This is a genomic window from Rhodococcus sp. NPDC057529, assembly GCF_042802055.1.
GTDB lineage: Bacteria > Actinomycetota > Actinomycetes > Mycobacteriales > Mycobacteriaceae > Rhodococcus_F.
On sequence record NZ_JBHVEY010000005.1, the window covers coordinates 355,159 to 412,298 of the forward strand.

The following is a 57,140-nucleotide window of genomic DNA, read 5'->3' on the forward strand; positions in this document are numbered from 1 at the left end:
GCCGGATGCGCAGCCAACGCGGCGTCGATCTCACCCAATTCGATCCGGAACCCGCGGATCTTGACCTGAAAATCACTGCGGCCCAAGAACTCCAGGACCGGAGGCCCGTGCGGGGCGGTCACCCAGCGGACGACGTCCCCCGTGCGGTACATCCGCGCGCCGGTGCCGAACGGGCTCGCCACGAAACGCTCCGCCGTCAACCCGGCCCGATGCACGTACCCGCGAGCCAAGCTGGAGCCGAGGACGTAGAGTTCACCGCGCACCCCGGCCGGGACCGGACGCAACCGATGGTCGAGGACGACGAGGTCGACACCCACGGTCGGTGACCCGATACTCACCAACTGCCCGGGCGCCATCGGTCCGGTAGCGGACGACATGATCGTGGTCTCACTCGGGCCGTACGCATTGACCATGATCCGGCCCGGCGCCCACCGCGCCACCAACTCCGGCGGGCACACATCCCCCGCCACCACCACCGTTTGCAGATGGTCCAGACCGCGGTGATCGAGCGACGCCAACGCCGCCGGCGTGCAGAACGCGTGTGTCACCCACTGCTCGGCAAGGAATTCCGCCAACTCGGTGCCACCGTAGATCGTGGTCGGCGCTACCACCAGGGTCGCCCCCGCACACACCGCCATCACCAACTCGAACACCGAGGCATCGAAACTCGGCGACGCGAAATGCAGCACCCGCGAATCCGCCGACACCACCAGACGGTCCCGCTCGTCCGCCGCCAGATTCACCACACCCCGGTGCGTGACCGCCACACCCTTCGGCCGGCCCGTCGACCCCGACGTGTAGATCACATACGCCGGATGATCGACCGACAACGCCCGCGTCCGATCGGCATCGGTCACCGCATCCGCCGGATAGGCGGCTGCGGCCGACACGAATTCGTCGTCGTCGAGAACCAGCCACAGTGTCGAATCCGGCAGTTTCTCCCGCAACGCCGCCGTCGTGATACCGATCGGCGCACCACAATCCTCCAGCATGAACGCGATGCGGTCAGCCGGATAGCTCGGATCGACCGGAACGAACGCCGCTCCCGTCTTCGCCACCGCCCACACACTCGACACCGACTCCCGCGACCGCGGCAACGCCAGCGCCACCATGACCTCCGGGCCGACCTGGAGGTCGATCAGGAGGCGGGCCAGCCGGTTCGACGCCTCGTCCAGGGCGCGGTAGCTCAGGGTGTCGTCGGATGTCCCGTGCCCGGGCGCGACGAGGGCGTCGCCGTCCGGGTTGCTGCGCACGGCGCCGACGAGCAGGTCCGGCAGCGTGACCGGTGCGAATCCGGCGCGCCCGGCGGCCGGCGCCAGGCTGCGGCGTTCGTCCTCGTCGAGGATCGGGAGGTCGCCGATCGGGCGTGGCGTGCCGGTGTCGGAGGTGAGGAAGGCGCCGAGGAATCGGGTGAAGCGGGCATGGTGGGCGTCGAGGACGTCTTCGGAGTACAGGTCGGGGTTGGCCTCGAGGTCGAGGTTGAGGCTGGTTCCGGCGACGCCGTGATAGATGTTGACCGCGAGGTCCGCGACCGGACCGGTGGACAGAAGTTCGAGTCGGCCGACGATGCTGCCGAGGGTGATCTCGTCGTGGAACAGCATGACGTTGATCAGGGGTCCGTAGAAGCCCTGGTGCTCGGCGGCCGCGTCGCGCCGGATGTCGATGTGCGGGTAGCGCTGGTGGCGGAGTGCCGCGGTGACTTCCAGCCGGACCGCTGCCACCAGATCGGTGTTCGTCATGTCGGGGCGCACATGCAGGCGAAGCGGGACGACGTTGGACACCATGCCGCCGGAGCGGCGGAGCAGCGCGGTGGTGCGCGCCGTGACCGGCAGACTGACGGCGACCTCCTCGCGTCCGGTCATCCGGGCGAGGTAGGCGGCGAAGGCGGCGATGACTTCGAACGCGGCCGACGAGTCGTGGCGGTCCGTCGCGGCGCCGAGGTGGTCGACGAGAGGGCCGGGGATCTGGCCGCCCGTCGTGCGGCTGCGTGCCCGCGCTGGGGACGTCCGGTCGACGAGGCTGTGCGGTTCGCCGATCGTCGATACCCGCTCGGACCAGTACCCCCGGTCTGCGGCGTAGCGCGACGACGTCCGGTAGTCGTCGTCGACACGGGCGACGTCGGTGAGTGCGGCAGCCTGGGACGGCGCCACGGCGCGCCCCTCGAGGGCTGCCGTGTACAGCTGTGTGGTCCGGTCGATGAGCGTCATCGATCCCATGCCGTCGAGCGCGACGTGGTGGACACGGCTGTACCAGTAATGACGATCCGGCCCGGTGCACAGGACCGCCGAGGTGACGAGCCGGTCGCGGTACACGTCGAGCGGAGTGGTGTACTCCTGCCGCATCCACTCCGTGGCCGCCGCCCTCGGATCGGGCTCGTGCCGCAGGTCGACGAACCTGACCGACGCGTCCAACGTCGGATCGACCAGCTGATAGGGAACTCCGTCGACCTCGACGAGGCGGAGGAACGCGGAGCCGAGTTCGCGGCCTGCGGCGATCAGCGACTCGGATAGCAGCGTGACGTCGAGGGCACCCACCAATTCGACGCACTGCGCGATGTTGACGGGCACGTCGGGATCGAGCTGCTGGGCGAACCACATCCCCCGCTGAGCGGTGGAGAGTGGGAATGCACCGTCCGGAATACGATCCACGGCGGACACGTCACCACCCGGCACAGCTTCGACCACCTTGTACGTCCTCTTCCCACTCCGGCGGTGGGACGAACCCACCGGCCACCCAAGAAACTCATAGTGACCTGCGAACCTGGGAATTAACCGAACCTTACCCGGGAGTACGCTTCAGGTTCCTATCGGACGTGCGGTTCAAACCGTTTCAGGGCGTCTCAGAATGTGGACGCGCGGCGCTTTACCCCTGGGTATCACGTTTTGGAGCACCTAACCCAGCACTGCCCCACTACTTCGGTCGAAGGAATGGGGCAGCGGTTGGTACTCGTAGCGCTATCTGGCTGCCACGCCCTTGATCCTGGCGATCCGGTTCCGCAACCCCCACTGGGTGACCTTGAGAAGGGCCTCGCGGACGATCCCGCCACTCATCTTGGACTCGCCGATCTCCCGCTCCGTGAACGTGATCGGAACCTCACGGACCGTGAAGCCGTCCTGGATGGCCCGCCACGCCAGATCCACCTGGAAGCAGTAGCCGTGCGACTCCACCGCGGCCAGGTCCAGCTTCTCGAGGACCTCGCGGCGGTACGCGCGGAATCCGCCTGTGATGTCCTTGATCTTCACGCCGAGGGCCAGTCGGGAATAGATGTTCCCGCCGCGTGACAGCCACTCGCGGTGCTTCGGCCAGTTGACCACCGTGCCGCCCGGCACGTACCGCGACCCGAGGACGAGGTCGGCGCCGGCATCGACCTGGTCGAGCAGGCGATGCAACTGTTCCGGGGCGTGGCTGCCGTCAGCGTCCATTTCGACGAGGACGGTGTAGTCGCGGTCCAGGCCCCACCGGAAGCCGGCGATGTAGGCGGCGCCGAGTCCGTTCTTCTCCGTCCGGTGCATCACGTGGATGCGACCGGCGTCGTCGTTCGATGCGAGGGCGTCCGCGACGTCGCCGGTGCCGTCGGGGCTGCCGTCGTCGACGACGAGAACGTGTGTCCGCGGCAGCGCCGCATGCAGGCGCCGCACGATCGGGCCGAGATTCTCCCGCTCGTCATACGTCGGAATGATCACCAGAGTCCGTGCGCTCTGTGCCCCGCTCTGCCCGGAATCGGTCTCCGATGCCATGAGGATCCTCCCTGCCGGCAACTGCCGGCGCCTTCTCGGTACTGCTGTGAATCGGTGTGCTGACGGTGCGTCGTCGTTGCACCACGGCGAACGCGACGGCAGCGACGGCGCCGAGACACAGAAGAATCTCCGGAATCGGGCCGAGCCGACTTGCCAGCGTAGTACCGGTGCTCAGTGGCACCTGCGACACCAGGGCCGCGGGGACGAAGAGTGGGGTCTGCTGCACTGTGGACCCGTCGGGTCCGATGATCGCGCTGACACCGCTGGTGGCGGCCACGACGACGGCGCGCCCGTGCTCCACGGCCCGCACCCTCGACATGGCCAGTTGCTGGTAGGTCATCTCGGTGTCGCCGAACGTGGCGTTGTTGGTGGGGACGGCGAGGAGTTCGGCGCCGCTGCGCACCGATTGCTCGAACGCCCGGTCGAAGGCGACCTCGTAGCAGGTCGCGACGCCGACGGCGATCCCGTTCGCGTGGACGACCCCGTCGCCGTCGCCGGGAACGAAGTTGCCCGCGCGGTCGGCGTACGAGGAGAAGTGCCGGAAGAATCCGCGGTACGGCAGGTATTCGCCGAACGGCTGGATGATCTTCTTGTCGTGCTGCTCCTGCGGACCGGCATCGCCGTCCCACACGATCACCGAGTTGGTGGTGGTGCGGTCGGAGTTCACGAGCACCGCTCCCACCAGAATGGGTGCGCCGATCGCCTCGGACGCGCGGGAGATGTCCGCGGCGGCGTCGGCGTTGCGCAGCGGGTCGATGTCGGATGCGTTTTCGGGCCAGATGACGAGGTCGGGTTGCGGCGCCGCGCCCGAGGCGACGTCGTCGGCGAGTTCGAGGGTGCGGTTCACGTGATTGTCGAGGACGCGTTTGCGTTGGTCGTTGAAGTCGAGACCGAGTTTGGGGACGCTGCCCTGGATCGCGGCGACGGTGATCGTCCGGTCCCCCGAGTCCATGCCCGGCAGTGTCGGCCACAGCGCGAGCGAGACGACGGTCGCGGCAAGGGCGGCGACCAGACCGCCCGCGAGCGGCCGCAGCCAGTTCGTGGCGCCGCCCGCCCGGGCCCGCACCGTCATGGCGACGGACGCCAGTCCGGCGCCGGTCAACGCGACGGCGAAACTGAGCAGCGGGGAGCCTCCGATGCTCGCGAGCGGCAGGAACCAGCCCTCCGACTGGCCGAACGCCAACCGCCCCCAGGGGAAGCCGCCGAACGGCACGCTCGCCCGCAGCCATTCCGTGAGCGACCAGCACGCCGCGATCCACAGCGGCGCCCAGCGCAGCCGGGAGACCAGCACGGCGAGTACGCCGAACAGTCCGATGTACAGCGACTCGACCGCGGCGAGCGCGAGCCACGGGAGGGCGCCGACGAACACCCCGATCCACGGGAGCAGCGGCACGAGGAAACCGAGTCCCGCGAGGTAGCCGTAGCCGAAGCCCGCGCGCAGCCGCGGTGCCGCGCCGCCGGCACCGGTGAGGACCAGCGTCAGCAGGGCGATGCCGAAGGGCGCGAGAAACCACAGGGGGCGGGGCGGAAATCCGGCGAAGACGAGGAATCCGGCGGCCGCCGACAGGACGGAGCGCACGAGCACGCCACGCTTTCCGGTGGTCCAGCGTGCCGTCGTGCTACCGCTCATGGACGACGCTCCCCCGGTGAACCGAACGCAGCAGGACCGGCGTGGGCGCGTCGTCCTCGAGACGCGGCAGGGCGGGCACCCGGGACCGGGGATCGGTCGACCACCGCTGCACGGAATCCTTGGGCGCACTGACCACCAGTTCGCCCGCATCCCACACGGCGTACGACGCCGGTGCGCCCGGAGCGAGCGTCCCGGCGAGACCGTCGCGGACCCCGCCGGCACGCCACGCGCCGCGGGTGGCCGCCGAGAACGCCGCGCGCGGGGAGATCCCGCTACCGGGTGTGCGGTGGTGGACGGCGGCGCGCAGCATCGCCCAGGGCTCCACCGGGGTGACGGGTGCGTCCGAGCTGAGCGCGAGCGATACCCCCGCGGAGGCGGCGGCGGCGAACGGGTTGAGGGTGAGGGCGCGTTCGGTTCCGAGGCGCTGCGCGTACAGGCCGTCGGTGCCGCCCCACAGGGCGTCGAATGCGGGCTGGACGCTGGCGATCACACCCCACTGCGCCAGCCGTGCCGCGTCGTCGCCGGTCATCATCTCGGCGTGCTCGAGTCGGTGCCCGGCGGCGGCGACGGCGGGACCGCCCAGTTCGTCGGCGACGGCGGCGAACGCGTCGACCGCGGCCCGGACGGCCGCGTCGCCGATGACGTGGAACCCGGCCTGGATTCCGGCGATCGTGCAGGCGCGCACGTGGGCGGCGATCTCGTCGACTCCGAGGTAGCTCTTGCCGGTGCCGCCGTCGAGGTCCGCATAGGGTTCGCTGAGCCACGCCGTGTGCGAGCCGAGGGATCCGTCGATGAACAGGTCGCCGCCCAGCGCGTGCGCGCCGGTGGCGTCGAGCAACTTCCTGGCCTCGTCGGCGTCGGTGACCGCCTCACCCCAGTAGCCGCGGACCTCGACGCCGTGCGGGGTGGCGAGGAGTTCACGGAAATCGTCGAGTCCGGCGATGTCGGGTCCGCCGCACTCGTGGACCGCGACGATGCCGCGCGAGGCGATGGCGTCGAGGGCGGCGACGCGGGCGGCGGACCGCTGCTCGGCCGTCAGCAGCGAGCGGGCGACGGTGCGGGCGGCGTGATGCGCCTCGAAGGTCAGCGGTCCCTCGGACGAGAACCCCGAGGCCTCGCTCAGACCCGGAACCGACTGGCGCAGAGCCGTCGAGCAGACGGCCGAGTGGACGTCGATCCGGGACAGGTACACGGTGCGTCCCGGGGCGGCCTCGTCGAGTTGCGCCGTGGTCGGGCCGGCGCCTTCCGGCCACACCGATTCGTCCCAGCCGTGTCCCCAGATGACCGCATCGGCATGGGTGCGGGCGAAGGACGCGAGCCGGTCGAGGCACTCGCGGAGCGATCCGACCCCCACCAGGTCGAGTCCGACGATGTTCAGGCCGAGCGCCGTGACGTGTACGTGGGTGTCGACGAACGCCGGTGTGACGAACGCGCCGCCGAGGTCGACCACCTCGGCGCCGGGGTGCAGGGCGCGGGCCGCGCGGTCGTCGCCGACCCACGACACGACGCCGTCGGTCACTGCCATCGACGTGGCGTCTGGAGCAAAGGAACTGTAGATTCGGCCGCCGACCAGCAGTTGTGTAGTCACAGGCAACCAGTCTGCCTGTTAGGGCAGAACGCGGGGATCACGGGTCGGTGTTCGGGGGTCCTCGTCGATCACTTCGCCCTCGAAGACCTCGTCGACCACCTCTCCCTCGATCACCTCGCCGCGACCGCGCCGGGGTGCCCGCGCGAACGCCTCGGCTCCGGCCGCGAGGGTCGCGGCGCGGCGTCCCGCCAGCAGGACGACGACGGGCCGGAGGGCCCACCGGGTGGGCGGAATGAGGAAGAGCAGTCCGAGCACCGATGTGACGAGGCCGGGAACGAACATCAGGGCGGAGCCCAGCGCGACGAGTGCGCCGTCCGCGACCGCGGCCCCCGGGGAGCCGTCGCCGCCCGCCGCCCGACGCAGTCCGTCCATCACACGACGCCACTGCGACCGCATCAGCAGCAGTCCGATCAGCGTTCCCCCGAGCAGGAGGAGCACCGTCCACAGCACGCCGATCGCGTGACCGACCAGAACGAGCGCGGCGATCTCCACCACTACGTACAACAGGAACAGTGCGGCGTACATGACGCCCCCTTTCGGACGGCCGGTTCATCGAGGGTCTGGGTCAACCGTCTGATCGTTCAACGTTCGAGATTGCCGTTTTTCTCCCGGCCGCAGATATCGAAGCGGCCACGATGCTAACCCTCAAGTTGACATTGAGACTCTGCACATGATGCAGTTCACTGCGATGGGGGTCTTCCGATCCCGCGCACAACGAGGAGCCGATATGACTCGTTCCACCGTCTTCCGCCGAGCCGCAATCGTTCTCGCGTCCGCAGCCGCCTTCGGCATGCTGTCCTCGGGACCGGCGTCGGCAGCACCGGTCGCCGACTTCGCAAAGGGCGCCGCCGAACTGCAGGCGCTGGCCACCGAGGTCTCCCCCGCCGCGACCGCCGCCGTCGACGCACTTCTCGGTGCCAGCGTGTTCATCCCGAAGGACGTGCTCGAAGTCGGACTCACCACGCCGCAGGACTTCATGTACCCCTCCCCCACCCTCGGGTGCGGCGTCGCCGACAAGCCCGCGACGGTCACGCTGGCCAGCGCACAGGGCGGCCCGAACCTGTTCCCCCAGATCAGCGCGAACCAACTCCGCTTCCAGGCGATCCCCGCCTACGTCGCGATCCCGCAGTCGTCCGAACTCAGCGTCGCGTGGATCAACCTGACCACGTTCCAGGGCGGCATCGTGAAACTCGACGACACACTGCCGATCTTGGGCACCCCGCTGCTGTCGAAGATCGTCGACACCGGCAAGGGCACGGTTCTCGCGACGATGTTCGGCACGGTCGGCTATGCCGACGCCGTCACGTGCACGGTGGTCCCGACCGTCGGCACCTTCACCGTCTGACCGCAGTACGCTTCCCCACCCGCCGGCCTACGAGCCGGGTCGCACCAGGCCCGTCTCGTAGGCCAGCACCACGGCCTGCACCCGGTCGCGGACGTTCAACTTGGTGAGAATCCGGCCCACGTGCGATTTGATGGTCGACTCCGACAGGAACAGCTGAGCGGCGATCTCCGTGTTCGACAGCCCGGTGGCAACCAGCTGCAGCACCTCCCGCTCACGTTCGGTCAGCACGTCGAGGACCTCCGGGTCGCGCAACGGCGCCGGACCGTCGTCGAGGAACCTCGCCAGCAGCCGCCGGGTCACCTTCGGCGACACCACGGCATCCCCCGCGGCCACACTGCGAATGGCCGATACCAGGTCTTCCGACGGGGTGTCCTTGAGCAGGAACCCGCTGGCCCCCGCCCGCAACGCACCCATGGCGTGCTCGTCGAGGTCGAACGTGGTCATCACCAGCACACGGCTCGCGACCCCGGACTCCAGGATCTGGGCGGTCGCGCTCACCCCGTCCACCACCGGCATGCGCACGTCCATCAACACCACGTCCGGTTCGAGTTTGCGCACCGCGGCGACGGCGGCCGCGCCGTCGCTCGCCTCACCGACGACGGTGATGTCGTCCTGGGCGTCGAGCACCATGTTGAGGCCCATCCGCATCAGTTCCTGGTCGTCGACGAGTAGCACGGTGATCGGCACAGCGCCAACCTAACACCGCGCTCCGGGTGCGCGCGCAGCCCGCGAGACGGGGCGGTCACGAGTGGATAACCAAACCAAGACCTCCATTAGCCCTGGCATACGCTCGAAGTCTGCCTATGATCGAGTCGGCGGACAGTGGGAGAGCCCAGGGATCGGGGTATCCAGATGCGAATCGCGGATGTGTTGCGGAACAAGGGTCCCGCCGTGGTGACGGTGGATCCGGAAATGTCGGTCAGCACCCTGATCGGCGAACTTGCCCGGCACAACGTCGGAGCCCTGGTGGTCACGGAGAACGACGCCGTCGTCGGGATCGTCACCGAACGCGACATCGTGCGCCGCATCCACGAACGCGGCCCCGACATCCTGAATGCGCGGGTCGTGGACATCATGACCACGTCGGTGTTCGCCTGCCTGCCGACCGACACCGTGGACAGTCTCGCCGAAACCATGACCGAACGCCGGATCCGGCACCTGCCGGTGATCGTGGACGGCCAATTGGTCGGGATCGTCAGCATCGGCGATGTGGTGAAGAGCCGGATCGGCGAGTTGCAGACCGAACGCGACCAGCTCGAGTCCTACATCGACCACGGCTGAGCGAGGACCACATGTCCCTGTTCGTCGTGGAATACACGTACAGCCCCGAGACGTCGGCCCTTCGCGACGATCACCGAACGCAGCACCGTGCGTGGCTGTCCGAGCTTCTCCGCCGCAAGATCATGCGCTCGAGCGGACCTCTCGCGAGCGGCCACGGTGCGCTGTTCATCGTCGACGCCGAGGACGAGGACGCGGTTGCGCGTCTGTTCGCGCACGATCCGTTCGCCGAGGAGAATCTGGTGGAGAACGTGCAGGTCCGCGAATGGTCGCCCGCAATGGGCGAATTCAGCGAGTAGCCCGCCGGGAATCGTCGGCGGCGGGCGGTCCCGCGGCCTGGGGACTCAACCCGCGGAACCTGGACCGGATGTGCCACCGGTTGCGCCTCCGACCCTGCGCCGTCGATTTCCCGTCTAACCGCGCCGCTAAACACTCGGCGCTCGCACGACCTCGTCACGTTCGGGTTCGGTGGCTGCGCGGCGTTTCCGCCTGCCCTCTACGATGTCGCGGTGTCTACAGGATTGCTGACCCCGCCGCTCGATCGGTCCACCCCGCCGCCGGTCGCGAACCCGTACCGGGCGCCGGCGATTCTCGCCGTCTCCGGCGCGGTGGTGGCGGCCGTGCTGTTCTGGGTCGTGTCCGGCAGCCTCACCGACGACGCCTACATCAGCCTGTCGGCTGCCCGGAACCTGGCGGTCCACGGCGAGTGGGCGATCGTGCACGGCCTGACCGCGAACACGTCGACGTCCCCACTGAATGTGCTGGTGCTCGGAGCGCTGACGTTCCTGACCCGGTTGTGGGGTCCGGGCGATCCGCTGCTCGCACTCGGGATGCTCAACGTCGCGGTCACCGCACTGTTGGGGTGGGTGCTGGCCCGGATCGGTCGGCGACTCGGCCTCGGAATGTCATGGGCTGTGCTCGCGGGTGTGCTGGTGGTGTTCAACCCGTTCGTGTTGTCCGCGGTCGGGCTCGAGGTGCTGTTGATCCCTGCGGCCGTCGCGGTGATGGTGTGGTTCGCGCTCGACGGCCGGGCCGCGTGGTTCGGTGCGGCCGCGGGTACGGCGGCGCTGGTGCGTCTGGACCTGCTCGTGTTCGTTCTCGTCATCGCGGCCCTCTCGCCGGCGATCCGCGGCCAGGTGCGTCGCGTCGTCGCCGGATTCGCCGCGATCGCCGCGCCGTGGTACCTGTTCAGCTGGCTCGTCCTCGGTTCGGCCCTGCCCGACACCTTCCTGATCAAGCAGGGCCAGGCCTCCGACGTGGGCGGCTTCGACTACCTCACCGGCCCGATCATGTACTTCGAGTCCAACCCGTGGCGGACCGTCGCCGCATTTGGGCCCGCAGCACTCGGACTCGTCCTGCTTCTCCTCGCACTCTTCTCGTACGCCCGCTACCGGACGCGACCGCTGCCGGTGTCAGTGCCGGGAGCGGTGCTCGCGCTCGGACTGTCGGGCGCCGTGTACTACGCCGCCTACGTCGTCCTCGACACCGTGCCGTACCACTGGTACTACGTGGCACCCGCGACGACGCTGGCGATGTTCGCCGTCCTCGCCGCCGGCATCCATTGGACGGCTGCCCGCGACACGACGAACCGCGCCGTCGTCGGCGTGCTGGCCGGTGTGCTCGCCGTGCTGGGCGCCGGCGCGGTGTACTTCGACGTCGAGGGCGGTCTTCCGTGGGAGGCACCACCCATCTTCGGTAACTGGGCGAGCGCGCAGGACTACGAGCGGGTCGGCCGTGCGGTCGGGACGCTCGTCGGGGACGCACCGGTCCGGTCTCCGGGTGAGATCGGCACACTCGCGTACTTCTGTGAATGCGTGATCGTCGACGAGTTCTCCGACCGCGGGTTGGTGGTCGAGGACAGGTTGGTGCCACGCCTCGCCGAGGCCTCCGAGCCGGCACGAACCCTGCTCCGCGCGAACTACGCCTTCTTCGATTACCGGCTGGCGCCGGTGAACCCCGCCTTCGACCTCCGGTACGGGGAGGGTCGCGGTCCCGGCGGGCCGATGTCGTGGGAGGTGTTCTCCGCGGCCCGCGGAGTCGGCCACTTCACCCTCGTGCCGCTCGCCGCCGGCTGAGACCGGGGGACCGTCGTCGAAGATCTCGTAGCCGGGGGTGAGGACGTGATCGGGGTCGAATGTGCGCTTGGCCTTACGGAGACGGTCGAACGCGGGCCCGAAGTGCAGGCGCCAGTCCTCGGATGACATCGGGAACGCGCTGACCGGGTAGAGCGTGCCGCCGTTGCTGCGGACTCGTTCGTATACGGCCCGGTTGGATTCCACGAGCCGGTCGGCGTCGCCACGGCCGGCGGTCGTCGGCACCCGGACGAGGTTGAACGCGAAGCACAGATCCGCCGACGGGGTGCGCAGCAGCGGGCTGGTGATCGCCCCGGTGAAGATCGGGGAGAGCACGATCTGGCCGAATACGCCGAGGTCGTGGGCAGCGTCGATGCTGCGCAGCTCGTCGTCGACGACGTCCGCGACCCGGGAGTCACCGATGAACATCGTGATCCAGGGGTGCGGGTGGAACCACTGGCCGTTGGCGCGCAACGCCGATTCCAGCCCGGCAAACCGGTTCAGGTAGTCGGCATACGGAATCGTGCTCGGTGTCCGCCCGGCCGGATCGTCGGACAGGCCGGAAAGTAGGAGTTGGTCGTCCGGTGGGTTTCCGGTGAAAAATTTCGCGACATCCACCTGGAACGCCACACCACCGGACGGCGCCGCCGGAGTCGCCCCCTGCACCGCATCGAAGCGGCCGTCGTATACCAGGAGACGCTGGTCGCTCAGCATCGTCGCCAGATCCGGGTAGGACAGCACGAACTTGCGGACCTGCCGGGGCGCCGCGACGAGTGCGAGCGTCGCCTCGGTGATCACGGCCACCTGGCCGAGGCCCGCGCACACCGCGTCGAACAGGTCCGTGTTGCGCTCCGCCGAACAGGTGATCGTCCGCCCCGAACCGGTCACCACGACCATCGAGACGACGTTGTCGCTCTGGACGCCGTGCCGCCAGGTCGCGCCGCCGACACCCCCGACGGCGAGTGTCCCGCCGACCGACAGTCCGAGGTAGTCGGTGAGCACCGGTGGGGTCTTTCCCTGCGGCAGCGTGGCGGCGAGTACCTCGCTCCACGTCGTGCCCGCGCCGACGACGATCCGGTCGTCCCGGACCTGGCCGACGGAATGCCGCGCGGTCATATCGGCCACGATGCCGCCCGGGGCGGACGATCGTCCCCACACCGAATGCCGCTGCCCCTGCGGGGCGAAGGTGCAACCTCGCTTCGCGGCCCAGCGGATCGTCGTGGCGATGTCGGCGGTGGAACCCGGCAGCAGAACGACCGCCGGCACCCTGCGCACCAGGCCCGAAGTCGTCGGCGGCGGCGTCGCGCGCCGCCCGGTCGAAGCGCAACTCGCCGTCCACAACCGGGGGCGGCACGTCCCGGGTCCGTGCGGCGGACACGCCCACGACAGCCGCAGCGGCGCCGGCAAGGGCGGCAGCGATCAACACGATTCGACGACTGGAGCGCATCAGATTCTCCCCGATGAATTCTACGGCCGGAGGGGCGATGTCCGCCGTCGGTCACGCGCCCGCCGGGGGCCGCGCCGCGTCGAGTCGCTGTAGCAGGGTGCGTGCGCCGTCGAGGAACAGTTCGAGTGCGTCGGGATACGCACTGCGGTCGGCGAGTCCCACCAGAAGTCCCGCGGTCGCCGCGATGTTCGGGTGGGTCTCAGCAGGCAGTTGCGTGTAGGACGACCGCCACAGTTCCCGGTCGGACTCGCGGACGTCGTCGGGTAGCGCGAGTTCGGCGCCGTCGAGTGCGGCGAACGCCAGCATCTGATCCACGAACGCGCGGTAGAGGCGGACGGCTGCACCGTCGGGAAAGCCCGCCTCACGCAGTATTCCGAGAATCGTGTCGACTGCGGCTTGCTCGGAGGCGCGGCCGCTGACTCGGCTGGCCGACAGGACTGCCGCCTGCGGGTGGTCCAGATACGCCGCATGCGAACGTATTCCGAGTGCGTACAGGTCCCGCCACCAGTCCCCCGTGGGTTCCCACCCGTGAAACGACCGGCCGATCAGCTCGTCGGCGATCGCCAACGTCAGGTCGTCGATGCCGCGAAAGTACCGGTACAGGGTGCTCGGGTCGGCCCCCAGCGCAGCCCCGAGACGGCGAGCGGACAACCCTGCGCTGCCGTGATGCCGGAGTAACCGCAGCGCCGTCTCGATGATCGCCTGCTCCGAGAGAACCACACCCTGCTTCGTCGGCCTACGCCTCCTCCTGGGCGAGTCCGAGACCATCTGCTTCGCCAATTCCGGGGCTCCTCCCCTCGCATCTGCCTTATGCCAACACCGTTGACCGTGTCGACACCGACAGTGTTGCATGTCACAGGCAGGGAGCGAAAGCCCAGGCACCGGGCATGACAAGTCCGGATCGGCGCGTGGCATCGCACCCTCCCCACCCTTCGAGCGAAAGCGACGCAGATGGCAACAGTGAACGACGGCGCAGCCGGCGCGCCCAGGGCGACGGCCTTCCGCAAATCCCTCGGTGTCATGGACGGCATCGCGATCGCCGCCTCGAGTACCGCGGCGACGACCAGCATCGGTGTCGGATTGGGAGTCGTCGCCGCCGTGGTCGGGCTCCAGATGCCGGTGGTGCTGTTGCTGGCCTTCGTCCCCATTCTGGGAATTGCCAGCGGATATGCCCGGCTCAACCGGGTCGAACCCAATTGCGGCAACAGCTACGTCTGGGTGGGCCGCAGCCTCAGTCCGTGGCTGGGCTTCCTCACCGGCTGGATGGCCATCGTCGCCGTCGTCGTGTTCATGGCCTACACCACCGCGATCGCCGGGTCCGCGATCCTGCAGCTCGGCGGCATGGCCGGCGTGCACAGTATCGCCGGACTCCCCCTCGATCCCGATTCCACACTGCAGTCGACGTTGCTGGGACTCACGATCCTGGGAGCGGTGACGTTCACCGCCGTCCGCGGCGTCGCGGTCGCGGCGCGACTGCAGAAATACCTCCTCGTCTTCGAGTACGTCGTGCTGATCGGTTTCTGCGCGTACGGGCTGTTCGCCGGGAGCCAGCCGTTCTCGCTCTCCTGGTTCAACCCCTTCGCGATTCCGTCGTTCGCCGTGCTGGCGCAGGGCATGGTGATCGCGGTCTTCTTCTACTGGGGTTTCGAAGCGGCGTTCAGCGTGAGCGAGGAGGTGCGCGATCCGCGCGACGCGTCCCGCGCCGGTGTGATCACCGTCGTCATGGTCCTCGGCTTGTTCCTGCTCGGCGCGGTGGCGTTCCAGCGCGTCCTCACCCCGGCGGAACTCGCGGACAACGGGACCGTCGGACTCGCGTATCTCGGCGAGGCGCTCGCCGATCAGCCGCTGGCCGCGCTCCCCGTGGTGGCGCTGATGTTCTCCGTCGTCGCGTCACTCCAGGCCACCGTGATACCCAGTGCCCGTGGACTGTTCGCGATGGGCAGGGACCGCACCCTCGGCCCGGTGTGGACCCGTGTGCATTCCCGTTACGGAACCCCCGCGGCCGGCACCGTGCTGCTCGGCGGCATCTCCGCCGTGGTCGCGCTACTGGCCACGGTCATCCCCAAGCTGAGCGATCTTCTCGGTGCGGGCATCAGTTCGATCGGACTGGTGGTCGCACTCTGGTACGGCCTGACGGCACTCGCGGCCGCTGTGCGGTTCCGCGGACTCCTGTGGGTACATCCGTGGGAAGGATTGCGCGCGGTCGTGTTTCCCGCGCTCAGTGCCCTCGTGTTGCTGGCGCTCGGCGGATATCTGGGCTGGATTTTCTACACCTCGGCCGATCATCTCGAGATCAGCGCGACCAACGGGTGGTTTCAGCTGCTGTTCCCGATTCTGGTCGTGATCTCGGGACTGATGGTGGCCGCGCACGCGAAATGGGTGCGCCGATCGCCCTATTTCGTCACCGGCCGCGGAACCGACGCCGACGACGCGAACCTGCTCGGTGCACCCGTCGAGGGCGCCGTCACCACCCGTTCCTGACCATCGCACCGCAGCGTGCACCGAATACCGACGAAAGCACTTCCCGACAGGAGATTCTCGATGTCAGCACGACCCGCAGATCTGGTCTTCACCGGCGGAGCGATTGCCACCCTCGATCCGGCCCGCCGCCGAGCCACGACGGTCGCCGTCACCGGGGGCCGGATATCGGCCGTCGGCCACGACGAGGTCCGAGACCTGATCGGCGCCCGTACCGAGGTCGTCGACCTCACCGGTAGGCTCCTGCTGCCCGGCTTCCAGGACGCACACATCCATCCGGTGGTGGCGGGCCTCGAGTACGCCCGCTGCAACCTCACCGGCACGAGGGATGCCGCTTCCACCCTCGCTGCCGTCCGCAGCTATGCCGACGCCCACCCGGAATTGCCGTGGATCGTGGGCGGCGGGTGGTCGATGGAGGCGTTCGACGGGGGCACACCCACGGCGCAACTCCTCGACACCGTCGTGTGGGACCGGCCGGTGTTCCTGCCCAATCGCGACCACCACGGGGCATGGGCGAACACGAGGGCCCTGACGCTCGCCGGAATCACCCGCGATACTCCCGATCCCGTCGGCGGCCGCATCGAACGCGACGCCGACGGCGAACCGACGGGCATGCTCCAGGAGTCCGCGATGGAGTTGGTCGGCTGCCACACCCCGCAGCACACCTCCGACGATCGGCTCGCGGCACTGCTTCACGCCCAGCAGTACCTGCATTCGCTCGGCATCACCGCCTGGCAGGACGCGCTGCTCGGTGACACCTCCGGCATCTCCGACGTCTCGGACGCCTACCTGACCGCCGCCGGCGACGGCTCCCTCACCGCGCGGGTGGCGGGCGCCCTGTGGTGGGATCGCGACCGCGGATCCGAGCAGATCCCCGACCTGCGCGAGCGACGTGCTCGTCTCCGCGTCGGGAGGATGCGAGCCGACACCGTGAAGATCATGCTGGACGGTGTCGCCGAATCCCGCACCGCGGCGATGATCACCCCGTACCTGGATGGATGTGGCTGCGCGACCACACATTCCGGCACCAGCTTCGTCGACCCGGACGAACTGCGAGGCTACGTCACCGAGCTCGACGCCCTCGGATTCCAGGTGCACTTCCACGCGCTCGGCGACCGGGCCGTGCGTGACGCGCTGGACGCGGTCGAGGCAGCCAGGACCGCGAACGGGTTCCGCGACACCCGCCCACACCTCGCCCACCTGCAGGTCGTGGACCCCGACGACATCCCCCGCTTCCGCGCGCTCGGTGCCACCGCGAACATGCAACCGCTGTGGGCAGCCCACGAACCGCAGATGGACGAGCTCACGATCCCGTTCCTCGGCGACGAACGGACCCAGCGGCAGTATCCCTTCGGCTCCTTGCTGCGCTCGGGTGCGACGCTGGCGGCCGGCAGCGACTGGCCGGTCAGCAGTGCCGACCCGCTCCACGGGATCCACGTCGCGGTCAATCGGGTCCTGCCGGGCCGGAACGGGCAGGAGCGCCCGGTTTTCCTCCCGAAGCAGCGGATCGACCTCACGTCCGCACTCACCGCCTACACCGCCGGGTCCGCGTACGTGAACCACCTCGACGACACGGGGAGCATCGAGGTGGGCAAGCTCGCCGACCTGGTCGTCCTCGACCGGGATCCGTTCACCGGACCCGCCGACACGATCGCGGAGACCCGGGCCGTCCTCACCTATGTGGGTGGCGACCGCGTCTACGCGGCACCGGACGCCTGAGGGCCCCTCCGCAGGCGGCGACACCCTGCGGCTCGGATGCCGATCGGTGACCCTCGTGGCGCCGATCGGCATCCGCGACCACACTGGAGGTACCCCGCCGAAGTCAGGAGACAGTGATGGGCGACAACAGGCCGTTCGGTTTCGACCCCGACGATCTCGACCGCGTGATCCGTGAGGCCGGCGAGGAATTGCAGGGCGTCAAGGACCGGATCGTCAGGTTCCTGGAACAGGCGGATTCCCAGATCCCGTGGACGGGCGTGTTCGCGGACTTCGCCCGGCCGCCACGCACCGCGTCGAAACCGGAGACGACCGGAGAGACCGGCGACGGCGTGTGGGCGATCTACACCGTCGACGGCGAGGGCGTCGCCCGCGTCGAGCAGGTGTATGCCACCGAACTCGATGCCCTCCGGGCGCACAAGCACAACACCGATCCTCACCGTTCGGTACGGTTCCTCCCCTACGGCGTCACCGTCAGCGTCCTCGACCAGCAAGAGGAGCCGACGCCGCGGGAAACGGAGTGACTGCACGGACCTCGGCTCCGTCGGATCTCGGTCCGGCCCAACGCCGCCTCGGGCAGGCAAGTCGGCACGACGCTGCTCCGGAACCATGCGCCGTTTCGAGCCTCGTACTTGGCGCGGTTGACCCTCCATCAATCCGGCGGCCCATCCGTCGCGAAGGAACCACCAGAGTCCGGATGGATTGCACTGTCCGGAATCGCTGCCGAAGGCGCGTCTCAGTTCGAAGTGAGATCGTCGCTCGATACAGACACCGGAGGTGTCAAAGCCGACGGAGTCGTCTCCGCGGTGCTCCGCGCGCGGTGGAGAGAAACTGCACCTCGCCGTCGGATCCAGCCGGGCACGTAAGCGGGCGATCACCGTCGTTGTCTCATTGGTGCATGCGCTTGAGCGCCGACGGCGGGAATCCGTAGTGACGTTTGAAGGCACGAGTGAATGTGTCGGGGTCCGCGAAACCGCTTGTGATAGCTGACTGGAGGACGCTGAACCCGGCGCTCAGTTCGTTGTGGGCACGTCTGAGCCGAGCACGCCGTATATAGGTGCCGGGTGACTCGTTCAGATGCTCGGCGAAGACCTTGTACACCTGCCGCACAGAGACATGCAGTGCGCGCGCGAGGTTTTCCACCGTCAGCGTCGGGTCGCTCAGATTGTCGTCGATGTGGGAACGCATCGCCACGGCCAGCGCATGACCCTCGAGCCTGAGTGGCGTCCGGGACTCCAGGGGCAGCAGAGCGGCTCGAAGCAACGTGATAGCCGCATCCGCGAGCATCTCGTTCTCCATGGAGCCGATTCGCGGAGGTACCTGCGGGTCGACCGACAGCAGCAGATTCTGCAGCGCGACCAAACTTGTCGACGGCGGCAGCGCCGACGCCGTGATGTCACCGAACGAATGCCCGGTCGTGGGAACAGTCCCACGCGGCACCTGCAGCACGATTTCGCTCATCCGACCGGGGACGGACAGTGTGTAGGGCGCAGACGCGTCGTAGAGAGAGGCCCGACCCTTGCTGAGAATCGCCTCGCGGCCGTGCTGCAGCACGCGTCCGCTACCGATTCGGTGAATCGAGAGCAACAGATCGTCTCGCGGATGGTGTGCGATCGTCGTCGCGGAACGGACCACTTCCGAACCGTCACTAACCACACGAGTGACCGAAACACTCGAGGTGAGTTCCACCCGGTCGAGGGTGGCTGCAAATCTGGCTTCAGCGGTGCGCACCCGCAGCGGTACGAAGGCATTGCTGCATGCCTCTGCCCACTCGGTGGCGGATTGCGCTCGCACGTGAGCCATGCCCCCGAGCATAGACACTCTTCGGCTGTTGCAGAACGTTCGATCGAGTTGCCGACGTCGCATGCGGGAAGCGTCGAATCCGCAGACAAAAGGCGTGCACGAAACGTCGGATGCGATGCAGGAAACATCGAGAACAGACCGCCGACGGCTCCCTATCGTCTAAGCAAGCGCGGTGCATCGACCGCGCAACACCCCCTCGAAGGAGGCAGACGTGCCCGACTACACGAAGACGTTCCGAGCAGCCGCCGTCCAGGCCGAACCGGTTTGGAACGACGTCGACGGAGGCATCGACAAGACCATCGCCTTGGCGTCGCAGGCAGCGTCCGAAGGTGCAGCCGTAATCGCTTTTCCGGAAGTCTGGATCCCCGGATACCCGTGGTTCCTGTGGCCCGATTCGGTCGCGTGGCAGTCCCAATTCGTCGGGCCCTACGTCGACAACTCCATCGAGGTCGGTAGTGCCCAGTTCGCACGAATCGAGAAGGCAGCACGTGATGCGGGCATCGCAATTTCGCTGGGTTTCAGCGAACGCGAGAACGGATCCCTCTACATCTCCCAAGCATTCATCGACAGACACGGCGTCACCAAGACCGTTCGTCGCAAGCTCAAGCCCACGCACGTCGAAAGAACCCTGTTCGGAGAGGGCGACGGGTCGGACATCCAGGTCATCGACACCGAACTGGGTCGAGTAGGCGCGCTCAACTGCTGGGAGCATCTGCAACCGCTGGCAAAGTACGCGATGTTTTCCCAGAATGAACAGCTTCACGTAGCAGCGTGGCCCAGCTTCTCGATTTTCGAGGGCGTGGTCAACGCCCTGGGTCCGGAGGTGAACGTCGGTGCCGCCCGTCAGTACGCCGTCGAGGGACAGACCTTCGTCCTCTCACCGACCGGCCTGATCGGCGAAGCCGGCCAGGCACTCGTGGCCGACACCGAACTCAAGAGGCAGTTCTTGGCGCTCGGGGGTGGACATGCCCGCATTTTCGGCCCCGACGGCCGTGATCTAGCCGAACCGCTGGCTCCTGCCGAAGAAGGCATCCTCTACGCGGACATCGACTACGCCGCCATCCTCGCGGCAAAGAATGCGGCCGACCAGGTGGGCCACTATTCGCGTCCCGATGTGTTCCGGCTGTACTTCGACAACACACGCAAGTCGAGGGTCGTGAACCGCCCGCTGTCTCCGGTGGCCGAACCGTCCGACTCCGAGTTCGCCCAGATTTTCGAAGGATAAGAAGGCACCATGATGACGCAGCCAGATCACCCGCCCACCAACTCATCATCGACCGACCCTCAGCCATCATTGTACGAACGGTTGGGTGGTTACGACGCCATCTACATCTTCGCTGCCGAGGCCCTCAAGAAAGGTATGGCACATCCTGATATCGGTCACATCTGGGCGCACATGTCCGAGTCGACGTTCTACAAGGAGCACATCAACTTCGTCGACTTCCTCTCCGCGCAATGGGGCGGCAACGTTCGCTATCGCGGGCGGGACATGCTCACCGCCCATCGGGGTATGGGGTTGACCGAAGTCCACTGGAGCGCCATGTTCGACTGCCTCTACGAATGCTACGACCAGTTTGGTCTCCCGCAAGGACTTCGCGACGAGATCGATGCCTCGTTCAACAAGTACAAGCCCGCGATCGTGGGCAGTCCTTCCTACCGCGACGTCGTCCTCGAACATCCCGAAATTGACGTCACCAAGGGAATGAAGAGTGTTGGAGTCATGTGGCCCAGCCGAAAAGACGCCGCCGCAGCGGCGGCCGCCAACGTGCTGCCGGATTGAGTCGACAGCAACGACCCACTGACACTCCTGCCGATCCGATCGTGTAGCCGCCGAGACCTGTCATGGTGTTCGGCGCGATCGGAATCTAGCCGTTCGGCGCGGGCGTCGAGTCCCCGGCAAGTCGCCGCTTCGCCCTTCGACTGGCATGATGTGTGCTTCGGACGGGTTGCGCACGACGCCATCAGACACGCGTCAATGCCTCCCCCATCGTGCGGTTGAGCGTGCTGAGCGAGCGGACGGCACTGCGAACCGGCCCGGGTGTGGTGGTCGACTGCAGCAGGACGTCGGGTGCCGAGGTTTCGGTGAGTTTCTCTGGAGGCTCGACGTGCTCGCCGGCGAGTGCGCGTTTGACGTCGGCGACGGTTGCCTTGGTGACGTCGGCTGCTTGGCGCAACGCCTTCACGGTCCCCTGCGACGGCTCGCTGTCCGGTTCGCTGCGAGAGGCGCTGACCCCCGCTCGGGCGAGTGCATGAGACGATCGATTGCCGGCCGTCATGATCCGCAACAACCGTTTCGCTCCCCGACGGGTCCGCGTCGTCGGTCCCATTTCCAATGGTTTACCCGCCGTGACAAGGTCTTTCAGCGCGTTGTCCAGCTTCCGGATGTCGGCGACGAGGTCAGATTCGCGGCCCGGTTGGACGACGGCTCCGATAGCGGTGTCGATGATGGCAGTCATCTGATCGAGGTAGTCGTCGATCTTCGAGATCAGCGTCGATCTCGTTCCGGTGGAGAAGATGAAGGACGCGGCAGCTATTCCGACGATTCCCCCGGCCACCGTTTCGTAGATGCGCAATTCGAGTACCTCGATGCTGAACGTGCCGAGCAACCCATACAGCATCGCAAGCATGACGGTGACGAAGAAGGAGAGCAATGCGTAGGCAACCGTGACGAGGTAGAACGCAAAGAATACACAGACAACGAGCAGGAGCAGCTGCAATGGCTGGTTGTTTCCGACCAACGCGGACAGCAATACTCCTGCAAGAACTCCCGCGATGGTGCCGACGACACGGTGGCCTGCGCGCGAGAGAATCTCACCGCGGGTAGACGCTCCGGTGAAAACGAGGAAGGCCGTCAGGACCGCCCAGTACCAGCGGTCGGGCGAGATGAGCTCACCGAGAATCGTTGCAGCGCTGGTCGCGACGGCTACCTGGATCGCTGCTTTGGTGCTCGGATTCCATCCGGTGTCCGCCTCTTCGGCCTCGTCCGGTTTCGTCCTCGGCTCGGATTCTGTTCGCAGGGCATTGTTGGTGATGTGATGGATCGCGATGTGTGCTTGCACTGCTCGCATCGCGACAATGGTCGCAATGCCCTCCGGAGTCGACGGATCGGACCTGTCTGCGGCCGCGGTGGCGAGGCGTCGGGCAGCGCCGAGTTGGTCGTCCGACGGATTGTTCTGCAGGCACGATCCCAGCGCCGTGGTTGCCTGCCCCAGCGCATTCGGCCACGACGTGTTCGGGTCGAGAGCCCACAGCGCGCTGACGAGTTGTTCGGTAGCGATTTGCGCGTCGAAGACACGAGCGGACAGATCATCGTTCGTGACGCTCAGGAGCTGAGCTGCATCGTTGCGGTCGAGCCAGTCGTCGATCATCAGCGCGGTGCTTCCGAGCCGGTCGAGTTTCTTGCGGAGGAGATCGAGGTTCCGATCACCCCTGCGCGACGCCACCTCCAGCACATCGATCGACGCGGCCCGCAGCGCCCGAACCAACCGTGTGACTTCGAGCCCGGGCCGGTCCGGCAGGATCACTGTACGGACGAGGAGCGAGATACCGACGCCGGCGACGATGGACACGGCGAGGATGGGAATCTGCCCAGGCTCGGCCCGAAGGAAGAGCGCGAAGAAGTAGCAGATGAACGCGACCATCCCGAGAGCCGTCCCTCGCGGGCCGTAGCGCCGCACCCAGACGGCCGCGAAGAGCACCGCGATGAAGCCCACATCGGCGACCTTCCCGAACTGCGACAGCACCGCGGACATCGACACCGCTGCGATTGCAGGGAACACGAGCAGCAGCGTCGTGATCACCCTGCTGTGCTGATCCCTGTCCTTGACCGCCGCCGAGGACTGCATCGCGACGACCGTCCCGAGCAGCGCGACGGTGAGTGGCTGTCCGATCACGTTGGTGCTCGGTAGCAGCACGACCATCGCGAGCACGACGGTGATCGTCGTGGCGGTTGCGGCACGGAGCCGCAGCCTCCCGGGATCGGAGACCGCGAGAAAACGGACCGTCTCCTGTGCGAACCGAAAAGCCATTCACCGATTGTGCGCCTTCGGCCCCCGCGCATCCGTCATGACACTGTGCCGTGGCGGGGGCGGACCGGCCTCGACGGACGCCGACACGCTGTACGCCCTCTCCTGCGCCGGCAGGGCCATCCACCGTCCACGAGCTCTCCACTCGGCGTGATACGGCCGCATACGAGTAGCACCAGCACCGTGCCCCGATTCGGTGTCGGACATGATTGGTCCCGGCCGCGGCGGGTACGCCCACATTGCACCCACACCCGGGACCTTGCGATGGCGATCGACCCCGTCTCTCACGGCACGGGCCAAGCCCCGGTCTGCCACAGTTCAAGGACCGCATCGGACGAACTCAGTTGTCCCGCAGAGTCATTTCGGCGCTTCGTGGTGGCGGCGCCGTTGTGAACGGACTACCGCCGAGGCGTGTTCTAGTCGGCTCCCCAGGTCACCGAGACGCCGCGGTCGCGCAGCCACTGGCTCGGGTCGAGCCGGTTGCCGCCCGCGTCCGAGACCTCGAAGTGCAGGTGTGGACCGGTCGACTGACCACGGTTGCCGACGGTGGCGATCTGCTGACCCGCCGCGACCCGCTGGCCGACGTTGACGACGAACTCGTTGATGTGTCCGTAGACGCTGACGTCGCCATCGTCGTGGCGCACTCGCACCCACAGCCCGAAACCGGAGGCCGGGCCTGCGGAGATGACCTCACCGTCGGCCGCGGACCGGATCGGGGTGCCGATCGGGGCCGCGATATCGATGCCGCCGTGGTGCGAACCCCAGCGCGGGCCGTAGCCCGAGGACAGCGTCCCGGACACCGGCTGCACGGCGCGGACCTCGAGCGGAGCGGGGCTGCCCGGGTTGACCTGCCCGGGCGTGCCGGGCACGGGCGGGGCCGCCGGGATGTCGGGCAGCTCGATCGCGGGCAGCTGAACACCGGCCGGCAGCAGGCCAGGCGGAATCTCGAGCGGGCGGGCGGCCGCGGACCCGGTGCCGAACTGCGCGCCGCCGATCAGGATGGTACCCGTCGCCGCGGCGACGGTCGCGATCTTCACGCGGCGGGTGATGGAATGTGAACGATTTGCCGTCCTGCGGTGTTTCGCCACAGTGCCTTACCTCGTCTTCGTTGGCTGGTCCGCGCCCATGAGATGCGCGGCCTCGGACCCCCGTCGAGAAGGAAAGTAACAAAACGGTATCGACGGCGCAATCGTTATCTAATCGATACTTAAACATGATCTTGATCAGAGTATGCCGACGTCAGAGGGCTGGAGCAGTAATCACGGATGGATAACGACGTCAGGATCACCGGCCCCGAATACCCCGCCGAGCAGGGCCCGCAGGACCGGGAAACCGGTGGCGTCCTGGACATTTGCGGGATCGGCACGGAAGAGGGGGACCGCGCGATAACACGCCGCAACCTGGTGCAGGCGGCTTCATTGCCGCACGCAAGCAGGCGCGCCACCGCTTTCATCGAATGTGACGAACACCACAGCAGATCCCGGGCGGGTGGGTCGCAGAAGGAAATGACGTTCGCGTAGCGCCTGGTCAGCGAGTAGACGGAAGAATCGACTCCTCGGCGCACATCACATCGATCAGACAGCCCACCCACACGATCAGCACGATCAACCCGAGATACGGCACCGCAACTCCACCCCCCGTGTTTGACCGGCGGACGACGCCACCGGCCGGACTGTTCGTCCCCGAACCGGCTGCCGGTGGTACGGACCTCGCAGGACAGCCCGTCCGCGGGATTCGCCCACGCCGCCCTCGCGCTCGGTGCACCGTCTCGCCGACAGGAAGGCCACCGCGTCCTCCACGGTGAACCGATCCGCCTCCCCCGCCCGGTCGCCCGTGCCGGCCACGACCAGTCTCCCGACCCACACGTGCCGCGAAGTGCCGCCGTCGCCGGCTGACCGGAGGACAATGAACTCCGCCGGAACACTTCACACGTTGCCCAGGAAGGGAAACGGTCATGTCCGAGGAATCTCTGGTCAAACGCGATGCGGCACAAGGGTCCGCGAGGGGTGGGGCGGTCCTGCTCGTCACCGTCGGCGTCCTCGAAGTGCTCCAGGGCCTGTCCGCAATCGCCAAGGACGAGGTGATCGTCACCGGAATCGACTACACCTACCAATTCGACCTCACCGCATGGGGATGGACCCACCTGATTATCGGTGCGATCGTCACCGCCGCCGGGATCGCCCTGTTCACCGGTACCACCCGGGCGAGACGGAGCGCCATGGTGGTGTGTGCGGTCTCGATCGTCGTCAACTTCCTCTGGTTGCCCTACTACCCCATGTGGGCGATCACGATCATCGCCCTCAACGCCGTCGTGATCTGGGCCGTCGCAACCTGGCACCCCGACATGAACCGAGCCCCACGACCCTCTCCACCGGCAAGATGAACAGCCGAGCGAACACTGGACAACGAACACTGCGACAAGCACGAACGGAGCACAGGCGGCCGACGACACTACCTCGCGGCACCACGACGTCGACCGGGTGTGAGGGGTGGCCGTCATGACGTGGGCGCTGCCCGCGATCGCAGTGGTCCTGCTCGGCTACGCCGCAGTCTCCGGACGTGTCGCCGGCACCCCGATCACCGCCCCGATCGTCTTCACCATCAGCGGGCTTCTGCTCGGCGTCGAGGCGGCCGGCGTGGTCGATGTGCACGCCACCGCCGAGATCGTCAAACTGCTCGCCGAGGTGACCTTGGCGTTGGTGCTGTTCTCCGACGCCGCACATGTCGACCTGGCCGAACTCCGCACCGAGATCTCCTTGCCCGCGCGGCTTCTCGGCATCGGTCTGCCGCTGACCATCGCGACCGGATTCGGTGCCGCCGCGATCGTGCTCGGCGATCTCGCCTGGCCCGAGGCGTTGCTGCTCGCGGTGATTCTTGCCCCCACCGACGCCGCACTCGGTCAGGCCGTGGTCACCCTCCCGGTGCTGCCGATGCGGATTCGTCAGGGCTTGAACGTCGAAAGTGGGCTCAACGACGGTATCTGCGTGCCGCTGTTCCTGATCGTGCTCGCGATCGCGCAGGCCGACGCGGGCACGATCGGCGGCGGTGCGGCCGCGCGTCTGGTCACCGAGCAGATCGGATACGGGATCGCGGCCGGGTGCGGGGCAGGGGTACTCGCCGCCGCGGTCCTGGTGACCTCCATTCGGCGCCGCCCCCTCGATCCGCTGTGGGCGCACACCGTGCCGGTGACCGCAGCCCTGCTCGCCTACACCGCCGCCGTGCCGCTGGGCGGTTCCGGATTCATCGCCGCGTTCGTCGGCGGACTGACCTTCGGCGCACTCCGGCGCCGTGCCGACGTCGACGACGGCAACGCCGGGCACATGATCGACGAGGCCGGTGACCTGTTCAGCGCCGTGACCTTCATCGTCTTCGGCGCCGTGCTGCTCGGTCCCGCCCTCGGCCGTCTCTCCCCGGCCGTGCTCGGGTACGCGGTCGTGAGCCTGACCGTCGTCCGGATGATTCCCGTCGCGCTGTCCCTGATCGGCACGCACCCACGCGCCCCGACCGTGGCCTTCCTCGGCTGGTTCGGGCCCCGCGGCCTCGCCACCATCGTCTTCGCCATCCTCATTGTCGAAGAACCGGGCGAGCTACCCCACGAAGAACTACTCCTGACCACCGCGGTGATCACGATCGCGCTCTCCGTCCTGACCCACGGACTCACCGCCGCCCCCCTCGCCGCCCACTACGCCACCTGGTCCCGCACCCACCCCCAGCCGGAGAACCGACCCGCCCCAGGCACGTGAAGGTGATCAAATGCCGACACTCCGACGAGCCCTCCCACCGGCCCCGTTCGATCACCGCGAGCAGCAGACGAGCGTCCGCCGCCCACTCCGATCCCGTTCCGTACTCGACCGGCGACGCGTCAGCGAGCGGTCGGGGTGTTCGGCCGGCGATCGTCGGCGAACATGGCCTCGACCCGCGCCTTGATCTCGGCGGTGCTCATCGCACCGGGCCGCCGCCACGGTCGGGATGTGGGCACGGGAATCGACGGGGTCGAGGGTATCGCCATGAGAATTCTGCCTTCGTCACTCGGGTATCGGGCCGCCACCGCGGCGGTCGCGTGGGCCGTCCAGCATCCACGCATATGTGTGATCTGCTTCACACGACGTGGCGTTACATGCACCATCCCCCACCACCGCAGCCGCCTCGCCGACCCCGGGCAGTCACCGTCGCTGCGGCGTGGTCCCCACCTCCGGTGCTGGCCGGGCCGGCCAGGGGAAGGTGACACACAGGCGGGAGATGCGGCGCCCGTCAAGAGCACTGACGCTGAGTTCGGCGCCGTCGACGGTGACGGTGTCGCCGAGTTGTGGCAGGCGTTCGAGCCGGTGCAATACGAACCCCGCCACCGTCTCGTAGGGACCGTCGGGCACCGCGATCCCGGTGTCCCGCTCGAAGTCCTCGGCGATCAACAGACCGTCCACGCTCCGCGGGCGCCGCGACGGGACGTCCACGGGGTGTCGGGCGTCGAATTCGTCCCCGATCTCCCCGACCACCTCCTCGACGATGTCTTCGAGCGTGACGATGCCCGCGGTCCCGCCGTATTCGTCGACGACAATCGCGATCTGGAGATTGTCGCGACGCATCTCGGACAGGGCCGCCAACGCCGGCTTGGACGTGGGAAGCTGCGGGACGGGCCTGCTCATGTCGGCCACCGTGGTCACCACGTGTTCGTCGGCGAGGAGCAGATCACGCAGATGGACGAATCCGACGACGTCGTCGAACGAGGTGCCGGTGACCGGATACCGGGAGTGACCGCGCTCCAATGCCAGCTGCCGCGCCATGGCGAGTGAGGTGTCCCCGGGTAGGAAATCGACATCGGTGCGCGGCCGCATCACCTCCACGAGTGAGCGTTGCCCGGCGTCGAAAACCTCGGCCAGGATGCGGCGTTCACCGTCGGCGAGTGCGGTGTGCCCGAGGAGGAGATCGCGCAGCTCCTCGTGGGTGATGGCCTCGCTCTTCGCTCTCGGGTCCCCACCGAACAGCCGCACCAGCGCGTCGGTGGACACCGACAGCAGCCAGATCACCGGACGCATCACGGTGGCGAACCGGTCCAGGGGCGGAGCGGTCAGCAAGGAGACTTCGGTGGCACGTTGCAGCGCAATCCTTTTGGGCACGAGCTCTCCCAGGATCAGGGACAGGTACGCGATCACCAGGGTGGTGGAAACCAGTGCAACCGTCGCGGCGACCCCGTGCGGCAGTCCCCAGGTTTCCAGGGCGGGCACCAGGGCCGGTGCGATGGTGGAGGCGCCGTAGGCGGCAGACAGAAATCCCGCCACAGTGACCCCGATCTGCACCGCCGAAAGGAATCGGTTCGGGTCCCGGGCCAGGGCGGCGGTGCGGGCGCCGCGTACCCCGCGCCGCTCCAGGTTGCGGAGCTGGCCCTCACGCAGCGAGACCAAGGCGATTTCGGTGGCGGCGAACACGCCACCGACCAGCACGAAGAGCAGTACGAGCCCGATGTTGGCCGCCGTGGTGTTCATCGCGGCCGCCCGAGTCGACGCGGCCCGGGTCTGTGACGGTGGCCCATGTCCCTTCTCCCGATACGGAGTCCTCGATCGGCGGTGGACAACAGCCTACGGGATAAACGGACAAATCGGACACCTCTCTCGCGAGGGTCGACGAGGCCGCAGCCGCAACTCGCTACAAACCACACTGGACTTCCGGGATGAGGAAGTGGTCAGGCATCGGCCGGCTTCTTCGACGGCGTTGGCGTCCCCGGGGAAGAACATCTGTATGTCCGGCCAGACAGTGATCTGCCGGGCTGATTGATCCACGCTGACGAGCGGTGCCCCGAGCACACTGGGTGCGTTCGCCGTCAGCGCTTGACCCGCCGCCGGCGCCTAAACCCCACACTCCGTGGGAGCGCGAGCCATCGCTTCTTCTGAACTCCATGGCGATCGGGTAGTAATTGTCGAACGGCACGGATCCCGCGCCCATCTGTTCGCCTCCCCGACCTCACGCCGTGATTGGTAGATGACACGGAGATCGCACCGTCGCGGAATCTTGGAGATCAAGTGCCGGTGGCGGCCGAATGCGGCGATCGTCCTCCGTCTGATCGGACTCAACCGTTCGCTGACGCCATGCCCCTCACCGAGTCGTCGTTATGCCGGCTCCGTCATCACGCCGACATGGCGCGCCGTCCCGGAAAGTGCCGGAAGCTCCTGCACGGGCGACCACGTGCGCAGCCCGTCCGTGCTGTCGGAATAGAGATACTTACCTTCCGTATAGGCGTCGAGATAGATCCGCCAGGCGCCGTTCGGCAACTGAACCACAGCCGGCCCCTCCACCAGCGAGCCCCAATCTCCAGGCGGGACGAATGAATAGGGTCCAGTCACCGAGGACGCGACCGCATGCTCGACGACCTTCTTCGTCTCGTTCTTGGTAAACGCATGATAGGTCGATCCCACCTTCACCACCGTGGTGTCGATGTGGTCCGCGCCGATCCCGGCGAGCGGAACAGGCGGGCTCCACAACCTGAGCGATGGTTCCAGCGCCGTCATCAGATACGGCACGAATCCTCCACCGGTCGACAGGGATAGGATGACGTTGACGCGGTCGCCGTCCACGAACCATTCGGGCGCCCAGGCTTTGGTGACGAATGGCGACAGCGACGGTCCGTCCTTGAACCCGGCCGACCCCGAGAAGCCCGGCGGGCTCTCGAAACCGGTGCCATCCCCGGTGCCTGGCATGAATGCGCAGCAGAACGGAACCGGGTAGTTCCCCAGGGGAGTCCAGTTGATGCGGTCACTACTGCGTGCGAAGCCGATATTCGCCCCGCCGCCGGTTGTGTAGGTGACGTAATACAACCCGTCTGTGTTCCGGAAGATGCTCGGGTCACGTACGAGCCCTGACGGGGGCCGAAACGACGACAGCCGTAGGGGTTCGAACCCCGTGCCGTCCCCCGACTCGTATATATCCATGTCGCGGTCGCTGTCGTTGCTGAACGCCACCATCGTGTATCGCCAGGCCGGCGGTGCGGCGGCGCTGCTCCCCGGAGTCGCGACCAGCATGGCCGCGACAGCGAGGATCACCAGCGACATGGCCGAAGAACAGGTCCGTTTGGTCAGCATCACCGGTGCAGTATCCACGACTGCAGGCGCACCGTGCGTAACTTTGACCCCGGATTGTGATGGCAGGCTCGGGTGGTTCGACGTCATGAAGACACTGACGAGTGTGTCGGTCATCTCGGTGCCGTGCGCTGCGTCGGTGTGGCCTTTGCGATCGTCGTGTGGTCTCGCTCCGAACCCGGTGAACAGAAGGTCGCCCGAGGGATCGGGCCGCTCAGTCCTCCAGCTGGAGTGGCAGTTCCGCGGTGACCCGCCAACTCCCGTCGGTCTGCCGTCCCGCCTCGAGCGTGCCGTGCAACACGGCGACCCGCTCCCGCATCCCGAGCAGCCCGTTGCCCGACCCGAGCGAGAACTGTCCGGACGCGTTGCCGTTGTCGGTGATCTCGACGAGGACATCCGTCTCGCGGCGCCGCACCCGAACCTTGGCACGCGGGCGTTCGCCGGCGTGCCGGAGGACGTTGGTCAGCGATTCCTGAACCAGCCGGTGGACGCCGAGGCTGACCGCCGGACTGATGTCGTCCAGCTCCCCCGTCAGCTCGAGTTCCACGGGCAGGCCGGCGCTGCGCATCATGTCGACCACCCGGGCGAGACCGGCCGTGCCGTGCTGGGGCATGTCGTCGGTCGCCGGTTCGGTGCGGAGCAGCGACACGGTGCGCCGCAGTTCCGCTAGTGCCTCCCGCCCGGTGCTCGCGATGTTGGTCAGTGCCTGCTTCGCGATGTCGGGGTTGCTCTTCAGGGCGTAGGACGCACCGTCGGCCTGCACGATCATCACGCTCACCGCGTGTGCGACCACGTCGTGCAGTTCCCGGGCGATCCGGGTCCGCTCGGCGGCCACCGCGTCCTCGGCGCGTCGATCCCGGTCGTAGTCCGCGACGACGAGGCGAGCCGCGACCTCTTCGTCGTAGGCGCGACGGGCGCCGAGGAATTCCGCGGTGATCCAGGACAGCGCGAACACGAGCACCGAGTACAGTCCGGCTGCCAGCAGTTCCTGCTCCAGCAACCAGATCGACAGTACGGAGTCGACGACCAGGCCCACCGCGTAGATCGCGGCGGTGCGGCGGTCGACGTAGGCGACGAGCGTGTAGAGGGCGACGGCGAGGGCCAGCAGGCCGGGGTGCTCGGCATCGAGGTCGCCGATGGAATAGCTGATGAAGGTGATCGTGATCGACATCACCAGCACGGCACCTGCCGCCGCCCGCGGATACCTGCGGCGCCACGCAATCGGCAGGCACAGCAGGAAACCCATCACCAGCTGCACCCACGGCGAGCGGTCGCCCGACGCGGTGAACACGAACACCTCGAGGGTGAACAGGATCGCCGCCAACATCGAGTCCGCAACCGTCGGCTTGCCCCGCAGCCACAGACTGAACCTCCTCATGTGCTCAGCGTAAGTACCTCGCGGCGCGTGTGGTTGAGTCGGCACCATGAATGTGGGTGACTGGGCGCTTCTTCTCACCGCCGCGACGGCTGCCGGGTGGGTGGACGCTGTCGTCGGCGGCGGCGGGCTGATCCTCATTCCCGCACTGTTTCTCGTCGCACCCCAGCTGACGCCGCAGGCGGCACTGGCCACCAACAAGCTCACCGCGTTCACCGGCACGTCCGCCGCCGTCGTCACGTTTGCGCGCCGCATCCCCATGAACTGGCGGCTGCTGGTTCCCGCCGGTGTGCTCGCGGCGGTGACGTCCGCGCTCGGCGCCGCAACGGTGTCGCACATCGACAAGGACGTCTTCATCCCACTCATCATGGCGGTGCTCGTCGGGGTCGCCGTGTTCGTGACCATCCGTCCGCAACTCGGGACGACGCTGGCGAAGGATCCGCCGACCCGACGGAAGGTCGTCGCCGTCGTCCTGCTCTCCGCCGGGCTCCTCGGTTTCTACGACGGCCTGTTCGGGCCGGGCACCGGGACGTTCCTCATCATCAGTTTCGCCACGTTCCTCGGCACGGAATTCGTGCGCAGCGCCGCGATGGCGAAGGTGATCAATCTCGGATCGAATCTCGGTGCGCTGGTGTTCTTCGCCGCCACCGGCCACGTGCTGTGGGCGCTCGGTTTGAGCATGGCGGTCTGCAACGTGATCGGAGCGATCACCGGTTCGCGGATGGCGCTGAGCAAGGGTGCCGGTTTCGTCCGGATCACCCTGCTGATCGTGGTGATCGCCATGGTGATCCGGTTGGGTTGGCAGCAATTCGGGTGATCGACCGACTACGGTGGTCCAGGTGACGGCTCCACGACAGGTTGATCCGGAATTCCTTGCCCTTCCGCTGCGTTCGCTGGCGGACGCCGCGCTCGCCGCCGCCCGCGCCGCGGGTGCGTCGCACGCCGACCTACGGGTACACCGACTGACCAGCCAGTCCCTGCGGCTCCGCGACGGCGAGGTGCAGTCGGCGGTCGACACGGACGAACTCGGGTTCGCGGTCCGGGTGGTCGTCGACGGCACGTGGGGTTTCGCCTCGCATGCCGAGCTGACCCCCGCGACCGCCGCCGCCACCGCGGAACAGGCCGTCGCCGTCGCCCGGGCGCTGCGCGGGCTGAACCGGGAACACGTCGAACTCGCGGACGAGCCGGTGCACTCGGACGTGCGCTGGGTGTCCGACTACGACGTCGACCCGTTCGACATCCCCGCGTCGGAGAAGATCTCGCTGCTGGGCGAATACTCCCGCCGGCTGCTCGCCTCCGACGGGGTCGACCACGTCACCGCGGGATGCCTGCAGGTGAAGGAGCAGACGTTCTACGCCGACCTCGCCGGGTCCTCCATCGTGCAGCAGCGGGTGCGGCTACATCCGCAACTCGAGGCGACCACCGTCGACCAGTCGGCAGGCGTGTTCGAGACGATGCGCACTCTCGCTCCCCCCGCCGGCCGCGGATGGGAATACGTCGCCGGAGACGGGGTGTGGAACTGGACCGACGAACTCGCCCGCATCCCGGACCTGCTCGCCGAGAAGGTGAAGGCCCCCAGCGTGGTGGCCGGCCCCACCGATCTGGTGATCGACCCGACCAACCTGTGGTTGACGATCCACGAGTCCATCGGGCACGCCACCGAGTACGACCGCGCGATTGGCTACGAGGCCGCCTACGCCGGCACCTCGTTCGCCACGCCCGACAAGCTCGGCACGCTGCGCTACGGGACACCGATCATGCATGTGACCGCCGACCGGACCGAGCGGCACGGCCTCGCCACGGTCGGGTACGACGACGACGGCGTCGAGACGCAGTCGTGGGACCTGGTCGCCGACGGGATTCTCGTCGGCTATCAACTCGACCGGGCGTTCGCGCCCCGGCTCGGGCTGGAGCGGTCGAACGGCTGCTCGTACGCCGACTCGCCGCACCACGTCCCGATCCAGCGGATGGCGAACGTGTCGTTGCAGCCCGATCCCGACACCGATCGCAGCACCGAGGACCTGATCTCCGGCGTGGAGGACGGCATCTACGTGGTGGGCGACAAGTCCTGGTCGATCGACATGCAGCGCTCCAACTTCCAGTTCACCGGCCAGCGGTTCTATCGCATCCGCGGCGGCAAGCTCGACGGGCAACTCCGCGACGTCGCCTACCAGGCGACCACCACCGACTTCTGGGGTTCGATGGACGCCGTCGGCGGCCGGTCCACCTGGCAGCTCGGAGGCGCCTTCAACTGCGGCAAGGCACAGCCCGGTCAGGTCGCAGCCGTCAGCCACGGCTGCCCGTCGGCGCTGTTCCGCGGCGTCAACGTACTGAACACCCGGACGGAAGGCGGCCGATGATCGCACCGCAGCAACTCGTCGAGCAGGTCCTCGCCCGGGCCACCGTGGACGAAACCATCGTGATCGTCACCGATGCCAGCGAGGCGTCGCTGCGGTGGGCGGGCAACTCGATGACCACCAACGGCGTGTCCACCTCGCGCAGTTGGACGGTCATCGCCATCGTCCGGTCCGGGCAGGACGCCAGGGTCGGGATCGTCACCTCCGCGTCCGTCGACGTCGCCGACATCGACGGAGTGGTCCGATCGGCCGAAATCTCAGCCCGCGCAGCCACACCCGCGTCCGACGCGATGCCCCTGCTCACCGGAACCGGCACCGACGAGCGCTGGGAGGATTCGGCGCAGCGCACCGAGATCGGCGCGTTCGAACAACTCGCCCAGGATCTGAGCATGGGCTTCGACGGCGCCGATCAGCTCTACGGTTTCGCGCACCATCAGCTGCACACCACCTGGCTGGGCACGTCGACAGGGATCCGCCGCCGATTCGTCCAGCCGACCGGGTCGGTCGAGATCAACGGCAAACGCGGCGACGCCAGCGCCTGGGTGGGCACCAGCACCAAGGACTTCACCGATGTGGCCGGAGTGAAGTTGCTCGAGGACCTGTCGACGCGCCTGGATTGGGCCGGCAACCGGGTGGAGTTGCCCGCGGGCCGGTACGAGACGATCCTGCCGCCGTCCGCGGTCGCGGACCTCATGATCTACCTCATGTGGACCATGGAGGGCAGGGCCGCGGAAGAGGGACATTCGGCCCTGTCGGCACCGGGGGGCACCCGCATCGGGGAGAAGCTCGGTGCACTCCCCCTCACCCTCTATTCCGATCCCGCCGCGCTCGGCCTGGAGTACGCGCCGTTCGTGATCGCCGGGTCGTCGTCCGAGTCGGTGTCCGTCTTCGACAACGGGATGGACGCGGGCCGGGTCGACTGGATCCGTGACGGCACCGTCGGTGCGCTCGCGTACCCGCGGTCGGCGGCGGAGGAGTTCGGCGCCGAGGCGACCGTGCCCGGCGACAACCTGATCCTCGACGCCGGCGGTTCGGTGTCGCTCGACCAGATGGTGGCCGAGACCGAACGCGGGTTGCTGCTGACCACCCTCTGGTACATCCGGGAGGTCGACCCCGCCACACTGCTGCTCACGGGATTGACGCGGGACGGCGTCTACCTCGTCGAGAACGGGAAGGTCACGGGTGCCGTGAACAATTTCCGCTTCAACGAGAGCCCCCTCGACCTACTGCGGAGGGTCACGCAGGCCGGCGCAACCGAGCGGACCCTGCCCCGCGAGTGGAAGGACTGGTTCACGCGGACCGCGATGCCGTCGCTGCGGGTGCCGGACTTCCACATGTCTTCGGTCAGCAAGGCACTGTGAGGGCGCGATTTCTATGCGGACGCTCGTCTAGGTGACAGGCCGTGAGCTTTCCGTTATAAATGCTGCAGACATCACGCATATGAGATTTCTCACTCCAGAGACGTTTCGCCGCGGATGTCATATGCAGGTCTCCAGAGAACGGGACCGAAACTCCCGCATCGCCGCGTGGCCGACGCATGCGCCGAGTCCGCCCGTGCATGTCCGACAAGGAGGTTTCATGCACTCCGATACCCGCATCCGCGAAGCACTCCACGGCCACACCAAGGTCACGAGACGGTTCGCGCTCGCCGACGTGGCACTGACGACGTTCGTCTGCCTCGTCTGCGCCACCGGAATAGGCATCATCACCGGTTCAGTTCTCGCCGCCGTGACGGGGGGACTGATCGTCGTCCTCGCCACGGCGCTGATGGTGGCGGCGGTATGACCGCGCCGAGCATTCAGCGAAGTACCACAATCCAGGAGATCCCCGTGTCGAACGACGTCCTCGAGGCTGCACCGCCTGCCCATTCGCTTTCGCACCGCCACCCGGACGGGCGCGAGGTCCTCGCCACCGCGAAGGGCATCCTCATCGCCACCCGCGGATACGGCGACGCCGAGGCGTTCGAGGAATTGCTCGACGTCTCCCGCCATCACCACGTCAGCGTGTTGCGGGCAGCGAAGTCGCTGGTGGAACTGGCGACTCGGCGACAGCCGTGCCCGTCCGTGACGACGCCGGCACCGCCGTACGCTCTCGAGTTCACGGAATGGACGACGCTGCTGGCGCGGTGACGTCCTCCCGGTCCGCCCGGGTGAGCCGCTGGTAGCCCCGATGTGTGAGCCATTCGAGCGGCCCACGATCGAATCGCCGCAACCACAGGCGCGACACGACGATCAGCGTCGCCGAGACGGCGCCGAACAGTGCGAGCGTCGCCGGAACCACGGTGGTGCCGTCCAATCTGGCCGCGAGGCCGAATCCCCAGCCGTAGCAGACGATCGAGCACAGAACGTTCTGCAGCACATAGCAACTGAGCGCGGTGCGGCCGACGCCCGAGAGCGCCCGGCCGGGCGCGCCGGGTGCGCGGCCGTCGGCGTAGCGGTGCGCGATCGCGGCGAGTAGTCCCAACGCGACGATCGGCGCGGTGCCGTACCTGCCGAGGATCAGGCCCGCGTCTCCGCCGAACAGTCCGAGCGCGAAGTCGAGCGGGAGGGCGATCGCCAGGCCGGCGATCATGAGGCGGCGCCGCAGCGCGCCACGGTCCGGGTCGAGGACGCGCGCACCGTAGAGGTGCGCGCCGACGAGGAACAGGGCGATCGACAGCGGCAGGATGAACAGCACCTCGAGCCGGAACAGCAACAGATTGTCGGCGCGGAAGACGACGAGGTCCCAGAAACTGCCGTCCGCGTAGGGATTCGGCGACAGCGGCTGCGGATCCCGCGCGGGCGCCGAGGACAGGGCCGCGACGACGAGGGCGAGCATCGCCGCGTGGACGGCCACCGCGCACACGATCCACGTTCGTTGCGCGCGGATGCCCGTGGTGAGGATGAAGGCGACGATCAGTCCGGTGAGGGCATACCCGGTCAGCACGTCGAATTCGGTGAACAGCAGGAAGTGCAGCGCCCCGTCGAGCATCAGCAGCGCTGCGCGCCACGGGTATCCGCCCGGCCACCGTTGACCGCGCCGCTGGGCGGAACGCTGCTGAATGACCAGTCCGATGCCGAACAGGACGGTGAGCAGGCCGAGGAACTTGCCCTGCGCGAATTGCTGCAGCACCGCCTGCACCGGAGCCCATCCGCCGGTGGCCTTTCCGGTGCCGTCGATGTATCCGACGAGCCCCTCGACGTTGGTGAAGATCCAGATGTTGGTGGCGAGCGTGCCCAGGATCGCCGCACCGCGCATGACGTCGAGCGCGGCGTAGCGGTGAGAACTCGATGGTTGCGACGACATCCGTTCAGCCCCTCCGGTACTTGTTAGTACGATCGTGCCAACAAATTCCGATGCTAACACGACCGTGTTAACATGGCGGGGTGCCGAAGCTCATCGACCACGACCGGAGGCAGCAGGACATCGCCGAGGCTCTGTGGCGGGTGATCCAACGGGACGGCATCGGCGCCGTGTCCGTCCGCGACGTCGCCGCCGAGGCGGGCATCTCCAGCGGATCACTGCGGCACGTGTTCGCCAGCAAGGCCGACCTACTCGCCTATTCCATGCGTCTGGTGGCGACACGGGTCCGAGAACGGGCACAGGCCCACGCCTCGATCGCCGACCCGTGGCAGCGTGCCCTCGCCGTGCTGGACGAGGTGCTCCCCCTCGACGCTCGCCGGCGCTGCGAGATGGAAGTGAACCTGGCACTCGTCGCCGAGAGCCCCGCCCATCCCCTGCTGAAGGACATCGCCCTCGACGCCCAGCGACAACTCCGGGATGCGTGCGCCGCGATCCTGACCGGTCTCGCAAAGCACGGTCTCGTCGCGCCGGACATCGACGTCGACGCCGAGGCGATGCGTCTGCACGCACTCGTCGACGGCGCCGCGATGCACGTCCTGCTCGGCGACACCGACACCCCCGACTCGGCGCACCGCATGATCGACGAGCACCTCCGTACCCTCGCCTGAGCGGTTCGTGCCTCGCGGTTTGTCAGTTGCTGTAGACCCGATCGACCCGGACGAATACGACCGCCCGGCCCTGCTCGGCCATCACCCGGTCGTACTCGTCCCAGTCCTCGTGCGTGCCTCCGGCAGCGACGAATACCTCCCGACGCAGAAGCCGCAATCTCTCGTCGTCGAGCCACGGCCGGGGGTCGTCGGGACCGGCTATCTCGGCGGTTCCCTCGACGGTCGCCCACTGCCACCCGTCCCGGAAGGTGGTGGCGACCTGAGGGCGAGACCTCAGGTTGTTCAACTTCACCTTTCCGTAGGTCACGAATCCCAGAACCGGTTCGCCCGTGGCCGGGTGCTCGAGCAGGCCGACGTTGACCATCGACGCCTGAATGGTTCCGTTCGCGCGAAGAGTGGCGACCACCGCCAGACCGTTGTCATCCCGCGCCAGCGCGACAGCGTCCTCGAGAGTCGTCATGCACCGAGACTACTGCGGTGCCGGCTACCGGTCATCGGCTGTGACGGCGAGACCGATGGTTCCGGTCTTCCCTCGGCGCAGGAGGCTGCCCTTCATCGTGAGCCAGCCGAGGATGCCGTACTTGCGGGCGATCACGTCCCGGGTGTGGTCGGTGTCCGCGGCATCGAGGATGACGGCGCGGGCGGGAACCTCGGGACCCTTCGGTTTGCCGCGCGCATCGCACGCGGCCACCGTCACCTCCGGATTGCGGCGGATGCGCTTGACCTTGTAGGAGTCGGTGACCGTCCACATCAGCAGACGGTCACCGTCGGCGGCGGCCCACAGCGGCGTCGCCACCGGGGTGCCGTCTTTCCGAAACGTGGTGAGCAGGACATACTTCGCGGACGACACCCGATCGAATTCTGTGGTCACCCGGCCCATGCTAGCCCGATGCCGGTCAGTCTCCTTCGAGTTCGCCTTCGGTTTCGAGGTACACCTGCCGCAGGCCGTCGAGGGTCTGCTGCTCGGGGTGCTCCCACATGTCCCGCTCGGCCGCCTCGAGGAGGCGTTCGGCGATGCCGTGCAGCGCCCACGGATTGGACTGTTCCATGAACTTGCGGTTCTGCTCGTCCAGCACGTACGACTCGGCGAGTTTCTCGTACATCCAGTCGGCGACGACGTTGGTGGTGGCGTCGTATCCGAACAGGTAGTCGACGGTCGCCGCCATCTCGAACGCACCCTTGTACCCGTGGCGGCGCATCGCCTCGAGCCACCGCGGGTTCACGACCCGGGCCCGGAAGACGCGGGACGTCTCCTCCGACAGGGTGCGGGTGCGCACCGACTCGGGCCGGGTGCTGTCGCCGATGTACGCCTCGGGCGACGTCCCGGTGAGCGCCCGCACGGTCGCGACCATACCGCCGTGGTACTGGAAGTAGTCGTCGGCGTCCGCGATGTCGTGTTCGCGGGTGTCGGTGTTCTTGGCCGCCACGGTGATTCGCCGGTACGCCGTCCGCATGTCGTCGGCGGCGGGTGCGCCGTCGAGTCCGCGGCCGTACGCGAACCCACCCCACGTGGTGTACACGTCGGCGAGGTCGGCGTCGCCGCGCCAGCTCTTGGAGTCGATCAGCTGCAGCAGTCCGGCCCCGTACGTGCCCGGCTTGGAGCCGAAGATGCGGGTGGTCGCGCGCCGTTCGTCGCCGTGCTCGGCGAGGTCCGCCTGCGCGTGTGCGCGCACGAAGTTGCTCTCCGCGGGTTCGTCCAGTGCGGCGACGAGCCGGACGGCGTCGTCGAGCAACGCCAGGACGTGCGGGAACGCGTCCCGGAAGAAGCCGCTGATCCGGACCGTGACGTCGATCCGCGGACGGCCCAGTTCGTCGAGGTCGATCACCTCGAGGTTGACCACGCGCCGGCTCGCCTCGTCCCACACCGGCCGGACGCCGAGGAGCGCGAAGACCTCGGCGATGTCGTCGCCGGACGTGCGCATCGCGGACGTGCCCCACACGGACAGCCCCACCGACCGCGGCCATTCGCCGTGATCGGACCTGTAGCGGTCCAGCAACGATTCGGCCATCGCCTGACCGGTCTCCCAGGCGAGCCGCGACGGCACGGCCTTCGGGTCGACGGAGTAGAAGTTCCGGCCCGTCGGGAGCACGTTGATCAGCCCACGCAGCGGCGACCCGCTCGGCCCGGCGGCGATGAAACCGCCGTCGAGCGCGTGCAGCACCTGGGCGATCTCGTTGTCCGTCTCCCGCAGCCGGGGCACCACCTCGGTGGCCGCGAAGCGCAGGATCTTCGCGACCGTGGCGTCGTCGGTGAGGGTGTCGGCGGCGTCCGGGTTCCACTCGGCGTCGTGCATGCCCTGCACCAGCGCGTGCGCCTGCTGCTCGATCTCGTCCACCCGGGTGCGGGATTCGTCGCCGTCCTCGCTGAGGCCGAGCGCCTCGCGGAGTCCGGGGACGTTCTGTTCGCCGCCCCACATCTGGCGGGCACGCAGCATGGCGAGCACCAGTTCCACCTCGGCGTCGTCCCGGGGCGCCGCACCGAGCACGTGGAGGCCGTCCCGGATCTGGACGTCCTTGATCTCGCACAGCCAGCCGTCGACGTGCAGCAGCATGTCGTCGAACACGTCCTCGTCGGGACGTTCCTCGAGTCCGAGGTCGTGGTCCATCTTGGCGGCGCGCATCAGCGTCCAGATCTGCTGGCGAATCGCGGGCAGCTTGGACGGGTCGAGTGCGGAGATGTTCGAGTGCTCGTCGAGGAGTTGCTCGAGCCGCGAGATGTCGCCGTAACTCTCGGCGCGGGCCATCGGCGGGATCAGGTGATCGACGAGGGTCGCGTGGGCGCGGCGTTTGGCCTGCGTGCCCTCCCCTGGGTCGTTGACGAGGAACGGGTAGATCAGCGGCAGGTCGCCGAGCGCGGCGTCGGTCCCGCACGAAGCCGACATGCCGAGTGTCTTTCCGGGCAGCCATTCGAGGTTTCCGTGCTTGCCGAGATGGACGACGGCGTCGGCGCCGAAACCACCCGCCGCGGCGTCCGCCGCGATCCACCGGTACGCGGCGAGGTAGTGGTGGCTCGGCGGCAGGTCCGGGTCGTGGTAGATCGCGACCGGCTTCTCCCCGAATCCGCGGGGCGGCTGCACCATCAGCACGAGGTTTCCGAACTGCATTGCGGCGATGACGATTTCACCGGCAGGGTCCTGCGACCGGTCGACGTACAGTTCGCCCGGCGCGGGTCCCCAGTGCTCCTCGACACCCTCGCGCAGTTCCGCGGGCAGCGCCGAGAACCATTCGCGGTAGCGGGCCGCGGAGATCCGGATCGGGTTGCCCTCCAGTTGCTCGGCGGTCAGCCAGTCCGGGTCCTGGCCGCCGGCGGCGATGAGGGCGTGGATCAGCGCGTCGCCGTCGCGGGCGGCGAGGCCGGGCACGGAATCCGGTCCGTCCGCGGGTCCCAGGTCGTAGCCGGCGGCCCGCATCTCGGTGAGCAACCGGATCGCGCTGGCCGGGGTGTCGAGACCGACGGCGTTGCCGATGCGGGCGTGTTTCGTCGGGTACGCCGACAGCATCAGGGCGATCCGGCGCTCGGGTGCGGGGATGTGCCGGAGCCGGGCGTGCCGGACGGCGATGCCCGCCACCCGGGAGGCGCGCTCGGCGTCGGGAACGTAGGTGGACAGGCCGTCGGCGTCGATCTCCTTGAACGAGAACGGCACCGTGATCAGCCGGCCGTCGAACTCGGGGACCGCGACCTGGGTGGCGACGTCGAGCGGGGACAGTCCGTCGTCGTTGGACTCCCACGACTCCCGGCTGCTGGTCAGGCACAGCCCCTGCAGGATCGGCACGTCCAGCGCGGCCAGCGCGGCGACGTCCCATGCCTCGTCGTCGCCGCCGGCCGAGACTCCGGCCGGCTTGGTGCCGCCGGCGGCGAGCACGGTGACCACCATCGCGTCCGCGCGGCGCAGCGTCTGCAGCAACTCCGGTTCGGCCGTGCGCAGCGACGCGCAGAAGATCGGCAGCGGGCTGCCACCTGCCGCCACGACGGCGTCGCACAGCGCCTCGATGTAGCGGGTGTTGCCGGCCAGGTGCTGGGCGCGGTAGTAGAGAACGGCGATGGTGGGGCGGTCCGGGTCGGCGTCGGGGGCGAACGGCGCGACCCCCCAGCTCGGCAGGTGTACCGGCGCCTCGAAACCGTGACCGGTCAGCAGCACGGTGTCGGACAGGAAGTGGTGCAGTTGGGCGAGGTTGTCGGCGCCGCCCTCGGCGAGATAGTTGTGTGCCTCCGCCGAGACCCCGGCCGGGACGGTCGAGCACTCCATGAGCTCCGCGTCGGGGGCGTGCTCGCCGCCGAGGACCACCACCGGAAGCCCGCCGGCCAGGACCGCGTCGAGGCCCTCTTCCCACGCCCGGCGGCCGCCGAGGATGCGCACCACGACCAGGTCGGCGCCGTCGAGCAGTCCCGGCAGATCCTCCTCGACCAGCAGCCGTGCCGGGTTGGCCCAGCGGTAGTCCGCCCCGCTGGCGCGGGCGCTGAGCAGGTCGGTGTCGGAGGTGGAGAGCAGCAGGATCACGTGTGGAGCCTTCCTGGGGGTGTCGCGCCCCGTGGCGGTGGTTCTGTGCGGAACCGGAGGTCGGAGGACGGCAGGTGAGGGTCTGGCTCGCCCACCGGTTTCGGCGAGCTCACAGTGGCGCGACCGCGCCGGATTCGCACCGGCTTCCTCTCCTGCTGTCGCAAGTGCTGGTGATGCTACCCGGGGCCGGACGTAACCTGGGACCATGGTCGACTCCCGTTCCCGCCCCGATGCATGCCCCGGCGCGTTGCAGGTCCACCAGGCGGCCGACGGTGCGCTCGCCCGGGTGCGCCTCCCCGGTGGCGTGCTGACGTCCTCCCAGTTGCAGACCCTCGCGGAGTCGGCTCGCGACCTCGGGAACGGCGAGATCGAACTGACCTCCCGCGGCAATGCGCAACTGCGGGCGGTCCGCGACCCGCTGGAGTTCGCCCGCCGCCTCGCCGGCGCGGGCCTGCTGCCGTCGGAAACGCACGAGCGGGTCCGGAACATCCTCGTCTCGCCGCTGACCGGCCGGATCGGTGGTCTCACGGACCTGCGTGATCTGGTCGGCGTGCTGGACCGGACGTTGTGCGCCGACTCCGCGTTGGCGGACCTGCCGGGCCGCACCCTGTTCACCCTCGACGACGGCCGGGGCGACGTCTCGGCGCTCGGCGGCGACTTCGGGGTCCACGCGGTCGGTGGGTCGGAGGTCGCGCTGATCCTCGCCGGTCGCGACAGCGGCGTCCGGATCCCGACGGCGGACGCGGTGTCGGTGCTCCTGAGCGCCGCCCGCGTCTTCCTGGAGCTGCGCGATCGGCACTGGCGGTTGTCGGAGATCGCGAACGGAGTCGAGCGGACCCTGTCGGCGTTGACGCTCGCACCGACCGCCGACCCGGTGCCCGGGTTCGACGAGCACCGGCCGCCGATCGGGTGGCTCGACCAGCCGGACGGCAACGTGACCCTCGGCGGCGGTCTCGCGTTCGGGGTGCTCGAGGCCCGGCTGGCGGAATTCCTCGCCGCCGTCGAGAAGCCGGTGATCGTCACGCCGTGGAAAACGGTGCTCCTGTGCGATCTGGACGAGTGGTCCGCCGAGCAGGTGGTCCGGGTCCTCGCCCCGATGGGCCTGATCTTCGACGAGAACTCCCCGTGGCTGAACGTCAGCGCCTGCACCGGGCAACCCGGGTGCGAGAAGGCGCTCGCCGATGTGCGGACCGATGCCCGGGGCGCCGTCGCGAACGGCGAACTCCCGGTGGAGGGCCGACAGCACTGGTCGGGCTGCGAGCGGTGCTGCGGCCGCCCCAAGGGCGACGTCGCCGACGTCGTCGCCACCGAGACGGGTTACCGGGTGGAGGAGCGGTGAACCCGCAGCCTCTATCGTGAGCGGATGATCGAGTACATCCGAGACGGCGCGGAGATCTACCGCCAGTCCTTCGCGACGATCCGCGCCGAGGCGGATCTCAGTGCCTTTCCCGAGGACGTCTCACAGGCCGTGGTCCGCATGATCCACGCGAGCGGTCAGGTCGATCTCGTGGACGACGTCGCGTTCACCCCCGGTGTCGTGAAGGCCGCCCGCGCGGCGCTGGCGGACGGCGCCCCCATCCTGTGCGACGCGCAGATGGTCGCTGCCGGCGTGACCCGCAAGCGTCTCCCGGCGGACAACGAGGTGATCTGCACCCTGCGCGACCCCCGGGTTCCGGTGCTGGCGGAGCAGATCGGGAACACCCGCTCGGCGGCGGCGCTCGAATTGTGGGGCAGCAAACTGGAGGGCGCCGTCGTCGCGATCGGCAACGCCCCCACGGCCCTGTTCTACCTGTTGGACATGATCGAATCCGGTGCGCCCCGGCCCGCCGCGATCGTGGGCGGCCCGGTCGGATTCATCGGTGCGGCGGAGTCGAAGGAAGCGTTGATCGAGCACCCGAGCGGACTCGACTATCTGGTGGTCCGCGGCCGCCGCGGTGGTAGTGCCATCACGGCTGCGGCGCTGAATGCGATTGCGAGCGAAGTCGAATGAGTTCCGAGGAGCGGTCGAGCGGCAAGCTGTGGGGCGTCGGCATCGGACCGGGCGACCCGGAACTGGTGACGGTCAAGGCTGCGCGGGTCATCGCCGAGGCCGACGTGGTGGCGTTCCACAGCGCCAGGCACGGCAAGAGCATCTCCCGTGCGGTCGCGGCGCCGTACCTGCGCGAGGGCCAGATCGAGGAGCACCTCGTCTACCCGGTCACCACCGAGACCGTCGATCACCCGGGCGGATACCAGGGGGCGATGGACGAGTTCTACGAGGAAGCGTCGCAGCGGCTCGCCGCGCACCTCGAGGCCGGCCGTTCGGTGGCGCTCCTCGCGGCGGGCGACCCGCTCTTCTACAGCTCCTACATGCACATGCACAAGAGGCTGGCGCAGCGCTTCGAAGCGGAGGTGATTCCCGGCGTGACGTCGATCAGCGCCGCCTCGGCCGCGCTGGCGATGCCGCTCGTCGAGGGCGAGGAAATCCTCACGGTCCTGCCCGGCACCCTGCCGCGCGCCGAGCTGACGCGGCGTCTGCGGGAGACCGACGCCGCCGCCATCCTGAAACTCGGACGCACCTACCCGGCGGTGCGGCAGGCGTTGAAGGATTCCGGTCGCATCGACGAGACGTGGTACGTCGAGCGGGCCAGCACGACCCGGCAGAAGATCGACCACGCGGACGACGTGTCCGACAGCGACGTCCCCTACTTCTCGATCGCCGTCGTGCCCAGTCCGTCGAACGCGCGCCGCGACGATGCGCCGCCGCAGGGCGAACTGGTCGTCGTCGGCCTCGGTCCCGGCGATCAGGCCTGGACGACCCCGGAAGTGCAGCACGAACTGTCGCTGGCCACCGACCTCGTCGGCTACGGGCCGTACATCGACCGGGTCCCCGAACGCCCGGGCCAGCGCCGGCACTCCAGCGACAACCGGGTCGAGGCCGAACGGGCCGCGATGGCGCTCGACCTCGCCAAGAACGGGGCCCGCGTCGCCGTGGTGTCCTCGGGTGACCCGGGTGTGTTCGCGATGGCCGCCGCGGTGCTGGAAGTGGCCGCCGAGGAGCAGTGGCGGGGCGTCCCCGTCCGTGTCCTGCCCGGCATGACCGCCGCGAACGCCGTGGCGAGCCGGGTCGGAGCACCGCTCGGACACGACTACGCGGTGCTGTCCCTGTCCGATCGCCTCAAGCCGTGGGACGTCGTGGCGCAACGCATCTCGGCAGTCGCGAGCGCCGACATGGCCTTCGCCGTCTACAACCCGGCGTCGAAGTCACGCACGTGGCAGGTCGCCGCGATGCGCGACCTCGTTCTCGAGCACCGCTCCCCCGACACCCCGGTGATCATCGGCCGCGACGTGGCCGGTGTGCAGGAGTCGGTGCGGGTCGTGCGGCTCGCCGACCTCGACCCGGCCGAGATCGACATGCGGTGCCTGCTCATCGTGGGCTCCTCCATGACGACCGTCGTCGAGAACGAACACGGGACGAGGGTCTTCACGCCCCGGCGCTATCCGGGCTGAGTGGATCGAGCTCCACCAGGATTCCACTCTCCCGGATCCAGGGACCGTCCCGCGGCGGCACCATCGCGACCCAGCCCGTTCCCGCGAACGGCCCCGACACAGGTGGCGGTGCGGGAACCAGACCGGTCCGGAGGCCGGCCTTTCCGTCGGGAACCTCGCTCAGCGTGTAGGTGCCTGCGGCACGGTACCGCCCGTCGGGATCGGGGTGGCGCGTGTGCGTGATCAACTGCCGGCGCCGGATCGATCCCGTCACCCGTGCGGACTCGGGGAGCAGCGCGGCGAAATCCGCCTCGAAGTAACCGCGGAGATGGACCGGACCGCGCAGCTCGTCGGCCGATTTCAGATATGCGGTGAATCCGGCGCCACGAAGCAACATCGAACGCACCGGTCTGTCGTCGAGGTTCTCGATCTCTCCCGTCACGACCGATCCGAAGTCCGGCGAGTCGCCCGGACCGGCCTCGGTATCTGCGCGATGGTAGAACCTCAGCGCGTACTCCGCGACATCTCCGACCACGGGAAACGCGCACTGGCCATCCATGATCAGGTCCTCGGGAACGACGATTCTCAGTGCCATGCCCTTGCTGTTCCCGATCGACAGTGTTTTCACACCGATCAGTCGACGCGGCCGGAGCGGAGTTCGGTCACCGCGATCCGGGCGGCGTGCCCGATCGCCGCATCCACGACCGGCAGCACGGGGTCTGCTCGGGCGGCACGGGTGAAGACGGCGACGGCCACGGGAACCTCACCGGGAAACGTCACGACGGCCACCTCGTTGCGGATGGCGCCGATGGTGCCGGTCTTCCCGGCCACGTCCACCCCGGAATGCGGAAATCCGGAACGGATGCGGTGCTGCCAGATCTGCGCGGACATCACGTGCCGGACGAACTCGCCCTGCGCCCCGGGCACCGCCCGCCCGGTCCAGATCGCGTCGAGAAGCGACGTCATCTCCCGCGGGGTCGTCGCGCTCGCGTACGACGGGTCGTAGGCGGACACCGTCCACGCCTCGTCGTTGTCGGCCAGCGCGGCGAATGCTTCGGCGGTGGTGTGCGCGTGGGCGTCGATGACCAGGCTGCGGTGCGCGTCGGCCGTGCCGCCGATGATCCGGGTGCTCGTCAGGCCCACGTCCGACAGTGCCCGCTCGACGCTCTTCAGCCCCACCTGCCCGAGAACCAGGTCCGCGGCCGCGTTGTCGGACACGGTCATCATCGACAGCGCCAGGTCCCGCCAACTCAGCACCACCGGGTCGCGGAACGTCGACACCCCGGTCGGCCCCGGAGTGCAGTCGGCAGGATTGACCCGGACGGTCGCGGTCGGCGACAGCTCCCCGGATTCGAAAGCGCGGCACAGGGCTACGAGTAGCGGAAGTTTGTAGACGGACGCGAGCACGACGAGGTCGTCCGCGCCGACCGCGATGTCGCCGGCCTCGCCGACCGGGGTTCCGACGCGGCGGGCGTGCAACCATCCGGTGCATCCGGCGTCGGCGAAGACGTCACGGATCCGCTTCTCCGCCGAGGTCATCGATCGGCCCTGATCAGCACCCGGTCGAGAGCGGCGGCAGACGATGCAGCGTCTGCGCCGGAGCGCCAGACGATGCGCACGCGCAGCGAGAGATCGTCGCGCAGCAGATCGACCCAGGCCACACTGGGCATCACCGCGGGCGGCGACGCCGTCACGCCGAAGTGCCCGCCGGCGGACACCCGCGTGAGGAGTTCCCGCTGTCCCGAAGCGATCACGATGTCCGGGTCCAGACCCCGGACCCGCCACAGGTCGACGAACAGGTCGTGGGCCGGCGGATTGTCCGAGCGCGGACCGGTGGCCAGCGTCAGCCCGCGCAGCATCCGGACCTGTGCCTTCTTCGCGGCTGCCACCGGGTGGTCGTCCGGGACCACCACCCACCGCCGGAGTGTGATCACCGGTCCGCTGTCGAGCCCCGTCAGCAGGGCCGGGTGCTCGACCACGGCGACGTCGAGACTGCCTACGCGGACTGCGTCCACGAGCTCGGTGGTCGACGCCGTAGTCGTCTCCACCCGGGTGGGGTGCGTGGCGTCGGTGTCGCGCAGCGCACGGACACACCGCACCACCACGCCGTCGGCCACCGAGTGCGGGACACCCCATCGCACCACGGCGTCGCGGCCACCCGCGATGCGGTGCGCCTCGTCCTCGAATCGAGTCGCGTCGTCCACGAGAAGCCGCGCACGCGGGAGCAATTGGCGCCCGGCCTCGGTGAGTCCGATGCCACGGGCACTGCGCTGAATCAACTCCGTGCCGAGTCTCTGTTCCAGCCGCCGCACCCCCTGCGACAGTGGCGGCTGCGTCATGCCGAGTCGTGACGCGGCGTTGCCGAAGTGTCCCTCTTCCGCAACGGCGACAAAGAAACTCAGATGGCGTAGCAGATCCATGGCGACCATTGAACCAGTTCCGCCCGCCCGGTTCGGGCGACACCGTCGCTTCGGGCGCACAAAACCTTCCCCTGAACTGCGGTGATAGCACACCCGACCCGCCACGACGCCATATTCGTCTTTGCGCTATGGGCAGAGGCACCCCACATTGGGTTCATGCCCAGACATCGACATCACCCGAAGCCCAAACGCACCGGTCGTCGTGGCGCCGTTGCCCTCGCACTGGCTCTGCCGCTGCTGGTCGGGGCGTGCACGGCCACCGCCGAGCAAACCCGGCCAGCGACCTCGGAGGCGGCGGCGCCGGATCGGCAGTCCCTCGACGCGAAAATCGAGGCGCTGGAAGCGAAATACTCCACACGGATCGGGGTGACGGCCGTCGATCCCGCGACCGGCGCGGTCTACAGCCACCGCGGCGACGAACGGTTCGCCATGTGCTCGACGTTCAAGGCGTACGCGTCCGCCGCCGTCCTGCGCAAGATCGAGGATGGCTCGACGTCCCTCGACGAGACGGTGGTGATCGAACCCGGCGATCTCGTCGAGAACTCGCCGGTCACCGCCGCCGCCGCGGGCACCCCGATGACGTTGGGGCAGATCGCCGAAGCGGCGCTGACGCAGAGCGACAACACCGCCGGAAACTATCTGCTCCGCGAGATCGGCGGGCCGCAGGCGATCACCGCACTCGCCCGCGACATCGGCGACGAGAGCACGCGACTGGACCGGTGGGAGACCGAACTCAACACCGCATTCCGCGGCGATCCCCGGGACACGACGACACCGACCGGCCTCGCCCGGGGTCTCCGGGCTCTGCTCCTCGACGACGGTCTCGACGAGGCGAGCCGCGATCAGCTTCTCGATTGGATGCGGGCGAGCAAGACTTCGGACAAACGAATGCGTGCCGGTCTGCCGCCCGGATGGACTGCCGCCGACAAGACCGGTGGCGGCGGGTACGGAACCGCCAACGACGCCGGCGTTGTCTGGAGTCCGGACGGCTCCCCCATCGTTCTCGCCGTCCTCACCGACAGCCTCACGAATGAGGAAGACGCGCAGGGAAACAACCAGGCGATCGCCGACACCACCGCCGCCGTCATCGCGGGTGTGACTGCGCCGTGAGCTGTCCGCGACGAGCCGGAAGCAGTCGGAGCCCCCCGCAGTGTGCCATCCGCAGGTGAGTGGCACGGTGTACTGACGCACACCGTGCCACTCACCTGCGGGTGGAGGTGGTCCTCACGAGATCCCCGGCAGGACCTGAGTTCCGCTTTCTGCGCATGAATCGGTGTTCGCACTCGGCGCCCGACGACCTCGAACGCGGATACCGCCACGAATACTCAGACCACCGCACTCGTTCAGAACCCGTTCGGACCCGAAACCTAGGCCCGCGTCGCGAAATGGTCCGCGCGACGGAGGATGTCGTGGGCACGGGCGAGTTGCGGCGGATTCCCGCCGTGCGTGACATGGCTACCGTCCGGACCGAGTCGCTCGATCGTCGACTCGGCCCAGGAGATGTCGTCCGAGTCGGGTGCCAACGCGGTGTTGATCACGGGTACCTGCTCGTTCACGAGCGTCAGTCTTCCGGTCATCCCCATCTCGCGGGCAAGTCGGGTGTCGTCCCGGACGATCTCGGCGCTCCGCGCCAGCGTCGGCCCGTCGATCGGAGCCGCGATCCGGGCTGCCCGGCTGGCGTTGACGAGCCGGGACCGGGCGTACGCCAACGCCATCGGGGTTCGTCCGGCGCCGGTGTCGCGGCAGTAGTCCCCGATCCCGAACGCGAGTCGGGCGACGGGAGCGGTGCGAGCGATGTCGTTCACGGCGACGACGGCCTCCGCCGATTCGATGAGGGCGACCACCGGGACGCCGGGAAGTTCCGCGGCGGTGTCCCGGACCTGACCGGGTGCTTCGGTTTTCGACAACATCAGCCCTCGCAGCCCGGGCAGGCCACGGATCGCGTCGAGGTCGCGCTGCCAGTGTGGGGTGGTTGCGTCGTTGATCCGCACCCAGCCCGGGTTCCGTTCCAGCCACGCGGCCGCGACGGCACGACACTCGCCCTTCGCGGCGAACGGCAAACCGTCCTCGAGGTCGAGGATCAGCGCATCGGCGCCGGAGGCCGCCGCCGCGGCGAGAACCTCGCTGCCGATCGCAGGAACCAGAAGCCAACTTCGCGACATCGCGAGGTCGATCTCGCTGTGCTGGGCTGCTCGACACTCATGCTGTTCTTTCCTCGGCCATACCGAGGAGTCTGCGATCCGCCGGGAGGCCACACACTCGACGAAGCGGAGTGCGGCGAACGGGTCCGGGCACCACTTCGTCAGGTGCGGCGCCGACCGGCGCGGACAACCTCAGAAGTCGAAGCCCCAGTTGGCCGGGTTGAAAACGACGCGGTACCAGACGGCGGTGGCCGAGTCGAACGTGCACGGCACGATCACGACCCCGGACGTCTGTTCGAGCGCCGCTGCCTTCCCACAGAAGTACTCCGCACCTTCGCCCGACGTCTCGGCACGGTAGACGGGTCCGACGTGCCACGGTTCGGCACTCGCGGCACCGGCACCGACGGTGGCGCCGAGGACGAGGGGTGCGGACAGGATCCCGGCCAATGCTGCGGCACGCCGGGCTGACTTCTTCTGCACGAGAGCTCCTTCGTAGTCGACGACACGACAGTTCTGTGTGGTTAGTTCGCACAAGAAGCGTCGGACGTTACCGCGGTGCCGCTGCCCTCTCCTCGAACACCTCACTCGATCCGTTCTGCGCGGCGAGCGCGCGGGCGCTGTCCAAGGCTTCCTGGGCGGCCGCCTTCACCGTCACGGGATCCTCGGCTGTCGCAGGTACTTCGACCGGCGCGGGCGTCTCGACTGCGTCTGGAGTCTCCGCGAGATCGGGCGTCTCCACGACATCAGGCGTCTCGACGACATCAGGGGTCTCGACTGCGTCCGGCGTCTCGACGGCATCGGGCGTCTCGACTGCGTCCGGAGCCTCCACGACATCCGGAGCCTCGACGGGGTCGGGGGTCTCGATGGCCGGTGCGGGCGCCTTGGTGACGGGGGGTACCTCGACGGGCGCTGTGCCACCCTTCTTCAGATACTGACCGCACACCGGCCACGCGCCGGGGCCTTGCGTTTTCAGGACGTTTTCGGCGACCCGGATCTGTTCGGCCTTACTGGCTTCCGAGGCCACTCCTGTTCCGCCGTGGGATTTCCAGGTTTCCGGTGTGAACTGCAGACCACCGTAGAACCCGTTTCCGGTGTCGGTGGTCCAGTCTCCGCCGCTTTCGCACTCCGCGACTTCCTCCCAGTCGTGCGGCGCGCCGAACGCGGTTCCCGCGCCCAGCCCCAATAGGATGGTGGCCGCCGCGCCGATCAGTGCGATCCAGCCGAAGGTGCGTTTTTCCATGTTGCGAGTGGTCATGCTGGCTCAATCCTCTCCGCGCAAGCGGACGCGGCGTGCCGGCGACTTCACGTCGATTGCCGGCCGTCCTTTCGGTGCCTCGCCCCGCGCCTCGAAGGTGTCGGGATCACGAACCCGCGTCGGCAGATCTGCAGCGGCGGGCCCCCGAACGTGGCCTCCTCCCGAAATTCACACGGTATGAACAAGGTACGGATGTTCGACTATTTAGAAACGCGAGTGAAATTTGTGCTGTTCTGAGGTTTCGATACCGTTCCGAAGCCATGTCGTGACAATTCCGACATCTGATGAACGCGCGTGCGAATGCTGGATGACGGTGCCATGAACGGATACTCCCGACCGTCGACGGCGGCGGTGGAGTGATTCCCCTGACGATCCCGACACCGCCGGAGCCTGCCGACGCGGGGGACGAACAGGACAGTGCCGACATGTCGCATTCCTCAGCCGATCCGTGGCGCTCGAGCGCCACCCGGGCGCGGTTGCGCGCCGGCCTGGCCATTCGGGGCCCCGGCGAGCAGCGCGTCGCGCGGGCCGTGCCCGCCGAGCCCGCGGCGGTGGTGGAGTTGTCGACGGCGGAACTGGCGGCAGCGTCGGATACGTCCCCGGCGACGGTGGTGCGGGCGTGCCAGCGACTGGGTTTCCGGGGATTCCAGCATATTCGTCCCGAATTAGACTGTGTGACAACGGATCCCGAGGGCGCTGCGGCCACCCCGCTGGACACGGCGTTCGCGGCCGCGGGGTAGCAGTTCTCGGCGCGGATCAGCCTGCACGATCCTGTATGCCCTGTAACGCGCGGTACTCGGCCATTCCGAGCATCAGTCGGCCGACCCCGGGGCGCGTGACGTCGTCGCGGACGCCCTCAGTGACTCGCTTCCCGAGCCGGCTCATACGAACGGGCGCGGCACCCGGAACATGCACGACTGTTAGCGTTCCCGCCGCCGGTTGTTTCGATTCGCGGCCCCACCCGTTCAGTCCCGCCCCACACGATGTCACCGACGGAACGCCGTTCCGGAACAGAGGGAACGTTGAGTGACGAGGGATGGGTCGAGGAGTCGATAGCGTTGTCCGGCAAGGTCAATCACGACGAGCCATTGGATTTCGCAACGTTTTCGGACGTCACCCGGTCACGCACGTGCACGGCTTCCGGGTGATCGGGCTCGACACCGCGGCGGGTTCGACGCCCCGGTGTACTCGACGGTCCGCTGCTCGCGGTACGGAGTAGGAGCGCTGCCAATTCCCTCATCCCCTCCCCCTCTTCGACCAGGAGAATTCGTGAAATCCCTGTCCCGCCTCGTGTCGGCCGCCGCGCTCGGCACGGTCGCCGTGCTCACCCTCGCCGCATGCTCCGAGCCCGCCGCACCCGACGCCGAACCGACCGGCAACGCCGACAGCGGCTCCGGAACCCTGACGGTCTACACCTCCGAACCGCAGGCCAAGATCGACGCGCTCGTCGCCGCATTCACCGCGGAGACGGGCATCGACGTCGAGGTCTTCCGCGCGGGCACCGGCGACCTGACCGCCCGCATCGAGGCCGAACGCACCACCGGCACGATCGGCGCCGACGTTCTGCTCGCGGCCGACGCCCCGACCTTCGAGGGCTACAAGACCGCGGGTCTGCTGCAGCAGTACACCCCCGCCGACGTGAACGCACTGAATCCGGACGTCGTCGATCCGGACGGCTTCTACGTCGGCACCCGCATCATCCCGACGGTGATCGCCTACAACACCACGGCAGTCGACGCACCTCCCACCGCATGGAAGGACCTGGCCGACCCGAAGTACCGCGGCCAGATCACACTGCCGAATCCCGACGTGTCCGGCGCCGCCGCGTTCAACACCGCGGTGTGGCTGAGCACGCCGGAGCTCGGTGAGAGCTGGCTCGAGGCCCTGGCCGCCAACGACCCGGTGGTCGCCGAGAGCAACGGCCCGGTCGGGCAGGCAGTCGCGGCCGGAACGCAGCCGGTGGGCATCGTCGTCGACTACCTGGTGCGGGAACTGGCGGCCAAGGGATCTCCGATCGCGCTGGCCTATCCCGAGGACGGTATTCCGTACATCTCGCAGCCGGCCGGAATCTTCACTGATTCGGACGACACCGAGGCGGCGCGCGCATTCGTCGACTTCCTCGTGAGCAAGCAGGGTCAGGAACTCGCCGTGAAGCAGCAGTACCTGCCGGTGCGCGGCGACGTCGGCACCCCGGACGGGGCGCCGGCACTGTCCGATCTGGCGTTGCTCACGCCGGATCTGCAGGAGATCACGAGGATCCAGGACGACGCGGTCCGGAAGTTCAATGGTCTCGTCGGTTAGGTCGGCTTCCTTTCCCGCTGCCCGGGTCCTGCCCGGGCGGCGGTTCGATCCCGTCGTGGCCGTGCGGGTGGCGCTGTGGCTGTTCGTCGCCGCCGTGATCGTCGCGCCGCTCGCCACGGTCGTGTCACTCGGGCTCGGCGGCAACCACATTGCGCAACTGATCGACGACGACATCGCCGGCGCCGCGACCCACAGCGTGGTCTCGGCCGGCCTGTCGGCGGGGTTCGCGGTGATCCTCGCAACCGCGATGGCGTTGCTGCTCGACCGCACCGATCTGCCCGGCCGCGGCATTCTGCGACTGATCCTGTTGTCGCCGTTGCTGATCCCTCCGTTCGTCGGGGCCATCGCGTGGACCGGACTGCTCGGTCCGAGCGGCCTGGTGAATCGGTTCTGGGCGGAACGGTTCGGTGGTTCGCTGTGGAACATCTACGGCGGTGACGGCGTCGTCTTCCTACTGACGGTGCACGCGTACCCGCTGGCGTATCTGATCATCGCGGCGGCGCTGCGGAAGGTGCCGGGCGACCTCGAGCAGATCGCCCGGATCGGCGGTGCCTCCCCGTGGCGCGCGATGCGCACCGTGACGCTGCCGCTGTTGCGTCCCGCCCTGCTCGCGGCGTTCACCCTCACCGCGGTGTCGAACCTGGCCGACTTCGGGATTCCCGCCCTGATCGGGCTGCGGAGCGATACGTGACGTTGTCGACGATGGTGTACCGCTACATCCAGTCCGGCACGGTGGACCGGCCGCTCGAGGTGGTCTCCACCATCGGGATCGTGCTGCTGCTGCTCGCGGTCCTCGCGGTGTTCGTCGATCGGCGACTGTCGCGGCGCAGCAGGCAACTCGACGGTCCGGTCACCGCACCTCAACCGTTGCTGCTCGGCAGTGCCCGCATTGTGACCGGTGCACTCGCCTGGACCGTCGGTCTCGCGCTGACGGGGCTGCCGATCCTCGCGCTCGCCTCCCAGGCGCTGCTCCCCGCCCCGGGCGTGCCGCTGACCTGGGACAACCTGACCCTCGAGAGCATCGTGGCTGCCGTGACCGCACCGGGCACCGTAAAGGGCGTGCAGAACTCGCTCCTCCTCGCCGTCGGCGCGGGAGTGGTGTGCGCTGTCGCGGGCCTGGTGATCGGTGTGCTCACCACCCGCACCCGGTCGCGGGACAACACGAGCCTCGATCTGCTCGCCATGCTGCCGCAGGCCGTGCCCGGACTGGTCATCGCGGTGGGCTGGCTGATCGTCGGCCGCTACACGGGTCTGTTCGACTCCCGTTGGGTGATCCTGTGCGCCTACGTCACCGCGTTCCTGGCGATCGTCGTGCAGGCGGTGCGTGCGCCGCTGTCCACCACCCCCACGTCGCTGGAGGAGGCGGCACGCGCATCCGGCGCGTCCCGCCTGCGGACGCTGCGGGATGTGCCGGTGGCGATGACGGTGCCCGCCGCGGCGACCGGCGGTGTGCTGGTGGCGTTGACCGCGGTCCGCGAGCTGACCATGTCGGTGCTGCTGGTGGCACCCGGCACCCAGACTCTCGGGGTCTCCATCTTCAACCTGCAGCAGGCCGGCGACTACAACGCCGCGTCCGCGCTGTCCCTGCTCGTCACGCTCGTCGGCATCGCCGGTCTCGGCCTGTTCGCGGGCACCCGCGCCGGGCGCTGACCACTCCACAGATCGGAATCCTCGTCATGTCCGCGATCACCCTCACCGGTGTCGACCTCCGCTACCCCGACGGCACCGCGGGACTGTCCGGTATCGACCTGGACGTCCACGACGGTGAGTTCGTCGCACTCGTCGGCCCGTCGGGTTCGGGAAAGACCACCCTGCTCCGCACGGTCGCCGGGTTTCTCGCCCCCACCGCGGGGCTCGTGCGGCTGGGCGACGAGGTCGTCGCCGACGGCACTCGCGCCGTGCCGCCCGACAAGCGCGGACTGGGAATGGTGTTCCAGCAGCACGCCATCTGGCCGCACCGCAGCGTCGGGCGCAACGTCGCGTATCCCCTCGAGGTCGCCAAGGTGCCGCGAGCCCGGCGCGCCGAGCGGGTCGCCGACGTGCTCGACCTGGTGGGGCTGCCCGGGTTGGCGAAGCGTGATCCGGCGACGCTGTCCGGTGGGCAGCGTCAGCGTGTCGCGCTCGCCCGGGCTCTCGTGGCACAGCCCCGCGCGCTGCTGCTCGACGAGGCGCTGTCCGCTCTGGACGAACCGCTGCGCGATCGGTTGCGTCTGGAGCTGCGCACCCTGACCCGCGCGCAGAACCTGACGGTCGTGCACGTCACGCACGATCGCGCCGAGGCCCTCGCCCTCGCCGACCGGGTCGTCGTACTCGACGGCGGCCGGATTCAGCAGGTCGGCACACCGGAGGAGCTCGTGCAGCGACCGCGCTCGGCCTTTGTCGCGAAGTTCCTCTCGGACGCGAACCTCGTGCCCGGCACCGTATCGGACCACGGCTTCTCGAGCACCGACGGAGGGGTGCACGTGGTACGGGATCGCTTGGCGGACACGTCGTCCGGGAACGGGATCCTCGCAGTGCTGCCGTCCGACATCGAGGTGACGTCGACGGAGAGCGGAGGCACCACCCAGGGGATCGTGACGTCGTCGCTCTTCGGGCGCGACTCGAGCGATGTCGTCGTGTCCTGCCGCGGCGCGGAATTCCGGTGCGCTGTCCGCGGAACCCGGCCGGCGGTCGGCGACCGCGTCGGGCTGACGATCCGCCGGGCCCTGTTCTACCCTGCCCGGACGAGGGCCGACGTGCCCGCTCGTGGCGCCGCGGCGCTCGCCGGCACGGCGCGATGAGGAGACGACCCGATGCGGACGCTCGGATCCACAGCGTGGGACACGGTGGTCGTCTCCACGCGGTCTCGGGGGCAACGGGCGTCACGGCCTGCGCCGTCTCGCCGCCGTACCGGCGGACGACCCGATCGTGGGTGCGAGGCGCCACAATCCGGCGGCGGCGAGCACGTGCCACAAGGCGTGGCCCGGCGGGAGACCACCCGGCCTGCAGATCGACGTCCGGTCACCCACGGCGCCGAGCAGCGCCCCGAATGCGACAAGCACTGCCGCGACGACCGTCGTGCGCCGCAACTCCGGTCGGACGCGGGCGCGTTCGAGGCAGAGTCCCACTGCGGCCGCGGCCAGCAATGCCTGCACGATCGTCGACGCCGTCGGGCCGGCAGCCACTGTGGGAATCATCAGGAACGGAAC

General features: G+C 68.4%; 51 protein-coding genes, 2 pseudogenes and 1 riboswitch (2 of these 54 only partly in view). Of the genes and pseudogenes, 27 read left to right on the forward strand and 26 right to left on the reverse strand.

Annotated elements, in window-relative coordinates:
• The 5 genes from ACFU5V_RS12410 to ACFU5V_RS12430 form a co-directional block, all read right to left on the reverse strand.
• Positions 1-2,684: the 5' portion of a non-ribosomal peptide synthase/polyketide synthase gene (locus ACFU5V_RS12410; protein ID WP_378699447.1), read on the reverse strand. It extends 28,363 nt beyond the left edge of the window; the window shows 2,684 of its 31,047 coding nt (coding positions 1-2,684); the start codon lies at positions 2,682-2,684; the stop codon falls past the left edge of the window.
• 270 nt (positions 2,685-2,954) lie between these two features.
• Positions 2,955-3,737: a polyprenol monophosphomannose synthase gene (locus tag ACFU5V_RS12415; protein WP_378699449.1), complete on the reverse strand. Its 783-nt coding sequence runs from the start codon at positions 3,735-3,737 to the stop codon at positions 2,955-2,957.
• Complete coding sequence (lnt, locus tag ACFU5V_RS12420; RefSeq protein ID WP_378699451.1) at positions 3,664-5,367, reverse strand: apolipoprotein N-acyltransferase; 1,704 nt, start codon at positions 5,365-5,367, stop codon at positions 3,664-3,666. Before lnt ends, ACFU5V_RS12415 begins: the two co-directional genes overlap by 74 nt.
• Positions 5,357-6,961, reverse strand: coding sequence for an amidohydrolase (locus tag ACFU5V_RS12425; protein WP_378699453.1), 1,605 nt, complete (start codon positions 6,959-6,961; stop codon positions 5,357-5,359). Before ACFU5V_RS12425 ends, lnt begins: the two co-directional genes overlap by 11 nt.
• Positions 6,962-6,973: 12 nt before the next feature.
• Positions 6,974-7,480: an FxsA family protein gene (locus ACFU5V_RS12430; RefSeq protein WP_378699455.1), complete on the reverse strand. Its 507-nt coding sequence runs from the start codon at positions 7,478-7,480 to the stop codon at positions 6,974-6,976.
• A 202-nt stretch (positions 7,481-7,682) separates the two neighbouring features.
• Between ACFU5V_RS12430 and ACFU5V_RS12435 the strand changes: the two genes are divergently transcribed.
• Entirely contained in the window at positions 7,683-8,300 is a 618-nt protein-coding gene (locus tag ACFU5V_RS12435; RefSeq protein ID WP_378433246.1) for a hypothetical protein, read from the forward strand.
• Positions 8,301-8,327: 27 nt separating this feature from the next.
• On the opposite strand, the gene ACFU5V_RS12440 is transcribed toward ACFU5V_RS12435, so the two are convergent.
• On the reverse strand, positions 8,328-8,987 hold the full coding sequence (locus ACFU5V_RS12440; RefSeq protein ID WP_124393470.1) for a response regulator transcription factor: 660 nt from the start codon (positions 8,985-8,987) through the stop codon (positions 8,328-8,330).
• A 165-nt stretch (positions 8,988-9,152) separates the two neighbouring features.
• Between ACFU5V_RS12440 and ACFU5V_RS12445 the strand changes: the two genes are divergently transcribed.
• From ACFU5V_RS12445 to ACFU5V_RS12455, 3 genes are all read left to right on the forward strand, one after another.
• Positions 9,153-9,581 carry a CBS domain-containing protein gene (locus ACFU5V_RS12445; RefSeq protein WP_378433245.1) on the forward strand — a complete coding sequence of 143 codons (429 nt, stop codon included), beginning with the start codon at positions 9,153-9,155 and terminating at the stop codon, positions 9,579-9,581.
• A gap of 11 nt (positions 9,582-9,592) precedes the next feature.
• Complete coding sequence (locus ACFU5V_RS12450; protein WP_378699457.1) at positions 9,593-9,877, forward strand: YciI family protein; 285 nt, start codon at positions 9,593-9,595, stop codon at positions 9,875-9,877.
• Between the two features lie 210 nt (positions 9,878-10,087).
• Complete coding sequence (locus tag ACFU5V_RS12455; RefSeq protein ID WP_378433243.1) at positions 10,088-11,653, forward strand: hypothetical protein; 1,566 nt, start codon at positions 10,088-10,090, stop codon at positions 11,651-11,653.
• Positions 11,654-11,731: 78 nt separating this feature from the next.
• Here ACFU5V_RS12455 and ACFU5V_RS12460 read toward each other — a convergent pair.
• Positions 11,732-12,925 (reverse strand): annotated as a pseudogene (locus ACFU5V_RS12460) (FAD-binding protein); the annotation flags it as partial.
• Between ACFU5V_RS12460 and ACFU5V_RS12465 the strand changes: the two are divergent.
• Complete coding sequence (locus ACFU5V_RS12465; protein WP_378699643.1) at positions 12,837-13,190, forward strand: hypothetical protein; 354 nt, start codon at positions 12,837-12,839, stop codon at positions 13,188-13,190. The pseudogene ACFU5V_RS12460 and the gene ACFU5V_RS12465 sit on opposite strands and share 89 nt — an antisense overlap.
• On the opposite strand, the gene ACFU5V_RS12470 is transcribed toward ACFU5V_RS12465, so the two are convergent.
• Entirely contained in the window at positions 13,149-13,877 is a 729-nt protein-coding gene (locus ACFU5V_RS12470) for a TetR/AcrR family transcriptional regulator (protein ID WP_378699459.1), read from the reverse strand. The genes ACFU5V_RS12465 and ACFU5V_RS12470 overlap by 42 nt on opposite strands.
• A gap of 171 nt (positions 13,878-14,048) precedes the next feature.
• Between ACFU5V_RS12470 and ACFU5V_RS12475 the strand changes: the two genes are divergently transcribed.
• The 3 genes from ACFU5V_RS12475 (at position 14,049) to ACFU5V_RS12485 (ending at position 17,815) form a co-directional block, all read left to right on the forward strand.
• Positions 14,049-15,578 carry an APC family permease gene (locus ACFU5V_RS12475; RefSeq protein ID WP_378699461.1) on the forward strand — a complete coding sequence of 510 codons (1,530 nt, stop codon included), beginning with the start codon at positions 14,049-14,051 and terminating at the stop codon, positions 15,576-15,578.
• Between the two features lie 60 nt (positions 15,579-15,638).
• On the forward strand, positions 15,639-17,294 hold the full coding sequence (locus ACFU5V_RS12480; protein ID WP_378441980.1) for an amidohydrolase: 1,656 nt from the start codon (positions 15,639-15,641) through the stop codon (positions 17,292-17,294).
• A 116-nt stretch (positions 17,295-17,410) separates the two neighbouring features.
• Entirely contained in the window at positions 17,411-17,815 is a 405-nt protein-coding gene (locus tag ACFU5V_RS12485) for a hypothetical protein (protein WP_378441982.1), read from the forward strand.
• Positions 17,816-18,179: 364 nt separating this feature from the next.
• On the opposite strand, the gene ACFU5V_RS12490 is transcribed toward ACFU5V_RS12485, so the two are convergent.
• Positions 18,180-19,094, reverse strand: coding sequence for a helix-turn-helix domain-containing protein (locus ACFU5V_RS12490; RefSeq protein WP_378699463.1), 915 nt, complete (start codon positions 19,092-19,094; stop codon positions 18,180-18,182).
• Between the two features lie 211 nt (positions 19,095-19,305).
• On the opposite strand from ACFU5V_RS12490, the gene ACFU5V_RS12495 reads away from it, so the two are divergent.
• Entirely contained in the window at positions 19,306-20,319 is a 1,014-nt protein-coding gene (locus tag ACFU5V_RS12495) for a carbon-nitrogen hydrolase family protein (protein ID WP_378699465.1), read from the forward strand.
• Between the two features lie 9 nt (positions 20,320-20,328).
• Positions 20,329-20,874 (forward strand): group 1 truncated hemoglobin, encoded by a 546-nt coding sequence (locus ACFU5V_RS12500; RefSeq protein WP_378699467.1) that lies wholly within the window; start codon positions 20,329-20,331, stop codon positions 20,872-20,874.
• Between the two features lie 181 nt (positions 20,875-21,055).
• Here the strand turns inward: ACFU5V_RS12500 and ACFU5V_RS12505 are convergent, their stop codons facing one another.
• Together ACFU5V_RS12505 and ACFU5V_RS12510 are read right to left on the reverse strand one after the other, a co-directional pair.
• A complete protein-coding gene (locus ACFU5V_RS12505; protein ID WP_378699470.1) occupies positions 21,056-23,122 on the reverse strand; it encodes an FUSC family protein in 2,067 nt (688 codons plus the stop codon).
• Between the two features lie 413 nt (positions 23,123-23,535).
• The gene (locus ACFU5V_RS12510) at positions 23,536-24,207 is read right to left on the reverse strand and encodes a M23 family metallopeptidase (RefSeq protein WP_378699472.1); all 672 of its coding nucleotides are present in this window, start codon (positions 24,205-24,207) and stop codon (positions 23,536-23,538) included.
• A 177-nt stretch (positions 24,208-24,384) separates the two neighbouring features.
• On the opposite strand from ACFU5V_RS12510, the gene ACFU5V_RS12515 reads away from it, so the two are divergent.
• From ACFU5V_RS12515 to ACFU5V_RS12525, 3 genes are all read left to right on the forward strand, one after another.
• Positions 24,385-24,639: a hypothetical protein gene (locus ACFU5V_RS12515; RefSeq protein ID WP_378699474.1), complete on the forward strand. Its 255-nt coding sequence runs from the start codon at positions 24,385-24,387 to the stop codon at positions 24,637-24,639.
• A 434-nt stretch (positions 24,640-25,073) separates the two neighbouring features.
• Entirely contained in the window at positions 25,074-25,502 is a 429-nt protein-coding gene (locus ACFU5V_RS12520; RefSeq protein ID WP_378699476.1) for a hypothetical protein, read from the forward strand.
• A gap of 115 nt (positions 25,503-25,617) precedes the next feature.
• Positions 25,618-26,862 carry a cation:proton antiporter gene (locus tag ACFU5V_RS12525; RefSeq protein WP_378699478.1) on the forward strand — a complete coding sequence of 415 codons (1,245 nt, stop codon included), beginning with the start codon at positions 25,618-25,620 and terminating at the stop codon, positions 26,860-26,862.
• A 119-nt stretch (positions 26,863-26,981) separates the two neighbouring features.
• Here ACFU5V_RS12525 and ACFU5V_RS12530 read toward each other — a convergent pair whose 3' ends face one another.
• From ACFU5V_RS12530 to ACFU5V_RS12545, 4 genes are all read right to left on the reverse strand, one after another.
• Positions 26,982-27,128, reverse strand: a complete 147-nt coding sequence (locus ACFU5V_RS12530; RefSeq protein ID WP_378437237.1) for a hypothetical protein — start codon at positions 27,126-27,128, stop codon at positions 26,982-26,984.
• A gap of 154 nt (positions 27,129-27,282) precedes the next feature.
• Complete coding sequence (locus ACFU5V_RS12535; protein WP_378699480.1) at positions 27,283-28,599, reverse strand: hemolysin family protein; 1,317 nt, start codon at positions 28,597-28,599, stop codon at positions 27,283-27,285.
• A 621-nt stretch (positions 28,600-29,220) separates the two neighbouring features.
• Positions 29,221-30,189, reverse strand: a complete 969-nt coding sequence (locus ACFU5V_RS12540; RefSeq protein WP_378699633.1) for an arabinofuranosidase — start codon at positions 30,187-30,189, stop codon at positions 29,221-29,223.
• Between the two features lie 211 nt (positions 30,190-30,400).
• A complete protein-coding gene (locus tag ACFU5V_RS12545) occupies positions 30,401-31,564 on the reverse strand; it encodes a sensor histidine kinase (protein ID WP_378699482.1) in 1,164 nt (387 codons plus the stop codon).
• Between the two features lie 46 nt (positions 31,565-31,610).
• Here ACFU5V_RS12545 and ACFU5V_RS12550 point away from each other — a divergent pair, with 46 nt between their 5' ends.
• From ACFU5V_RS12550 to ACFU5V_RS12570, 5 genes are all read left to right on the forward strand, one after another.
• Positions 31,611-32,378, forward strand: a complete 768-nt coding sequence (locus ACFU5V_RS12550) for a TSUP family transporter (protein ID WP_378437229.1) — start codon at positions 31,611-31,613, stop codon at positions 32,376-32,378.
• A 22-nt stretch (positions 32,379-32,400) separates the two neighbouring features.
• The gene (locus tag ACFU5V_RS12555) at positions 32,401-33,921 is read left to right on the forward strand and encodes a TldD/PmbA family protein (protein WP_378699484.1); all 1,521 of its coding nucleotides are present in this window, start codon (positions 32,401-32,403) and stop codon (positions 33,919-33,921) included.
• Positions 33,918-35,279, forward strand: coding sequence for a metallopeptidase TldD-related protein (locus ACFU5V_RS12560; RefSeq protein ID WP_378699486.1), 1,362 nt, complete (start codon positions 33,918-33,920; stop codon positions 35,277-35,279). The genes ACFU5V_RS12555 and ACFU5V_RS12560 overlap by 4 nt, the downstream gene beginning before the upstream one ends.
• 217 nt (positions 35,280-35,496) lie before the next feature.
• The gene (locus tag ACFU5V_RS12565) at positions 35,497-35,703 is read left to right on the forward strand and encodes a hypothetical protein (RefSeq protein ID WP_378437223.1); all 207 of its coding nucleotides are present in this window, start codon (positions 35,497-35,499) and stop codon (positions 35,701-35,703) included.
• A complete protein-coding gene (locus tag ACFU5V_RS12570) occupies positions 35,700-36,047 on the forward strand; it encodes an ANTAR domain-containing protein (RefSeq protein ID WP_378699489.1) in 348 nt (115 codons plus the stop codon). Before ACFU5V_RS12565 ends, ACFU5V_RS12570 begins: the two co-directional genes overlap by 4 nt.
• Here ACFU5V_RS12570 and ACFU5V_RS12575 read toward each other — a convergent pair.
• On the reverse strand, positions 36,016-37,203 hold the full coding sequence (locus ACFU5V_RS12575) for a DUF418 domain-containing protein (RefSeq protein WP_378699492.1): 1,188 nt from the start codon (positions 37,201-37,203) through the stop codon (positions 36,016-36,018). The two genes, ACFU5V_RS12570 and ACFU5V_RS12575, sit on opposite strands and share 32 nt — an antisense overlap.
• A gap of 80 nt (positions 37,204-37,283) precedes the next feature.
• Between ACFU5V_RS12575 and ACFU5V_RS12580 the strand changes: the two genes are divergently transcribed.
• Complete coding sequence (locus ACFU5V_RS12580; RefSeq protein ID WP_378699494.1) at positions 37,284-37,868, forward strand: TetR/AcrR family transcriptional regulator; 585 nt, start codon at positions 37,284-37,286, stop codon at positions 37,866-37,868.
• Positions 37,869-37,890: 22 nt separating this feature from the next.
• On the opposite strand, the gene ACFU5V_RS12585 is transcribed toward ACFU5V_RS12580, so the two are convergent.
• Genes ACFU5V_RS12585 through cobN form a run of 3 tightly spaced genes read right to left on the reverse strand, consistent with a single transcriptional unit; the run spans position 37,891 to position 42,367 of the window.
• Positions 37,891-38,328: a TIGR03618 family F420-dependent PPOX class oxidoreductase gene (locus ACFU5V_RS12585; protein WP_378438587.1), complete on the reverse strand. Its 438-nt coding sequence runs from the start codon at positions 38,326-38,328 to the stop codon at positions 37,891-37,893.
• A gap of 24 nt (positions 38,329-38,352) precedes the next feature.
• Positions 38,353-38,748: a PPOX class F420-dependent oxidoreductase gene (locus ACFU5V_RS12590; RefSeq protein ID WP_087557467.1), complete on the reverse strand. Its 396-nt coding sequence runs from the start codon at positions 38,746-38,748 to the stop codon at positions 38,353-38,355.
• 16 nt (positions 38,749-38,764) lie between these two features.
• Positions 38,765-42,367 (reverse strand): cobaltochelatase subunit CobN, encoded by a 3,603-nt coding sequence (gene cobN / locus ACFU5V_RS12595; protein ID WP_378699496.1) that lies wholly within the window; start codon positions 42,365-42,367, stop codon positions 38,765-38,767.
• 55 nt (positions 42,368-42,422) lie between these two features.
• Positions 42,423-42,566: riboswitch (cobalamin riboswitch) on the reverse strand.
• A gap of 6 nt (positions 42,567-42,572) precedes the next feature.
• Here cobN and cobG point away from each other — a divergent pair.
• The 3 genes from cobG to ACFU5V_RS12610 are packed head-to-tail and all read left to right on the forward strand — an operon-like array spanning position 42,573 to position 45,856.
• Complete coding sequence (cobG, locus tag ACFU5V_RS12600) at positions 42,573-43,706, forward strand: precorrin-3B synthase (RefSeq protein ID WP_378699498.1); 1,134 nt, start codon at positions 42,573-42,575, stop codon at positions 43,704-43,706.
• Positions 43,707-43,730: 24 nt separating this feature from the next.
• Positions 43,731-44,357 (forward strand): precorrin-8X methylmutase, encoded by a 627-nt coding sequence (locus ACFU5V_RS12605; RefSeq protein WP_095864132.1) that lies wholly within the window; start codon positions 43,731-43,733, stop codon positions 44,355-44,357.
• On the forward strand, positions 44,354-45,856 hold the full coding sequence (locus ACFU5V_RS12610; RefSeq protein WP_378438578.1) for a precorrin-2 C(20)-methyltransferase: 1,503 nt from the start codon (positions 44,354-44,356) through the stop codon (positions 45,854-45,856). Before ACFU5V_RS12605 ends, ACFU5V_RS12610 begins: the two co-directional genes overlap by 4 nt.
• Here ACFU5V_RS12610 and ACFU5V_RS12615 read toward each other — a convergent pair.
• The 3 genes from ACFU5V_RS12615 to ACFU5V_RS12625 are packed head-to-tail and all read right to left on the reverse strand — an operon-like array spanning position 45,831 to position 48,264.
• Entirely contained in the window at positions 45,831-46,463 is a 633-nt protein-coding gene (locus tag ACFU5V_RS12615; RefSeq protein WP_378438576.1) for a hypothetical protein, read from the reverse strand. The two genes, ACFU5V_RS12610 and ACFU5V_RS12615, sit on opposite strands and share 26 nt — an antisense overlap.
• A gap of 5 nt (positions 46,464-46,468) precedes the next feature.
• Positions 46,469-47,374, reverse strand: a complete 906-nt coding sequence (locus ACFU5V_RS12620) for a serine hydrolase (protein ID WP_378699500.1) — start codon at positions 47,372-47,374, stop codon at positions 46,469-46,471.
• The gene (locus ACFU5V_RS12625; protein ID WP_378699502.1) at positions 47,371-48,264 is read right to left on the reverse strand and encodes a LysR family transcriptional regulator; all 894 of its coding nucleotides are present in this window, start codon (positions 48,262-48,264) and stop codon (positions 47,371-47,373) included. Before ACFU5V_RS12625 ends, ACFU5V_RS12620 begins: the two co-directional genes overlap by 4 nt.
• Before the next feature lie 147 nt (positions 48,265-48,411).
• On the opposite strand from ACFU5V_RS12625, the gene bla reads away from it, so the two are divergent.
• Positions 48,412-49,365 carry a class A beta-lactamase gene (bla, locus tag ACFU5V_RS12630; RefSeq protein ID WP_378699505.1) on the forward strand — a complete coding sequence of 318 codons (954 nt, stop codon included), beginning with the start codon at positions 48,412-48,414 and terminating at the stop codon, positions 49,363-49,365.
• Positions 49,366-49,622: 257 nt separating this feature from the next.
• Here bla and ACFU5V_RS12635 read toward each other — a convergent pair whose 3' ends face one another.
• The 3 genes from ACFU5V_RS12635 to ACFU5V_RS12645 all read right to left on the reverse strand — a co-directional run bounded on the left by ACFU5V_RS12635 (position 49,623) and on the right by ACFU5V_RS12645 (position 51,651).
• Positions 49,623-50,417, reverse strand: a complete 795-nt coding sequence (locus ACFU5V_RS12635) for an HpcH/HpaI aldolase/citrate lyase family protein (RefSeq protein ID WP_378699507.1) — start codon at positions 50,415-50,417, stop codon at positions 49,623-49,625.
• Positions 50,418-50,588: 171 nt separating this feature from the next.
• Positions 50,589-50,876, reverse strand: coding sequence for a hypothetical protein (locus tag ACFU5V_RS12640; protein WP_378699509.1), 288 nt, complete (start codon positions 50,874-50,876; stop codon positions 50,589-50,591).
• Positions 50,877-50,943: 67 nt separating this feature from the next.
• Entirely contained in the window at positions 50,944-51,651 is a 708-nt protein-coding gene (locus ACFU5V_RS12645; RefSeq protein WP_378699511.1) for a transglycosylase family protein, read from the reverse strand.
• Positions 51,652-52,076: 425 nt separating this feature from the next.
• Between ACFU5V_RS12645 and ACFU5V_RS12650 the strand changes: the two genes are divergently transcribed.
• The 4 genes and pseudogenes from ACFU5V_RS12650 (at position 52,077) to ACFU5V_RS12665 (ending at position 56,732) form a co-directional block, all read left to right on the forward strand.
• Positions 52,077-52,391: a MurR/RpiR family transcriptional regulator gene (locus ACFU5V_RS12650; RefSeq protein WP_378699513.1), complete on the forward strand. Its 315-nt coding sequence runs from the start codon at positions 52,077-52,079 to the stop codon at positions 52,389-52,391.
• Between the two features lie 529 nt (positions 52,392-52,920).
• Positions 52,921-53,952 (forward strand): ABC transporter substrate-binding protein, encoded by a 1,032-nt coding sequence (locus tag ACFU5V_RS12655; protein WP_378699515.1) that lies wholly within the window; start codon positions 52,921-52,923, stop codon positions 53,950-53,952.
• A pseudogene (locus ACFU5V_RS12660) lies at positions 53,936-55,602 on the forward strand (ABC transporter permease). The gene ACFU5V_RS12655 and the pseudogene ACFU5V_RS12660 overlap by 17 nt, the downstream one beginning before the upstream one ends.
• Positions 55,603-55,628: 26 nt before the next feature.
• Positions 55,629-56,732, forward strand: coding sequence for an ABC transporter ATP-binding protein (locus ACFU5V_RS12665; protein WP_378699517.1), 1,104 nt, complete (start codon positions 55,629-55,631; stop codon positions 56,730-56,732).
• 81 nt (positions 56,733-56,813) lie between these two features.
• On the opposite strand, the gene ACFU5V_RS12670 is transcribed toward ACFU5V_RS12665, so the two are convergent.
• Positions 56,814-57,140, reverse strand: partial view of a hypothetical protein gene (locus tag ACFU5V_RS12670; protein ID WP_378699519.1) — the 3' portion only. 279 nt of this gene lie beyond the right edge of the window; 327 of the gene's 606 nt are visible here — the last part of the coding sequence; the start codon falls outside the window, past its right edge — the gene reads right to left on this strand; the stop codon is at positions 56,814-56,816.

Bases quoted from the DNA above. Each gene is read 5' to 3' on its own strand.
- ACFU5V_RS12535 (WP_378699480.1), bottom strand. From the start codon at position 28,599: ATGAACACCACGGCGGCCAACATCGGGCTCGTACTGCTCTTCGTGCTG.
- ACFU5V_RS12570 (WP_378699489.1), top strand. From the start codon at position 35,700: ATGACCGCGCCGAGCATTCAGCGAAGTACCACAATCCAGGAGATCCCC.
- ACFU5V_RS12650 (WP_378699513.1), top strand. From the start codon at position 52,077: ATGTCGCATTCCTCAGCCGATCCGTGGCGCTCGAGCGCCACCCGGGCG.
- ACFU5V_RS12665 (WP_378699517.1), top strand. From the start codon at position 55,629: ATGTCCGCGATCACCCTCACCGGTGTCGACCTCCGCTACCCCGACGGC.
- ACFU5V_RS12575 (WP_378699492.1), bottom strand. From the start codon at position 37,203: ATGTCGTCGCAACCATCGAGTTCTCACCGCTACGCCGCGCTCGACGTC.
- ACFU5V_RS12520 (WP_378699476.1), top strand. From the start codon at position 25,074: ATGTCCGAGGAATCTCTGGTCAAACGCGATGCGGCACAAGGGTCCGCG.
- ACFU5V_RS12545 (WP_378699482.1), bottom strand. From the start codon at position 31,564: ATGAGGAGGTTCAGTCTGTGGCTGCGGGGCAAGCCGACGGTTGCGGAC.
- ACFU5V_RS12505 (WP_378699470.1), bottom strand. From the start codon at position 23,122: ATGGCTTTTCGGTTCGCACAGGAGACGGTCCGTTTTCTCGCGGTCTCC.
- ACFU5V_RS12530 (WP_378437237.1), bottom strand. From the start codon at position 27,128: ATGGCGATACCCTCGACCCCGTCGATTCCCGTGCCCACATCCCGACCG.
- ACFU5V_RS12485 (WP_378441982.1), top strand. From the start codon at position 17,411: ATGGGCGACAACAGGCCGTTCGGTTTCGACCCCGACGATCTCGACCGC.
- ACFU5V_RS12620 (WP_378699500.1), bottom strand. From the start codon at position 47,374: ATGACCTCGGCGGAGAAGCGGATCCGTGACGTCTTCGCCGACGCCGGA.
- ACFU5V_RS12435 (WP_378433246.1), top strand. From the start codon at position 7,683: ATGACTCGTTCCACCGTCTTCCGCCGAGCCGCAATCGTTCTCGCGTCC.
- ACFU5V_RS12475 (WP_378699461.1), top strand. From the start codon at position 14,049: ATGGCAACAGTGAACGACGGCGCAGCCGGCGCGCCCAGGGCGACGGCC.
- ACFU5V_RS12480 (WP_378441980.1), top strand. From the start codon at position 15,639: ATGTCAGCACGACCCGCAGATCTGGTCTTCACCGGCGGAGCGATTGCC.
- ACFU5V_RS12610 (WP_378438578.1), top strand. From the start codon at position 44,354: ATGAGTTCCGAGGAGCGGTCGAGCGGCAAGCTGTGGGGCGTCGGCATC.
- ACFU5V_RS12415 (WP_378699449.1), bottom strand. From the start codon at position 3,737: ATGGCATCGGAGACCGATTCCGGGCAGAGCGGGGCACAGAGCGCACGG.
- ACFU5V_RS12625 (WP_378699502.1), bottom strand. From the start codon at position 48,264: ATGGTCGCCATGGATCTGCTACGCCATCTGAGTTTCTTTGTCGCCGTT.
- ACFU5V_RS12445 (WP_378433245.1), top strand. From the start codon at position 9,153: ATGCGAATCGCGGATGTGTTGCGGAACAAGGGTCCCGCCGTGGTGACG.
- ACFU5V_RS12500 (WP_378699467.1), top strand. From the start codon at position 20,329: ATGATGACGCAGCCAGATCACCCGCCCACCAACTCATCATCGACCGAC.
- ACFU5V_RS12540 (WP_378699633.1), bottom strand. From the start codon at position 30,189: ATGCTGACCAAACGGACCTGTTCTTCGGCCATGTCGCTGGTGATCCTC.
- ACFU5V_RS12490 (WP_378699463.1), bottom strand. From the start codon at position 19,094: ATGGCTCACGTGCGAGCGCAATCCGCCACCGAGTGGGCAGAGGCATGC.
- ACFU5V_RS12635 (WP_378699507.1), bottom strand. From the start codon at position 50,417: ATGTCGCGAAGTTGGCTTCTGGTTCCTGCGATCGGCAGCGAGGTTCTC.
- ACFU5V_RS12605 (WP_095864132.1), top strand. From the start codon at position 43,731: ATGATCGAGTACATCCGAGACGGCGCGGAGATCTACCGCCAGTCCTTC.
- ACFU5V_RS12590 (WP_087557467.1), bottom strand. From the start codon at position 38,748: ATGGGCCGGGTGACCACAGAATTCGATCGGGTGTCGTCCGCGAAGTAT.
- lnt (WP_378699451.1), bottom strand. From the start codon at position 5,367: ATGAGCGGTAGCACGACGGCACGCTGGACCACCGGAAAGCGTGGCGTG.
- ACFU5V_RS12565 (WP_378437223.1), top strand. From the start codon at position 35,497: ATGCACTCCGATACCCGCATCCGCGAAGCACTCCACGGCCACACCAAG.
- ACFU5V_RS12515 (WP_378699474.1), top strand. From the start codon at position 24,385: ATGGATAACGACGTCAGGATCACCGGCCCCGAATACCCCGCCGAGCAG.
- ACFU5V_RS12645 (WP_378699511.1), bottom strand. From the start codon at position 51,651: ATGACCACTCGCAACATGGAAAAACGCACCTTCGGCTGGATCGCACTG.
- ACFU5V_RS12585 (WP_378438587.1), bottom strand. From the start codon at position 38,328: ATGACGACTCTCGAGGACGCTGTCGCGCTGGCGCGGGATGACAACGGT.
- ACFU5V_RS12450 (WP_378699457.1), top strand. From the start codon at position 9,593: ATGTCCCTGTTCGTCGTGGAATACACGTACAGCCCCGAGACGTCGGCC.
- ACFU5V_RS12430 (WP_378699455.1), bottom strand. From the start codon at position 7,480: ATGTACGCCGCACTGTTCCTGTTGTACGTAGTGGTGGAGATCGCCGCG.
- ACFU5V_RS12560 (WP_378699486.1), top strand. From the start codon at position 33,918: ATGATCGCACCGCAGCAACTCGTCGAGCAGGTCCTCGCCCGGGCCACC.
- ACFU5V_RS12550 (WP_378437229.1), top strand. From the start codon at position 31,611: ATGAATGTGGGTGACTGGGCGCTTCTTCTCACCGCCGCGACGGCTGCC.
- ACFU5V_RS12525 (WP_378699478.1), top strand. From the start codon at position 25,618: ATGACGTGGGCGCTGCCCGCGATCGCAGTGGTCCTGCTCGGCTACGCC.
- cobG (WP_378699498.1), top strand. From the start codon at position 42,573: ATGGTCGACTCCCGTTCCCGCCCCGATGCATGCCCCGGCGCGTTGCAG.
- bla (WP_378699505.1), top strand. From the start codon at position 48,412: ATGCCCAGACATCGACATCACCCGAAGCCCAAACGCACCGGTCGTCGT.